Origin of the sequence: Collinsella intestinalis (assembly GCF_902501455.1) — a bacterium.
Taxonomy (GTDB): domain Bacteria; phylum Actinomycetota; class Coriobacteriia; order Coriobacteriales; family Coriobacteriaceae; genus Collinsella; species Collinsella intestinalis.
On record NZ_CABWIC010000030.1, the window covers coordinates 172,454 to 215,238 of the forward strand.

At 63.2% G+C, this 42,785-nt stretch carries 37 protein-coding genes (1 of these 37 cut by a window edge); 16 read left to right on the forward strand and 21 right to left on the reverse strand.

Translation table 11 applies throughout. The features are described from left to right. Positions 1-526, reverse strand: partial view of an outer membrane protein assembly factor BamB family protein gene (locus tag AOBCEHNH_RS07805; protein ID WP_193221230.1) — the start only. 4,067 nt of this gene lie to the left of the window's left edge; 526 of the gene's 4,593 nt are visible here — the first part of the coding sequence; the start codon lies at positions 524-526; the stop codon falls past the left edge of the window. A gap of 624 nt (positions 527-1,150) precedes the next feature. On the opposite strand from AOBCEHNH_RS07805, the gene AOBCEHNH_RS07810 reads away from it, so the two are divergent. After that, positions 1,151-2,140: a DUF389 domain-containing protein gene (locus AOBCEHNH_RS07810; protein WP_226803361.1), complete on the forward strand. Its 990-nt coding sequence runs from the start codon at positions 1,151-1,153 to the stop codon at positions 2,138-2,140. 173 nt (positions 2,141-2,313) lie between these two features. Beyond that, the gene (locus AOBCEHNH_RS07815; RefSeq protein WP_152063822.1) at positions 2,314-3,042 is read left to right on the forward strand and encodes a B3/B4 domain-containing protein; all 729 of its coding nucleotides are present in this window, start codon (positions 2,314-2,316) and stop codon (positions 3,040-3,042) included. 217 nt (positions 3,043-3,259) lie between these two features. Here AOBCEHNH_RS07815 and AOBCEHNH_RS07820 read toward each other — a convergent pair whose 3' ends face one another. From AOBCEHNH_RS07820 to AOBCEHNH_RS07885, 14 genes are all read right to left on the reverse strand, one after another. Beyond that, positions 3,260-4,057: a gamma-glutamyl-gamma-aminobutyrate hydrolase family protein gene (locus tag AOBCEHNH_RS07820; protein WP_152063823.1), complete on the reverse strand. Its 798-nt coding sequence runs from the start codon at positions 4,055-4,057 to the stop codon at positions 3,260-3,262. Between the two features lie 4 nt (positions 4,058-4,061). Then, a complete protein-coding gene (locus tag AOBCEHNH_RS07825) occupies positions 4,062-4,799 on the reverse strand; it encodes an amino acid ABC transporter ATP-binding protein (protein WP_306437550.1) in 738 nt (245 codons plus the stop codon). Between the two features lie 83 nt (positions 4,800-4,882). Next, complete coding sequence (locus AOBCEHNH_RS07830) at positions 4,883-5,743, reverse strand: amino acid ABC transporter permease (RefSeq protein WP_118271829.1); 861 nt, start codon at positions 5,741-5,743, stop codon at positions 4,883-4,885. Beyond that, a complete protein-coding gene (locus AOBCEHNH_RS07835) occupies positions 5,740-6,399 on the reverse strand; it encodes an amino acid ABC transporter permease (RefSeq protein WP_152063824.1) in 660 nt (219 codons plus the stop codon). Before AOBCEHNH_RS07835 ends, AOBCEHNH_RS07830 begins: the two co-directional genes overlap by 4 nt. Before the next feature lie 162 nt (positions 6,400-6,561). After that, on the reverse strand, positions 6,562-7,551 hold the full coding sequence (locus tag AOBCEHNH_RS07840; protein ID WP_152063825.1) for a glutamate ABC transporter substrate-binding protein: 990 nt from the start codon (positions 7,549-7,551) through the stop codon (positions 6,562-6,564). Between the two features lie 222 nt (positions 7,552-7,773). Next, positions 7,774-9,570, reverse strand: coding sequence for a 1-deoxy-D-xylulose-5-phosphate synthase (locus AOBCEHNH_RS07845; protein WP_006723735.1), 1,797 nt, complete (start codon positions 9,568-9,570; stop codon positions 7,774-7,776). A gap of 159 nt (positions 9,571-9,729) precedes the next feature. Further along, positions 9,730-11,166: an MFS transporter gene (locus AOBCEHNH_RS07850; RefSeq protein ID WP_152063826.1), complete on the reverse strand. Its 1,437-nt coding sequence runs from the start codon at positions 11,164-11,166 to the stop codon at positions 9,730-9,732. 152 nt (positions 11,167-11,318) lie between these two features. After that, a complete protein-coding gene (locus tag AOBCEHNH_RS07855) occupies positions 11,319-11,915 on the reverse strand; it encodes a methylated-DNA--[protein]-cysteine S-methyltransferase (RefSeq protein WP_182282062.1) in 597 nt (198 codons plus the stop codon). A gap of 62 nt (positions 11,916-11,977) precedes the next feature. After that, the gene (locus AOBCEHNH_RS07860; protein ID WP_152063827.1) at positions 11,978-15,553 is read right to left on the reverse strand and encodes an FtsX-like permease family protein; all 3,576 of its coding nucleotides are present in this window, start codon (positions 15,551-15,553) and stop codon (positions 11,978-11,980) included. An 11-nt stretch (positions 15,554-15,564) separates the two neighbouring features. Continuing rightward, positions 15,565-16,266: an ABC transporter ATP-binding protein gene (locus tag AOBCEHNH_RS07865; RefSeq protein WP_006723739.1), complete on the reverse strand. Its 702-nt coding sequence runs from the start codon at positions 16,264-16,266 to the stop codon at positions 15,565-15,567. 110 nt (positions 16,267-16,376) lie between these two features. Beyond that, positions 16,377-17,594 carry an ATP-binding protein gene (locus tag AOBCEHNH_RS07870; RefSeq protein WP_152063828.1) on the reverse strand — a complete coding sequence of 406 codons (1,218 nt, stop codon included), beginning with the start codon at positions 17,592-17,594 and terminating at the stop codon, positions 16,377-16,379. A 340-nt stretch (positions 17,595-17,934) separates the two neighbouring features. Further along, positions 17,935-18,795 carry a DegV family protein gene (locus AOBCEHNH_RS07875; RefSeq protein WP_152063829.1) on the reverse strand — a complete coding sequence of 287 codons (861 nt, stop codon included), beginning with the start codon at positions 18,793-18,795 and terminating at the stop codon, positions 17,935-17,937. A 218-nt stretch (positions 18,796-19,013) separates the two neighbouring features. Then, positions 19,014-20,039 (reverse strand): aspartate-semialdehyde dehydrogenase, encoded by a 1,026-nt coding sequence (locus AOBCEHNH_RS07880; protein WP_152063830.1) that lies wholly within the window; start codon positions 20,037-20,039, stop codon positions 19,014-19,016. Between the two features lie 62 nt (positions 20,040-20,101). Then, complete coding sequence (locus tag AOBCEHNH_RS07885; RefSeq protein ID WP_006723743.1) at positions 20,102-21,466, reverse strand: aspartate kinase; 1,365 nt, start codon at positions 21,464-21,466, stop codon at positions 20,102-20,104. A gap of 259 nt (positions 21,467-21,725) precedes the next feature. Between AOBCEHNH_RS07885 and thrC the strand changes: the two genes are divergently transcribed. Continuing rightward, entirely contained in the window at positions 21,726-23,237 is a 1,512-nt protein-coding gene (gene thrC, locus AOBCEHNH_RS07890; RefSeq protein ID WP_152063831.1) for a threonine synthase, read from the forward strand. After that, positions 23,234-24,115: a homoserine kinase gene (gene thrB, locus AOBCEHNH_RS07895; protein ID WP_152063832.1), complete on the forward strand. Its 882-nt coding sequence runs from the start codon at positions 23,234-23,236 to the stop codon at positions 24,113-24,115. The genes thrC and thrB overlap by 4 nt, the downstream gene beginning before the upstream one ends. Positions 24,116-24,180: 65 nt before the next feature. On the opposite strand, the gene pflA is transcribed toward thrB, so the two are convergent. Continuing rightward, positions 24,181-24,999, reverse strand: coding sequence for a pyruvate formate-lyase-activating protein (gene pflA, locus AOBCEHNH_RS07900; RefSeq protein WP_118272365.1), 819 nt, complete (start codon positions 24,997-24,999; stop codon positions 24,181-24,183). A 122-nt stretch (positions 25,000-25,121) separates the two neighbouring features. Between pflA and AOBCEHNH_RS07905 the strand changes: the two genes are divergently transcribed. Next, positions 25,122-26,255 (forward strand): SLC13 family permease, encoded by a 1,134-nt coding sequence (locus AOBCEHNH_RS07905; protein WP_152063833.1) that lies wholly within the window; start codon positions 25,122-25,124, stop codon positions 26,253-26,255. Between the two features lie 77 nt (positions 26,256-26,332). Here the strand turns inward: AOBCEHNH_RS07905 and grcA3 are convergent, their stop codons facing one another. Both grcA3 and pflB read right to left on the reverse strand, forming a co-directional pair. After that, entirely contained in the window at positions 26,333-26,584 is a 252-nt protein-coding gene (gene grcA3 / locus AOBCEHNH_RS07910) for an autonomous glycyl radical cofactor GrcA3 (protein WP_006723751.1), read from the reverse strand. A gap of 142 nt (positions 26,585-26,726) precedes the next feature. Further along, the gene (pflB, locus tag AOBCEHNH_RS07915; RefSeq protein ID WP_152063834.1) at positions 26,727-28,841 is read right to left on the reverse strand and encodes a formate C-acetyltransferase; all 2,115 of its coding nucleotides are present in this window, start codon (positions 28,839-28,841) and stop codon (positions 26,727-26,729) included. Positions 28,842-29,249: 408 nt separating this feature from the next. Between pflB and deoD the strand changes: the two genes are divergently transcribed. From deoD to AOBCEHNH_RS07960, 9 genes are all read left to right on the forward strand, one after another. Further along, a complete protein-coding gene (deoD, locus tag AOBCEHNH_RS07920; protein WP_118272368.1) occupies positions 29,250-29,969 on the forward strand; it encodes a purine-nucleoside phosphorylase in 720 nt (239 codons plus the stop codon). A 197-nt stretch (positions 29,970-30,166) separates the two neighbouring features. Then, positions 30,167-31,231: a BMP family lipoprotein gene (locus tag AOBCEHNH_RS07925; protein ID WP_152063835.1), complete on the forward strand. Its 1,065-nt coding sequence runs from the start codon at positions 30,167-30,169 to the stop codon at positions 31,229-31,231. A gap of 186 nt (positions 31,232-31,417) precedes the next feature. Further along, positions 31,418-32,941, forward strand: a complete 1,524-nt coding sequence (locus tag AOBCEHNH_RS07930) for an ABC transporter ATP-binding protein (protein ID WP_152063836.1) — start codon at positions 31,418-31,420, stop codon at positions 32,939-32,941. Between the two features lies 1 nt (position 32,942). Further along, positions 32,943-34,160 (forward strand): ABC transporter permease, encoded by a 1,218-nt coding sequence (locus AOBCEHNH_RS07935; protein ID WP_152063837.1) that lies wholly within the window; start codon positions 32,943-32,945, stop codon positions 34,158-34,160. After that, complete coding sequence (locus tag AOBCEHNH_RS07940) at positions 34,153-35,076, forward strand: ABC transporter permease (protein ID WP_152063838.1); 924 nt, start codon at positions 34,153-34,155, stop codon at positions 35,074-35,076. Before AOBCEHNH_RS07935 ends, AOBCEHNH_RS07940 begins: the two co-directional genes overlap by 8 nt. A 203-nt stretch (positions 35,077-35,279) precedes the next feature. Continuing rightward, positions 35,280-35,696, forward strand: a complete 417-nt coding sequence (gene cdd / locus AOBCEHNH_RS07945) for a cytidine deaminase (protein ID WP_152063839.1) — start codon at positions 35,280-35,282, stop codon at positions 35,694-35,696. A 62-nt stretch (positions 35,697-35,758) separates the two neighbouring features. Next, on the forward strand, positions 35,759-37,090 hold the full coding sequence (locus tag AOBCEHNH_RS07950; RefSeq protein WP_152063840.1) for a thymidine phosphorylase: 1,332 nt from the start codon (positions 35,759-35,761) through the stop codon (positions 37,088-37,090). 82 nt (positions 37,091-37,172) lie between these two features. Then, positions 37,173-37,844, forward strand: a complete 672-nt coding sequence (deoC, locus tag AOBCEHNH_RS07955) for a deoxyribose-phosphate aldolase (RefSeq protein WP_152063841.1) — start codon at positions 37,173-37,175, stop codon at positions 37,842-37,844. Positions 37,845-37,919: 75 nt separating this feature from the next. Beyond that, positions 37,920-39,131, forward strand: a complete 1,212-nt coding sequence (locus tag AOBCEHNH_RS07960) for a phosphopentomutase (RefSeq protein ID WP_152063842.1) — start codon at positions 37,920-37,922, stop codon at positions 39,129-39,131. A gap of 343 nt (positions 39,132-39,474) precedes the next feature. Here AOBCEHNH_RS07960 and AOBCEHNH_RS07965 read toward each other — a convergent pair whose 3' ends face one another. The 3 genes from AOBCEHNH_RS07965 to AOBCEHNH_RS07975 form a co-directional block, all read right to left on the reverse strand. Further along, positions 39,475-39,816, reverse strand: a complete 342-nt coding sequence (locus AOBCEHNH_RS07965; protein WP_006723764.1) for an arsenate reductase family protein — start codon at positions 39,814-39,816, stop codon at positions 39,475-39,477. Positions 39,817-39,849: 33 nt separating this feature from the next. Beyond that, a complete protein-coding gene (locus AOBCEHNH_RS07970) occupies positions 39,850-40,794 on the reverse strand; it encodes a nucleoside hydrolase (protein ID WP_118272377.1) in 945 nt (314 codons plus the stop codon). Positions 40,795-40,899: 105 nt separating this feature from the next. Beyond that, positions 40,900-41,835: an undecaprenyl-diphosphate phosphatase gene (locus AOBCEHNH_RS07975; RefSeq protein ID WP_152063843.1), complete on the reverse strand. Its 936-nt coding sequence runs from the start codon at positions 41,833-41,835 to the stop codon at positions 40,900-40,902. A gap of 224 nt (positions 41,836-42,059) precedes the next feature. On the opposite strand from AOBCEHNH_RS07975, the gene AOBCEHNH_RS07980 reads away from it, so the two are divergent. After that, positions 42,060-42,497: a universal stress protein gene (locus AOBCEHNH_RS07980; protein WP_006723768.1), complete on the forward strand. Its 438-nt coding sequence runs from the start codon at positions 42,060-42,062 to the stop codon at positions 42,495-42,497. Between the two features lie 139 nt (positions 42,498-42,636). Then, positions 42,637-42,785: IS630 transposase-related protein (locus AOBCEHNH_RS08210; RefSeq protein WP_152063844.1), on the forward strand; the 149-nt coding region annotated here is incomplete at its 3' end.

Genomic DNA, 42,785 nt, shown 5'->3' on the forward strand with positions numbered 1-42,785 from the left:
CGCCCGCCCGAGCGATGGGGCCCTTCACGTAAGAAACGGACCCCGTACCACTCGTGGCATCGACGCGCAAATACATGCCAAGCGCTTCTGCGCCCGCAGGAATATGCGCGACTGAGTCCGTACCAAGCCCTCGGCCGCTGGTGTCACCTTCATTTTCAAGCAGGGACCACGTATAGCTCACGCCCTCGGTAACAGGCGTGCCATTCGATGCGCTGTCAGCAGAGCTGCCGCCCGTGATGGCAACCGCCTCGATCGCGTCTCCCGGAGTGAGTAGGGCATCCACATCCGCGCTGATCTTCTTGCCGGCGCGGTGCATTTCGACGCGGCTCAACTCGATCGTCTTTGATTCCTCGACGGCAGTCGCGGGCTCGGTCGCATCGGACGAGACTCGTTCCACCACGACATCGGGCGCAACCTCCGCGGACGGAACTGACTCGTCGGAAGCTTCAGCCGTCACATCCCCTGCAAGCGCCTCCTGCGCCCATAGAGGTGCCGGCACCTGCCCGACCAGCAGCGCGTTGATCAATAGAATGGTAAGACCTTTGCGAGCGACGGGCCGCCACGCAATCTGCGACCACCCGCGCGATTCGGGATTTCCGATCATATCGGACCCTTCCTATCCAGGGCCGCGCGCCGTTGGGCGCGTAGATGAGAGGCGATCCGACTCGGCAATCCATCGCGGCGGGATTCGTCCGATCTGCGATTCCCTATTGCCACGATTTGCATCACGGTTACTGGTATAGCTGGGGATTTGCACCCCGATTCTCCTGGCAGTACGCCCTGATAGCGCACGGCCGTGCGTCTCCGCACCATCACCTTGGCCAATTTAAAATCATGCTAGCACAGGCACATCCTCATTCCAGACGTAGGGGAATCAAATGCGAGTACTATCGCCGCAAAATCCCACGTCCCATACGTTGACACGATGACCGCTTGGGACAAGAATGCCGAGGTGGCAGGGACATTCGAGGTCCTCGATACAAACATGGGACGGATCATCTTGGCAGAACACGACGAGAATCTGAGAAAGTACATCAACCGGCACAGGCGCCGACACGGCAAACGCGGCACCCTCGAACGCTGGGGCTATGACCTTCACCGATTCCTCCGGCGCGCATTCAACATCCGAGAAGGCCGCGCACCCTACCACGTGATCAGGAAGCGCTTCGTCAACGGGGCGCGCCTCAACGGAACCCACCTGTGCATTCTCGTGATCGCCATGGTCATCGCCTGCGTCGGCTTGGACACCGATTCGGACATCGCCATCGTCGGAGCCATGCTCATCTGTCCCATCATGGGATCCGTCCTCGCCATCGCCTACGGCATGGCGACGGTCGATCGGGCGCTCATCCGCGACGCGGTGGGCGGGCTTGCCCTGCAAATGGCCTTCTGCCTCGTCACCTCAACGCTCTACTTCCACTTCTCCCCCGTCGCCGGCATGACCCAAGCGCTGACCGACAATTCCAATCCCACCGCATGGGACCTGCTGCTCGCGCTCGTGGGCGGCTTCGCCGGCGGGCTGGGCAATTCACGCGACCAGGAACCGGCCACCCTCATCTCCGGCGTGGCGGTGGCAACCTCGCTCATGCCGCCACTATGCGCCGCGGGCTTTGGCCTGGCAGCCGTCGACGGCGGGCTTTTCCTCTCCGCGCTGTACGAATTCGGCATCAACGTCGTATTCATCGCGCTCTCCGCACAGGTCGTGCTGCTGCTTCTGCGCGTGCCGCTCAAGCGGGACCTCAACGACGACGGCGTGATCACCGCGGCCGAGGAGGAGAGCATACAGGCGCTCTCCCATTCACTGCGCTGGCGCATCTTGCTCGGCACGGGGCTGTTCGCCATCCCCTGCCTGTTGCTCACTGCAAATCTGATTCGCGAAGCGGACGCCCCGGCACCGGCGGCGTTCGGCGCAACCGAAACAGCACAAGAACTTGCCGTTGTCTGCCCCGGTTTTGAGGAGTACACCGTGGGCAACGAGACTGCCGTCGAAGCGGGCGACACGCAGGGGCGCACGGAGCTTGTGGCGCACGTCTCGACGAATGTCGCCCTCGACGAGGAGGCTCGCAAGGTCGCCGAGGATCTCATCCGCATCGACGTCCCCGAGATCGACCGTGTCGAGTTTTCAGTCGCAGCCTCTTAGCGTACAATGACCCCTGATACATAAACGCCCCCTTCTCCGGATGGGGGCGGCGCTGAGGCGCTCACGTGCCGGCACCGTAGGACTTTGAAGGTGGCCGGTGGGTGGGCGCCTTTTCGCAAACGGGCAATTGCACGCAATTTCCCGGGCAATCGCCAATTCAAAGGAGGAACCACATGAAGAAGTTCGTGACCGAGGATTCGTTTTGGCAGCTCTTCCCGGGCGCATCGCTCGGCGTTATCGTCGCGCGCGGCATGAAGCCGGCGAACGAGATATCACCCGAAGACGCGCAGGCGATCGAGCAGCTTCTCATCCGCGCCAATGCACTCGCCGAGAAGCACTTGGAATCGCCCACCCTCTCCGAGAACGCGCCCGTTCGCGCTTGGCGCCAGGCCTATCAGCAATTCAAGACCAAGCGCGGCGCGCGTTGCTCCATCGAGAACCTGCTCAAGCGCGTCCTCAAGGGCAACCCCGTCGGCAGCATCTCGCCCTCGGTGGACCTCTACAACGCGATCTCCCTCAAATACGCCCTGCCGCTGGGCGGAGAGGACCTCGATACCTTTGAGGGGGACCTGCGCCTTCGCATCACCGAGGGCGGCGACGCATTCACGCCGCTTGGCGAGGGTGCCGAGAACGACCCCACGCTGCCCGGAGAGCTCGCCTATGTAGATGACGCGGGTGCCGTGTGCCGTTGCTGGAACTGGCGAGACGGCGTGCGAACCGCCCTCACCGATAACACAGGCAATGCCTTCCTCATCGTCGAATGCGTCGATCCCGAGCGCATCGAGGACTGCCGCGCCGCCACCGAAGAGCTCGCGCAGCTCGTTGAGCAGCACCTGGGCGCGACCATCGCGGTCGCAGAGCTCATTACATATGATCATCGCGAGACAATTATCGAGCCCTAGAAACTCGATCAAGCGAACGAAGGCGTTCGAGATGCATCCCACGACCACGACCAAGTTGAGCTTTTTCGTACTCAGTTTTTCCTTTAGCGAGTAGAGATGCCGGCCGGCCGTTTGCGACCTGCGCTTTTAAAGCAGATCGAAGACGCCCTACTCGCCTTGCTCCGATTTTGATACGAAAAAGCTCATCCAGCTTTCTTGGCGCGTCGAACGGATGCCCTCAAGCGCATCTTTCCGCCAGCGGCGACCCAACCCACCGCTCGCCACGCGCCGCCCGCACAAAAGCGCACCAGAGCTTGAAGTCGGTAGGTATGGACTCCCAGGTGTACTCGGGATGCCATTGCACACCCATGCAGAAGCGCTCGTCCTCCACCTCGATGGCCTCGGGAACGCCGTCGGTTGCCACGGCCACGAGGCGCACGCCGTCGCCGAGCCTATCGACGCAACAATGATGGCTCGAGTTGACCTGCACCTCGCCCGGCCAATCGAGGACACGGGCGAGCAGCGAGCCGTCCTCGACCGCGATCGGGTGCGCGGGATCGTTCAGGATCGGGAGATGGCGCCAATGGACCTTGCCCTCTGGCACGGGCAGGCTCGGCACGTCCATGCACAAAGTGCCGCCGAGCGCCACGTTCAGGATTTGCATACCGCGACACGTCGCAAACAGGGGCTTGTGCGCCTTCAGCGCCGCGCGGATGAGCTTGAGCTCGAAGGAGTCGCGCTCGTGGCAGAGCAGGCGCTCGTCATACGGCTCCTCCTCACCCCACAAGGCGGGGTCCACATCCTGCCCGCCGGGAATCGCCACACCATCGGCCATCTCAACATAACGCGCGATGACATCCTCGTCCTCGGTAAGCGCCATGATGAGCGGCAAGCCGCCCGCGGCGAGAATCGCGTTGAGAAACACCGTGGACCCCGTCTCCTCGGGGGCCAGGCGCTCCGGCATCTGCAAGCACGGCTTGGGCTGCTCCAGACGCGGTGCAATGAGAATTATCGGTCTGTCATCTGCTGCGGTCATAGGCCTAATGTCCCTTGATGGAGTCGAGGAAGTCACGGGCGCGCTGGGATTGCGGATGATCGAAAAAGGCGTCGGGCGTCCCCTCCTCCACAATCGCACCGTCGGCCATGAACACGACGCGGTCGGCCACGCGACGGGCGAAGTTCATCTCATGCGTCACCACGATCATGGTCATGCCCTGACGGGCGAGATCGACCATGACATCGAGCACCTCGTTGATCATCTCGGGGTCGAGCGCTGAGGTGGGCTCGTCGAAGAGCATGGCTTTGGGATGCATGGCCAACGATCGGGCAATGGCGACGCGTTGCTGCTGACCGCCGGACAGCTGAGCCGGCACCTTGTTCGCCTGAGACGCCACACCCACGCGATCGAGCAGCCCCATAGCCCGCTGCTCGGCTTCCGCCTTGGACAGGCCAAGCACCTCGACGGGGCCGAGCGTGACGTTTTGTAAGATGCTCATATGGGCGAACAGGTTGAAGCTCTGGAACACCATGCCGAGCTCCGCGCGCATGGCGGCGAGTTCGCGGCCCTCCTGGGGAAGGGGCTTGCCCTCGATGAGGATCTCGCCCGAATCGATGGTCTCCAAACGGTTGATGGCGCGGCACAGCGTCGATTTGCCCGAGCCCGAGGGGCCGATCACCACGACGACCTCGCCCTTGCCCACGGAAAGGCTCACGTCCTTGAGCACATGCAGGTCACCGAAATGCTTGTCCACATGGCGAAGCTCGATGATGGGAGCCATGGAACTCTCTGACTGATTGGACATATCGAATCCGTTCTCACGAGGACTTGATCAACGATGCGTCCGCAATGGACGCTCGGGGGCTAGGCGGGATTGGTGCTGTAGCGGCTCACCACGCGGGTGCCGCTGCGGCGCGCCACGTACACCGACAATTGATTGATGGCGTAGTTCAACAGGATGTAAATCACCGCCACAACCAGGTAGGTACTCACCAGGGCGTCATAGTTGGTGATCAGCACACGGGCGTTCTGCAGCATGTCGGGATAGCTCACCACATATGCGACCGTGGTGTCCTTCACCACGACCACGAGCTGGGAGATGAGCGAGGGGATCACGTACCTGATCGCCTGGGGCAGCACGATCTTGAGCTTCACGCGAAACGGGCTCATGCCGAGCGCCAGCGCCGCCTCGGTCTGGCCGCGGGGAACGGCGTTCACACCCGCGCGAAACACCTCGGCGAGCACGCCCGAAGCCGCGAGCGCGACCGGCAAGGCAAGCATCCAAAACGACGACATCCTGATGCCGTACTGGGGCACCACCAGGAAGAAGAAGTAAATCAACAGCAGACTCGGCACGCCGCGGAAGAAATCGGTCACGACACGGCAGGCCGCCTCGAGCACACGGATGCCGCTCGTGCGCCCGAGCATGAGGGCAAGACCCAAAACCAACGCGATGCCGCCGGCGGTGAGCGCCACCGTGAGGGTACCGCGCAAGCCCGCGAGCAGGTAGCTCCACGTGCTCAACTGCGTGAAGAACATCCAGTACCGCGGGCTGAGCTGGCCGGTCGCCCAAAATTGATACACCACAAATCCCAAAAGCAGGGCGACCAACACGGCTGTGACGGCTGTGCCCACGCGGATCTTCGCGAGAGTCTTGGGTCCGGGGGCCTCGTACAGGGCATCGCGGATACTCACGGGGCGGGAGGTTGAAGTCATGGCGCTCATCGGACAATCCTCACCTTCCGGTCGATTCGATTGCCCACGAACGCGATGACCACCGCGGTGAGCGCGTAGCCGGCAGCCGAAACGGCAAAGGCCAAGATGCCGCCGGTCGCACGCGTGTTGATATAGGAAACCACGCCGGTGAGCTCAAGGGGATCGAGCGGGACCTGCGAACCGATCGAGGTGGTGAGCAGCACGGCGATGAGCAGGTTCGTCATGGGCAGCACCGTGTTGCGCAGGGCCTGGGGGATCACGATCCGACGGAGCATCTGCCCAAATGAAAGACCCAGCGATCGCGCGGCCTCGATCTGGCCCACGCCGATGGTGTTGATGCCGGTCATGAAGTTCTCGGAGCCAAAGGCGGAGGCCACGAGCACCACCGTGAGGATCACGCACGTGCGGTACGGCAGCACCAGCTTCAAGCTGGGCAACGCATATACGATGATGATCAGCAGCGCAACGCCCGGGATATTGCGGAACACCTGGACGTAGCCATCACCCAGCAGGCGCAGCGGCTTGAACGGGGAGACGCGCATCACGGTCACGACGACAGCAAGCGCCATCACGAGCGCAAAGCAAAATGCCGTCATCCCCCAGGTGGACAGCAGCGCCTCCCAATAATTGCGCCCATAGGTCGCCATCAGCTCCGACAGCCCCATGAACACCCCTTCCCCACGTTTGACCCTGTCAGTTACAACGCCGCGGAGGCGCCGACCCACCCGTCACGCATCGCGTGCAGGCAGGCGCGGGCGCCTCCGCACATCCTCGCAATCGGCGTCGCCCACCATCGGTGCGAGCGACGCCACGCACATCTCGCGAGCCTACGCGCCGATCGCCGGAGGCTGCGGGACCTCGTCGATCTCGGCACGATCGCCGATGCAGAGCTTCCACAGCTCCTCCCAGGTACCGTCCTCCTCGACCTTGGTCAGGAAGGCGTTCACGAACGCGACGCCATCGGAGTCGAGCGGGAGGCCGATGCCGTACAGGTCCTCGGGGCCGAAAGGCTCGCCAGCCATCTTGTATTTACCAGGCTGCTTCATCATGTCGGAGAAGAGCATGTTGCGATCGATGACATAGGCGTCCACGCGACCCTGGGTGAGGGCACTACGTGCCTCCTCGTCGGTCTTGAACTCCTGAAGCTTGGCGTCGGGGCAGACCTCCTCCATAATGCTCGGGCCGGTGGAACCGGACTGGGCGGCCACGTTCTTACCCGCAAGATCGTCGACGCTGGCGATATCGTCATTGTCGGCGAGCACGAGAATGGACTGCTGCGTGCCATAGTAGGGACCGGCAAAGGAGATGAGCTTCTTGCGGTCCTCAGTGATGGAATACGTGGCGAACACCGCGTCGACCTGATCGTTTTGCAGGACGGACTCGCGCGTGTCGGACGTGACCTGCGTGGCCTCGAACTTGGATTCGTCACCCAGGATGTAACGGACGAGCAGCTGGGAAAGACCAGCATCGAAACCGCGCAGCTTGCCGTCCTTCTCATTCAGCAGGCTGAAGAGCATGGAGGTCTGGACGACACCGAGGCGCATCGTCCCGGCGTCCTTGATCTTTTGGGCCCACTCGCTGGAGGCGATGGTCGCATCATCGGCAACGGCACCGGAGGCGATCAGCTTGTCATAGGCGACGGCGTCGAGAAGCGCGGGCTCCTGATCCCCGGCGGCATCTCCCGTGGAGGACCCGGCGGGCGCCGGGGCGGCCGGCTGCTCGCCGCATGCTGCCAGGCCCAACGTAGCCGCGCCGGCAACTGCGGCGCCCAGTACCTGGCGACGGTCGAGCGTGAACTCACGCATGGTCTTGCTCATGAGGGTTCCTTTCCCCTGTACGCGATAATACTTTATTATACCGCAGTGTTTGCTCAGACAGTCCAACGCACTCGTGGACTTACGCGTTCTTATGCCCCAACCGCGGCACTTGTATCACTCGTGCGGCAACCTCAGCATTTACGCGATGATGCCCGCGTTATGGAGCGCGGGCATCATCGATGGGTTAGATGGGATTGGGAACGTCTCACTCCCGATGCGACGTCAGGAAAGGGCGACGCGGATATCGGCGGTGATCGCCTCGAGGGTCATGCCGTTCTCGGCAAGGAGCTCGTCGGCGTCGAAACGATCCGGGAAGCCCTTGCGCACGCCGTAGCACAGCACCCGTACGCTGGTCGGGCCCAGGTAGCGAGCGACCTTCTCGCCCCAACCACCCTCGAGCACACCGTCCTCGAGCGTCACGATCACACGGTGGGAACGGGCGAGATCGTCGAGGGTCGCCTCATCGAGTTCGGTGGCGAAGCGCGGGTTCACCAGGGTCGCATCGAGCGCAGGCCCGCCGTCCGCAGGAGCGGAAAGCGCGTCGCACAGGCTCTCACCCAGGCTGAAGAAGCTGCCCAACGCGAGAATCGCAACATCGGAACCCTCGTGTACCACGTCATAGCGCGGGAGGGTAAAATCGGCCGGGGCCTTAGGGTCGAGCGCGAAGTCGGGATTGGAAACGACGCCATTGCCGGGAACGCGAATGACCACAGGACGAGAATCTTGGTCGATAGCCCAATCCAGCATGGCGAGATACTCCTCGCGACACGTGGGCGCCAGGCAGCGCAAGTTGGGCAGAGCCCCCTGCAGGGCGAGGTCGAAGAAGCTCAGATGGGTCGCATCGCTCGTCCCATACACGGAGGAGCCGAAGTCGAGGATGACGGCCGGCAGGTTGTTCAGGCACAGATCGTGCCAGAGCTGGTCATACGCGCGCTGCATGAACACGCCGTACAGGCCGAGCACCGGCTTGGCACCTGCGCGCGCAAGGCCCGCGGCGTAGGTCACGGCATGCTCCTCGGCAATGCCCACATCCACGAACTGGGAACCCGCGGCATCGCGGCGGGGCTTGGTGAAGCCCATGATGTAGGGCGTGGCGGCGGAAATGCCCACCACGCGCTCATCGGCGGCCATACGCATGAGCAGGTAGCGGCCGGTGATATCCGCGTAGGTCTCGCTCTTCTCGCAACGGCTACGGCGGAGCGCCTCATACGTGCCAGACTCGATGTCAAAGGGGCCCACGTGGTGCCAACCCTCGGCGTCGTCCTCTGCGGGCTCGTAGCCGGAGCCTTTGACGGTGCACACGTGCAGGACGACCGGATGGTCGATATCGCGCAGCTCGAGCAAGGCGCGCTCGACGGCCGCCTCGTCGTTGCCGTTGGCGAGGAAACGATAGTCGAGCCCCAAGGAGCGGAAGAAGTTGTTGGGGGCGGCACCTTCGCTCTCGCGCAACTCGGCGAGGTTGCGGTAGATGCCACCGTGATTCTCGGCGATGGACCAGCCGTTGTCGTTCACGATGACGATCACGCCGGTGCCGAGCTCGGCAAGGTTGTCAAACCCCTCGAACGCAAGACCACCGGAAATGGAGCCATCGCCGATGACGGCGACGACGTTGTAATCGGCGCCCATGAGGTCGCGCGCCTTGGCCATGCCGCAAGCGAGGCTCACGGAAGTGGAGGTATGGCCGACAGAGAACAGGTCGTGCTCGGACTCAGTCGGGCTGGTGAAACCGGACAGGCCTCCGAAACGCTCGGCGTCGAGGTAGTTCGCGGCGCGACCCGTGAGCATCTTGTGCGCGTACGTCTGATGGGAAACGTCGAAGATGAGCTTGTCCGTCGGCGAATCGAACACGCGGTGCAAGGCGACGGTAAGCTCCACGACACCGAGGTTCGAACCGATGTGACCCCCTACCGAAGCCGAGCTCGAAAGGATGGCCTGGCGAATCTCAGAACAAAGAAGCGGCAGGTCGGCGGCATCGAGGTCCTTCACGTCCTGCGGCGATGAAATGCGTTCCAGCAGCATGCGTGCGACGAACCTCCCGTGATGCGAATGACGAACAATGTATTACGTAGAGTACCAGTTTCGCATACTCCGATGATGAAAATGAGACATATCCGCCAAACGGCAATAGGTCCCGAGCGCATCGGGACCCATCAAGAGACGCATGCGCCAAAAGATGCCCTATCGCTGAGAACGCCTACGCGCGATCATGCGGCCCATCGCCAGAGCGAAGCCCACGAGCACGAGCGCGGCGGTGACGACGTAGACGATATGGTACCCGTACAGGAAGATGTCGGGCCTCCCCTCTACGAAAGCCGTCACATGGCGGCCGGCCGCGACGCTCATCTGACCATAGAGGATCGAAGTGGAGCCCGAAATACCCACCGCCATGCCCAGGTACCGGGCGAGCGCGCTCACACTGCCCGCAAATCCGAGCATCTCGGTGGAGACGGAGCCCATGATCAGCGAGTTGTTCGGAGACTGGAAGATCGACGTGCCGAACGAGGCCAAACCCAGATAGAACAGGATCTGCGGCAGCGTTGCCGTCATCCCGAGCGTGCCGGTGAGGTACAGGCCCACGCTGAACGCACCCAGGCCGAGAACCGTGAGCAGGTTGCATCCGATGCGGTCGGACACGGCACCGGATATGGGTCCCGCAACCGCGTTCACCAGGGGGATGATGCAGAAGATCAGGCCGGATGCACCGGGGTCGAAGCCACGGGCATCCTGCAGGTAAAAGGGCGTCATGAGTTCATAAACACCGATGGCGACGAAGCTGATGAACAGACAGACGACGTTCACCGCGAAATGACGGTCGGAAAAGATCGCCAAGTTGACCAGTGGATGCTCGACGCGGCGCTCGTGCAGCCCGAAGAACACGAGCATGAGCGCGCCCGCAACGAGCGCGAGCGCGGCAGCGGGACTCGCATTGCCCTGCATCATAGTGACGGACAGGAACGTGAGCAACATGCCGGGAACGAGCAACACTGCGCCCTTAACGTCCATGGACTGCCCCGCGCATTCGGGCGTCGAGCGCGGCAAGGTGAAGTGCCCTATGACGAGGGACAGGATGCCGACCGGCACGTTGATGAGGAAAATGCCCTCCCAAGGGAACATCGACACGATGAAACCGCCCAACACGGGACCGCACATCATGCCGAGCGCCACGAAGCTCGCCAGCAGGCCGAGCGCGCGGCCGCGCTCACGGGCGGGAAAGGCCTCGGTGATGATGCCCATATTGTTCGCCATGGCCGATGCGCCGCCGATACCCTGAACCGCGCGAGACGCCACGAGCGCCGGCAGCGAGGTCGACATGCCGCACATAAGGGAGCCGATGGAAAAGATCACCACGCCGATCTCGAAATACCGGACCTTCCCATACAGGTCGCCCAACCTACCGAACACAAGCAAAAAGGCGCACATGGTCAGCAGGTACACCGACGAGATCCACTGGATTTGGTCGAGTCCCGCCCCCAACGCCTTTTGCATGACCGGCAACGCCACGTTGACGATGCTCGAATCGAGCGTCGCCATGAACGTCATGATGAGAACGGTGAGCAGAATCGCCCACTTATTCGAAGATCCCGCAGACGCGGCACCAGATCGCATATCTCCCATGCACCCACCTCCATAAAAATAGGGCCCCCACCTCATAGCAGCTTGAGCTGGGAACCCATTCGGTTCGTTAAATCAATTGTCTGGACCTCTTTTGTACCATGAATCGCCCGACGCGTGTGAGGAACTTCACAGCAAAACCAAGGGGTGCCCGATCAGCAGGTGGCTTCCAGGGTGCGCAGCGCGACGCTAACGCGCTCACGGGGGTCGTCGGGCGTCAAAAGGCCTTCGACGCGATGAATAGGAACGATGACCCGAACCGGGCAGCGCAACGCGGCGTCACGGACGGCGCACACATCGGGCGCACCCCCGATTCGAGACGCCACGCTCGCCGCAACCTCATCGACCGTGACGACCTCACCATACGGCACCCCGAGCAGCGCCACGCATACCGCATGCTCGAAGTCGTCTCCGCCGAAATCCATTGGGGGAACCCATCGTGGAGCCTGCCCGGCGAAATAGGCGTTGAGCCACGCCCAGGAGCGTTCCAACACGGCGATCGCGGAGCCGTGCGCCGGACTCGACGCGCACATGGGACGGGCGCCCGAGAGCGCATCGCAACCTTCGATCTCCTCGACCGTGGCAGCGGAATCGGGATCGATGAGGCCGCCGCCATTCATGTCGAAGCGAGCGGAATCGGCGCACTTCGAGGGGACACAGTCGACCCCCCGAAACCACAGGCCGGCCAACCCGCGCGCAGTGGCGGCAAGCGAAATGTCGCCCAGCGGCGAGTGATATATGGTCGTGATCATGCGGGCCCCTCTCGTCCCCGCCATTGTACCGCGGCGTCTATCTCAGACGGACGGCCTTTGCCCTACTCCGCGCTCTTAAGGGCACCCACCATGTCGATGCGATCGAGACTGCGGTTGGTCATCCGGTTGATGATCAGTGTAAAGACGAACGACATCACCGAGGCGAACAGGTACGTCTGCGGCTCCACAATCGTGTCGAAGAACAGCGACGGCATGCGCAGCACATACGTGAGGAATCTCGTGATCACGTAGCCGAGCGGCCAACCAGCCACGATGCCGATAAGCGTGAGGACGATCGTCTCCTTGTTGATATAGCGATGCACCTCGCCACGCCTGAAGCCGAGCACCTTGATCGTGGCAAGCTCGCGCTCTCGCTCGGAGATGTTCGTGTTGGACAGCGTGAACACCACGGCGAAGGCCAGCGCCGCTGCCATCACGGTCACGACATACACCACCACATCGATGATCTTGAAGCTCTCCGAGAAGTCGTTGGCGACCTTCGTCGAACTGTTCACGTTCACGAACGTATCGCCCGCCGTCAGGCGATCGGCCAGTTCGATCTTCTGCTCATCTGTGCCCGTGAGGTTGACCAACAGCGCATTCGGGACGCACGGCTCGCCGAAGGCCTCGGCATAAGCGCTCTCGGTCATGAACACGAAGTTGCCCAGGAAGCTCACGGCAATGCCATCCACGCGCACCGACCCCTGGCTCAGCGTCGAGTCTTGCAGGAGGAGCTCGTCGCCGAGCGAGAAGCCGAGCACCTGCTCGGCGTTCTTGGTCACGAGGACGCCGTTGCCGTCGCTTGGCAGCGAAAGCTCCCCTCCGCCCATCGCGGGGGCGAGGAAGGTCGTGTTCGAGCCATCCTCGGTCTTCATGTACGCGGACAAATCGGCGTTGTCGGGAACAACGACGAGCTGAACGCTCTCCCTCGCTCCCCCGAATTCAGCGGTCACGCTGTCGACGCGCGCCTCGAGCATGGTGTCGACCATGCCCGTCTCGCGCAACTCGCGCTCACCTTGTGCGAAATCCTCGTCGGTGGTAACGGCCAGCAGGTCGTAGCGAACCACACCGGCTGGCCCGTACTGACGCGGTTTGAGCGAGATCACGGTATCGCGAATACCCAGGCCGCAGATCATGAGGGCGGTGCAGCCCGCGATACCGAACACCGTCATGAAGAAGCGCTTCTTGTAGCGGAACAAGTTGCGGGCACTCACCTTGTTGAGGAAGGACAGCCGGCGCCACACCGGGGTGATGCGCTCCAGCAAGATGCGCTTGCCCGCACGCGGGGCCTTGGGGCGCATAAGCGAGGCAGGCGTCTCCTTGAGCGCATGACGACAGGCCAGAAACGTGGCGCCCACGATACCGAGCGCGAATAGGGCGATGCCGAGCACCGCCGTGAACATGTTGAAGTGCAACTGGAACGGGGGCAATGCGTACATGGTCTTGAATATGGTGAAGATCACCGCTGGAAGGGCGATGAATCCGAGCGCGTCACCGGCGATACCGCCCGCCAGGCAGGCGGCGAACGAGTAGATGAGGTACTTGGACAAGATGCGGCCACGGCGGTAACCCAGCGCCTTGTACACGCCGATGAGGCCGCGATCCTCCTCGACCATACGCGTGACCGTGGTGAGACTGATGAGCACGGCGACCGTGAAGAAGATGAGCGGGAACACCGTGGCGATGGACTCGATCGAGCTCGCATCGCTTTCGATGCTCGCGTAACTCGGCAGTGCCCCGCGATCTTGGATGTACCACTTCGCGCGCTCGATGCCGTCGACATCGGCCCGAGCCTGGGCAAACCGCGCGTTGACATCGGCGCGGTTGGCTTCGAGCTCCGCCTTACCGGCGTTGAGCTCGGACTGGCCGGAGGCTGCCTCGCCCTCGCCGGCGATGAGCTGGGCCTCGGCCTCGGCAATCTGAGATTTCATCTGCTCACGGGCGGCGTCGAGCTGACCTAGGCCGCGCTCGGCACGGGAGCGTTCGGCATCCAGGCGACGTTGGCCCGCCGCGACCTGCTCAAGCCCCGCCTGCACCTCGCTCTTGCGCGCCATGCCCTCGGCAAGGGCGCGAATCTGCGCACCGTCATCGGCGAGCATGGCATCGAGCGACGAAGCGGTGGAGCCCAGCATCTTCTCGATCGAGGAGAGTTTGGAAACGGCCTGTTGGATCTGGCCGGCATCCTCCGGATACAGGCTCACAATGGCGCGAACGGCGTCGATGGCGGCGGCGTACCTGCCACCGGTCAGCGCATCCAGACGCTCGAGCATGAGCGCAATCTGAGCCTTGTCCTCGGGGGAGGCGGTGGGCAACCCGGAAACGAGCCCTTTTATCTCTGCCACAAGGGTGCGCGCCTGATCGAGCTCACCGCGGGCCTCACGCACCAGCGGAACCACGGAGGAGACAAACGGATCGACAGCCGCTGCATCACCCTTTTGCAGGCGTGCCCACAAATCAGCGGGCCAGCGATCGCCGAGCAGCGGCTGGATCACGTCGACCGCGGCCTCCGCCTTGGCGATGCCGGCGAGCGCGTCGGTGAGCTCCGAACGGGCCGAGTCGAGCTTGCCCTGTTCGCGCGCGATGAGGGCCAAACCGGCATCAAGCTTGGACTGGGCGGCATCGAGCTGACGGGAGGCATCGGCACGTTTGGCGTCGAGCTCGAGCTTGCCGCTCGCGATCTGAGCGCGGGCGGCATCGATCTTGGTTTGTGCGCTCGCAAGCTCGCCGGCGGCTGCGTCGAGCGCCTCGTCGGCCTCGCTGCGGCGCTCGTCGATCTGCGCGAGGGCATCGTCCTTCACATCGCTCGTGCGCTCCGCCTCGCGACGCTCGCGAATCTGCTCGACGCGTCCCTTGACGCCATCGATGAGCTCCTTGTATTCATTCGAGTAGGACATGAGCTCGGAGGCGCCGGCAACACGAAGGTAGGCGACGGTAAACGTATCGCGGTCCACCACGGCGGCGGGCGTGAGGAAGAACGCGTACTGCGGACCGCCGGTGCTACGGAAGCTCATGGTCTTGCTGCCGGCGTTCACATCCATGGGATCGAACACGGATGCGGTGATGGTGTAACGGCCGCGCTCGAAAATCGCCGGTGTATCGGATGATCCGGCGGCATCGGAGCCCTCTTCGGCCGTGCCGCCGTGCTTATCCTCGGCGCTCTCGAAGGTCACGGTGTCGCCGATCTTCTTGCCGCTCGCATCCAGGTACTTCTGCGTGACGGCCACCTCATGCACGTCGCGCGGAAGGCGGCCCTCTATCACACGGGGCTCGTTGAGGCCGGCCGCGGAGAGCGCTTTGAGATCGACCTTCTCGCTCAAACCGTCTACCTGGGTGTAAGCGGACTCGGTGTAACCGCCCTCCGCGACTTCGACGCCGTCCACCTCGCCGAGCGCGGAGATGTCGGCTTCGTCCAGGCCGAGCGTCGATTTGACCGATATGTCGAACAGGCGCTGAACGTCGTAGTAATCATCGGCGGTGAAGCGCAGGTCGTCGCAGGCCGCCTTGAGGCCCACCAGCATGGTGGCGCCGAGCGCGGTGATCACGAACAGCGAGATGAACCGCTTGAGGTTGCCCGTGATGGTACGTTCGATATCGGTCGCGAATGCGCTGGGCCGGACGCAGGCCTTCTTCCCCCTCATGATGCGCCCGCCTACCACTCGATGTCGGCGATGGGCACAGGGTGCTCGTTGACCTGCATGTCCGTCACGCGCCCGCTCTTGAAGCGGATCAGGCGGTCGGCCATGGGAGCAAGCGCGGAGTTGTGCGTGATGATGAGCACGGTGATGCCGTCGCGACGGCAGGTGTCCTGCAACAGTTGAAGCACCTGCTTACCCGTTTGGTAGTCGAGCGCGCCGGTGGGCTCGTCGCACAACAGGAGCTTGGGATTCTTGGCGATGGCACGCGCGATGGATACGCGCTGCTGCTCGCCGCCGGAGAGCTGGGCGGGGAAGTTCGCCATGCGCTCCCCCAGGCCGACCTTGCGCAGACATTCGACGGCATCCAGCGAATCGGGGCAAATCTGCGAGGCGAGCTCGACGTTCTCGAGCGCCGTGAGATTTGGCACCAGGTTGTAGAACTGGAACACGAAGCCCACGTCGGCGCGGCGATATTCCACGAGATCGTCCTCGGAGGCCGAGCTCACATCGCGCCCATCCACGACGACGCGCCCGCTCGTGGCGCCGTCCATGCCGCCCAAGATGTTGAGGGCCGTGGTCTTGCCGGCTCCAGAGGCGCCGAGAATCACAGCGAGCTCACCGCGTTCGACCTCGAACGACGCCCCATCGAGGGCGTGCACCTCTGACCCATCGGATCCGTAGACCCTCGTGACGTCTTTGAACTCGATATACGCCATGGCCGCGCTCCCATTACCTCATACAGTCATATTCGTATGTTCTACCCACGAGAGGGGGTGTCAAACACGGGCGAGTGCCAACCCCGTCGAAAGCCCGTCGCCACCTCAATTTAGGGACTGTCCCTAAATTGAGGTGCTGCAAGATGGCTCTGTCCCCCAAAGCCCAGGATGCTCGGGATGTCCGTATACGGCACAAGACGGCCGCGGGGACTCGATAGCTCGTCTTCCCCTGCATACACCACAGAGCAGCTGTCCGCCTTGAGCCCAAGCTCGCGCGGAGCGATGCGCTCGATCACATCGAAGTATTTGGCACGAAACGTCGCGGAAGATTTGACCTCTATTGCGGCGAAGGGAACGGGCCCCTTTTCGACGATGACGTCGATTTCGTTTTTATTGGTATCGCGCCAGAAAGAAAGATGCGGCGTCCTCCCGCGATTGAGATACTCCTTCATGAGCTCCGACACGACCGCAGCCTCGAACACGGCCCCTCTCTGGGGGTGCATCGCAAGCTCATCGGCATCTTCTATTCCAAGAAGGTTGCACAGCAGCCCGCTGTCGTAAAAATAGAGCTTGGGCGTTTTCACGAGCCTCTTTCCCCGATTGGTCGCATAGGGCCTAAGCAGGTGAATCACATAGCTCGATGACAGAATCGAAATCCAATTATTGGCAGTCGCGGGCGAGATGCCGCAATCGCTCGCCAGGCTCGAAACATTGAGGAGCTCTCCGGATCTCAGCGCACAAAGCTGTATGAAGCGCGAGAATTCCTCGATCTTCGCCACGCCGAGCTCCTGACGGACATCACGTTCCAGATACGTCTCGATATACGCGGGGTAGAAATCGAGCGGATCGATATCCGATGCGATGACGCGCGGGTAGCCCCCACGATACGCCCAGCTCCAGGCACTCTCCGGGCGCTGTGCGCCGCGAGCGATTTCACCATAGGAAAGCGGCAGCAGGCGCAAGATTCCAACGCGCCCCGCAAGTGACTGCGAAACACTTTTCGACAGCAGGAAGTTCTGCGAACCGGAGATGATGAACGAGCCGGGTTCGTCACGCCCATCGACTATCCCCTGCAAATACGAAAACAACTCGGGCACGCGCTGTGCCTCATCGAAAATCACGTTGTGGGAATAGCGCTTGAGGAAGCTCGTCGGGTCGGCCTGGAACAACTCGCGCGTCGAGGGGTCTTCAAACGACAGATACGCGTACGTGGGGAACGCGTTTTTGATGAGCGTTGACTTCCCACTCTGGCGTGGCCCTGTGACCGAAACGACGGGGAACTTCGTTGCCAATTGCAGCAGCTTCGTCTTCATGTCGCGCAAGATCATGAGCGGCCCCTTGCTTTTTACGAGACTGAATCACACGGAGATAGCCTATAGGTTTCATTCGCACTTCGTGATTATCATAAGACTGACTTCATGATTAACATAGCTCTGACTTAGTAATTAGCATAAGAAAGACTTCGTGATTAACATAGCTCCGCGTTTTTGTTTGCACAATGCGAATCAAGTGGCTACCGCAACGTCCCACACCCACTCATAGCGCCACCGGAAGAAGAGGAAGGCAAACACCGCATCAATTCGGCCGGCAAAGCCCGTCGCCACCTCAATTTAGGGACTGTCCCTAAATTGAGGTGGCGACACGACCTCTGATGCTATCGAGTGCGCTTTACGCCTTGGGCTTTTGGATGAGCACGGCGCCGAAAGCAGTGGGGCCGCAGTGGCTGGAGATCACGCCTCCGACCTTGGTCCAGGTAATCTCCTTAAATCCCAGTTCGTGGGCGTACGCCTCCATCTCCGTGCGGAGCTCGTCGGACAGTCCCACAGAGTAGGCGAGACCGATGTGGGAGTAGTCGATATCGCCCTTCTCGATCATGTGATCGATGAAGGAATGCGCGCACTTGAGCATGGAACCGCGGAACTTCTTGGTGGCGAGGAACTTACCGCCGAGCACCTCGATGCAGGGTTTGATCTTGAGCAGGTGCGCGCCGAGGAACGCGACGTTGGAGAGTCGACCGCCGGCCTTGAGGAAGCCGAGGTCGGTGGGGACAAAGCCGAGCAGGATGCGATCCATCACGCTCTCGGCGTAGGAGAAGATCTCCTCGACCGTGGCATCGGGATGGGCCTCGATGTACTTGGCGGTCTCGACGGCCACGAGTCCCTGGCCCACGGAGACGAAACGCGTGTCCATGGAGTAGACGTAGTCGCGGCCCTGGGCGGCGATCTTGGAAGACTGGTGCGAGCAGGTGGTCGCCTCGGAATACGCGAGGTGGAGGATGGTCGCATCGGGCTGTTCGGCGTGAATGCGGTCGAAGACCTTCTCAAAGTCGCCGGGAGTGCAGCCGCTCGTCTTGGGCATCTCGGCGAGCTCGTTGCAGCGAGAGTAGATCTCGAGCGGGTCGATGGAGCCGTCGTCCATCGTCTCGCTGCCGATCGTCACGTGCATCGGGACGATCACGATACCGTAGCGCTCGCATTGCTCCGGCGAGACGTCCGCACCGGACTCGACCACGATGACGTACTTACCCACAAGATCACGACCAATCTAATCGATATTACATATGGCGAAGGCGCCGGTCGCATCTCTCGTCGCCGGCGCCTTCCCCGTTCTGTGCGTGACATCAGATTGTACACACTGAAACTTGATATGTAGATTAATTACCGACCACCGGCCGAGTATTTCCGACCGAATGGTACAGGGCCGTCAAGACCGCGCAAAACATCCGTATCCTACGGCGACGCATGTCCCTATTCGCACAGGAGCTTGGCGATCTGGACGGCATTGGTGGCAGCGCCCTTGCGGATCTGGTCGCCACAGCACCAGAAGGTGATGCCGCGCAGGGCGTCAGGGTTGGAGATGTCGCGGCGCACGCGGCCGACCCAGATGAGGTCCTGGTCGGTGGTATCCAGCGGCATGGGCCAGCGGTCGTGCGCGGACTCGGCGGCCAGGTCGTCCACGAGCTTCACACCGGGAGCGGACGCGAGAGCCTCGCGCGCCTGCTCAAGCGTGATGTCACGTTCGAATTCGAGCGTGACGCTCTCGGAATGAGAGCGCAAGACGGGAACGCGCACGCACGTGCAGTTCACGCGGAGATCGGGCAGGTGCATGATCTTGCGGCCCTCGTTTTGCATCTTCATCTCCTCGGAGGTGAAGCCCTGATACTTCTCCCCACCGATCTGCGGGATGAGGTTGCTCGCCAACTGCGCCGCAAACGCAGCGGGGGCGGGGATCTCCTCGCCGCGGCCCATGCAGCCGATCTGCTCTTCGAGCTCGCGCATGCCGGGCACGCCTGCACCGGACGCGGCCTGATAGGTGGATACGATCATGCGCTTCACGCCGGCCAGCTGGTGAAGCGGCCAAGTCGGCACCAGGCCGATGATGGTGGCGCAGTTGGGATTGGCGATGATGCCCTTGTGCGTGAGGGCATCGGCCGCGTTGATCTCCGGGATGACCAGCGGCACGTCCTCGTCCAGGCGAAAAGCGTGCGAGTTGTCCACCACCACGGCACCGCGGCGCACGGCCTCGGGGTACAGGGCCTTCGCCACGTCGTCCTCGGCGGCACCCAGCACGATATCCACGCCGTCGAACGCCTCGGGCGCGGCCGCCTCGATCGTGACCTCGCCCCACGGGGTCGACACGACCTTGCCGGCCGAGCGCGGACTCGCCAAGAGCTTGAGCGCGCCAACCGGGAACTGCTGTTCCTCCAGGCACGTGAGCATTTGCGTGCCGACGGCCCCCGTGGCCCCTACGATAGCGACGACGTACTTCTTCATCTTGCTCCACTCCTCACAGTTCGCATTGGGCATGCATGCTTCCGGCAACCTTTGTCTCGCGCCTAGAACGCGCGCGGCGCAGGCTCCAACTCGGCGGTCTTCACGATACCGTCCTCGTCGGAAAACGCCTCATAGATGGTTTTGATCGCGAGGTCGAAATCGCGCTCCTCCACGCCGATGATGATGTTGATCTCGTCGCAGCCCTGCGTGATCATGCGGACGCTCACGCCGGCCTCGCCGAGTTTGCCGAACAGATGGCCCGAAATGCCCGCGCGGCCGCTCAGGTTACGGCCGACCGTGGCGATGAGCGCCAGGTCCTCCACGACCTCGATCTCGAGCGGCTCGACCTCCTCTTGGATGTCGGATATGAGCGAGTACAGCGAATCCTTGACGTCGGCGGCCTGCACGACGGCGGCGAACTGGTCCACGCCCGTGGGCATATGCTCGACGGACACGCCATAGCGCTCGAACACAGACAGGGCGCGACGCATGAAGCCGATGCGGCTCTTGGTGCGATCGCGCGAGACGTTGATGGCCAGGAAGTCGCGCTTGCCGGCGATACCGGTGATGATCGGCTCGGTATCGCCTTCCTTGGCGGTTTCGGAGATGATCGTGCCCGGGTCCTCGGGGGCGTTCGTGTTCTTGATGACGAGCGGAATGCCGGCATCGCGGACGGGGAAGACCGCCTCCTCGTGCAGGACGCTCGCGCCCATGTAAGACAGCTCGCGCAGCTCCTCGTAAGTGATGCGCGGGATGGGCTGGGCGCCCGGAACGATGCGCGGATCGGCGGAGAGGAAGCCCGAGACGTCCGTCCAGTTCTCGTACAGATCAGCCTCGAGGCACTGGGCGAGAATCGAGCCGGAGATGTCGCCGCCGCCGCGGTCGAGCAGCTTGACCTTGCCCTCCTTGGTGGCGCCGTAAAAGCCCGGCATCACGAACCCGCCCTCGCGGGCGTTCTGCTTGACGAGCTTGGCCGTGCGCGACATCGACAGCGTGCCGTCGTGGTGGAAGGCCACCATGTCCGCAGCGTCGATGAACGGCAGCCCCAGGTACTCGGCCATGAGGCGGGCGGTGAAGTACTCGCCGCGGCTCACCAGCTCCTCGGTGGTGTAGCCACCGGAACGGGCGCGCTCGGCAAAGGCGGCAAACTCTTCGCGGATGGGATAGGAGAGCCCCAGCTCATCGGCGATATCGAAATAGCGTTGCCCGATGTCGGCGAGCAGGTCCTCACAGGACACATGGTAGTTCACATGCGCATCGACGAGATACAGCAGGTCGGTGACCTTCGTGTCGGCCTTATGACGACGACCGCACGCACTTACCACCACGAAGCGGCGCGCGGGATCGGCGTCGATGATCCCCTTGATCTTTTTGAAATGCTCGGCGTCGGCGACAGAGGAGCCGCCGAACTTAGTGATCTTGATCATATGGAGCAAATGCCTTTCCCCTGGCGCACGTCGAGATGGGCGCATGGTCACGTAGGCAGCCACTTTACCATGAGCAAGTGCCCGACCGCTCCCCCATCCGGCTCTTTCCCAAGAATCGCTACCTATGTTTCCAATTGCGAAACGACGTGTGAAGCCCCGCTGGAAAGCGATGGAGCTGCAGTGCTTTATCATGGTGTAGCAACGCGCTCTGCTACCATGGCAGAACGCACGACGACATCGGCAGCGAGGAGACCCAAGCATGGCGACATACCACAGCACCCGTTCCCACGAGGCGCCGCTCACCTCAAAAGAAGCCATCCGTCGGGGAATCGCACCCGACGGCGGTCTATATGTGAGCGATGAGCTCGGCTGCACGCAGATCCCGCTCGCCGGCCTCTCGGAGATGGGCTATCTCAACCTGGCGCGCGAGGTGCTCGCAGCACTGCTAACCGACTACGCCCCCGAAGAGATCGCGGCGTGCGTCTCCGAGGCATATGAGGAGACTTTCGCCGATGCCGAAATCACGCCCGTGAGGCGCCTCGCGCCGGCCAACGCCGACGGCGTGCCCACGCACGTGCTCGAGCTGTGGCACGGCCCCACGAGTGCCTTCAAAGACGTCGCCCTCCAGATGCTGCCCCGCCTCATGGCCCGCACGGGCTCGAACGACGGCACCGGAGACGAGAAGATCATGATCGTGACCGCCACCTCCGGCGACACCGGCAAGGCGGCTCTCGCCGGATTCGCCGATGCCCCGGGCGTCGGCATCTCCGTCTTCTATCCCGAAGGCAAGGTCAGCCGCGTGCAAGAGCTGCAGATGAGCACCCAAGAAGGCGCCAACGTGGCCGTCTGCGGCGTGCGCGGCAACTTCGACGATGCGCAAACCGCCGTCAAGCAGATCTTCGCCGATCGCGAGCTCGCCGAGCGCCTCGCCACCCAGGGCGTCATGCTCTCCAGCGCCAATTCCATCAACGTCGGCCGCCTCGTGCCCCAGGTCGTGTACTACTTCGCCGCATACGCGCAGCTCCTTCGCTCCGGCGATATCTCATGCGGCGACGAGGTCGAGTTCTGCGTGCCGACCGGCAACTTTGGCGACATCCTCGCCGGCTATTACGCCAAGCGCCTCGGTCTTCCCGTGGCACGTCTCATCGTGGCGAGCGACGCGAACAACGTGCTGTTCGACTTTCTCACCACGGGTACGTACGACCGCAAGCGCCCCTTCTTCACCACAACCTCGCCGTCCATGGACATCCTCGTTTCCTCAAACCTCGAGCGCATGCTCTATTACCTGTCCGACGGCGACGTCGAGCTCGTCTCCCGACTCATGGGCCAGCTGGCAGATGAGGGCTCCTACACCCTTCCCAACGAGCTGCTCTCCAAGATCCAGGAGGTGTTCGCCTGCGGTTGGGCCGATGAGGATGAGGTTGCCCGCGCCATCAAGGCCTGTTGGGATGAAAACGGTTATCTGATCGACCCGCACACCGCCTGCGGCTACCACGTGCTGAGCCACATGCCCGCCGTCCCCGGTTCCAAGGCCCGCATCCTGCTTTCCACCGCGAACCCGTACAAGTTCCCGCGTGCGGTCGCCAGCGCGCTCGGCCTGTTCTGCCCGCCCGACGACTTTGCCTGCATGCAGGTCCTGGAGAAGGCAACGGGCACCTGCGCGCCCGCTCAGCTCGCAGAGCTGCAGGACAAGCCCGTGCTGCACGCCGACGTCGTGGACATCGACGGCATGGCGTCCTTTGTGGAGCAGGCGGCCGGGGGTCTCAAATGATCAAGATCACCGTACCCGCCACCAGCGCGAACCTTGGCATCGGATACGACACGCTCGGAATGGCGGTTTCGCTCTACTCGCATTTCACGTTTGAGCGCGCCGATGAACTGCAGATCACCGGATGCCCCGAGGAGTTCCAAAATGAGAACAACCTCGTATACGCATCGCTCATTGACGCTTTGCGCGAGTGGGGCGAGGAGCCCTTCCCCGTGAAAATCGACATCCAGACGGAGGTGCCCGTCGCCCGCGGCCTGGGCTCGAGCTCGACCTGCGTCGTCGCGGGCATCATGGCGGCCGCCGCGCTGACCGGTCACACCGTCGACCGCGCCGAACTCGTGCGCATCGCAACCGCCGTCGAAGGACATCCCGACAACGTCGCCCCCGCCATCCTCGGCGGGGCCGTATGCTCGTTCACGCCCGAAGGCGGACTTCCCCGCTGCCTGCGCTACGAGGTCAGCGATCGCCTCCGCTTCATCACCGTCATCCCGCCCTACGAGGTCCACACGAGCGAGGCGCGGAAGGTCGTACCGCAGCAGGTCGCACTCGCAGACGCCGTATGGCAGATGGGCCGCATCGCCGGCATGACGCGCGGCCTGGAGACGGGCGACCTTGCGCTCATCGCGGCCGCAAACGACGACCGCCTACAGGAGCCCTTCCGTCGCGCGCTCATCCCCGATTACGACGGCATCCGCGCAACCTGCCTGGAAGGCGGCGCCGGAACGCTGTGGATCTCCGGCTCGGGCTCGACCCTCATGGCGGTGACCGACGACACTATCGTCGCCAAATTCCTGCAGGTCCGGCTCCGCGAGGCCTTCCCTACCTGCGAGACGCACATTCTCACCTGCGACACGCAAGGCGCTCAGATCGAATATCTGTGACATTAGCCCCGATCACGCCCATACAGCGCAACAAAAAGCGGCGGGAGCCTTCCCGCCGCTTTTGCTTAACCCTGGCAGTTGTGTTCCGCCGCACGGCCTGCGCGCAACCCGCGCATTACCGCCTCGCGAAGGGCGGGCATGCGGCCCTTGTCCATCGCGGGCACACCCTTGAGCGGATATTCCAAGCCAAGCTGCTCATATTTGACGATGCCCATCGTGTGATAGGGCAGCATCTCGAGACCCACCACGTTGTGCCATGGGGCGATGAGGCGTCCGAGCGCCTCGCACTCCTCTTCCGTGTCCGTGATTCCGGGAACCACTACGTGGCGGATCACGACCTTGATCTTGCGCCTGGCGAGTTCGTCGCCGAACGCGATGATGCGATCGGGCTCGCATCCGGTCAGGGCCTTATGCCCCACAGGGTCGCTGTGCTTGATGTCGAGCAGGACCATATCGGTCTCGCTCAGAAGCTTCTCAAAACGCTCTGGCTTCTTGGGGTTATACGCGTATCCACAGCTGTCCAGACATGTGTGGATACGGCCCGCAGGCGCCGCATGGGCGGCCGCGAACAGATCGCCCACGAACTCGGGCTGAAGCAACGGCTCGCCGCCCGTGACGGTCAGGCCGCCGGTACGGTAAAACGGCCTGTTGCTCTCGTATTCTCCCAACAGGCGCTCGACCGATACGCACGTACCGGCCCCCTCGCCCACGGTCCACGTGTCCGGGTTGTGGCAATACGCGCAGCGCATGGGGCACCCCTGGGTGAACACCACGAAACGCACACCCGGCCCGTCCACGGTGCCCATGCTCTCGATGGAGTGGATGCGCCCGAGCGCATATCTGGACTCGACGTCCCTATCCTCATCTAGCTGAACACGTGCCATAATCGCATCTCCCCCTTTACCTGCAGACACGGCTGCAGACGCTTTATTTCGCAAGTTATAATACCCCGTTGGCCGCATTCATCTCGGTCATTTTCACCTGTCGCCCGAACCTGAGGACCAGCATGCAACTCCCCCTCATCGATCGAATTCGCTCCTTCATCCAAGCTGAAGCCGTACTCGTCCTCGCCGCCCTCGCAGCGCTCCTCTCGGCTTGCCTGTTCCCGCCTACGCCTCAAAACTGGTCCGCATACGCCGAGGCAATCGACTGGCGCACCATCGGCCTTCTCTTCTGCCTCATGACCGTCGTGGCGGGCTTCACACGCGCCGGCCTGCTGGCGCGTGTGCGGTCCCTTCTCACCCGCACCGAAGGCACGCAGCGACGCCTCTCGCTCCTGCTCGTCACGCTCTCTTTCTTCACCGCCATGATCGTCACGAACGATGTCGCCCTCATCTCGTTCGCACCCCTCACCCTGTTGCTCTTCCAGGGCTCCGAACCCCGCTCGACGATCATCACACTCGTCGCACAAACCGTCGCGGCAAATCTCGGCTCGATGATGACGCCCATCGGCAACCCGCAGAACATCTACCTCTACTCCGCGTTCGAGCTCGAACTCGGCGAATTCCTCACCGCAATCGCACCCTACGGCATCATCGGGTTCCTTGCCTCCATCGCCCCATGTATGCTCATTCCCAATACGAAGGCAACGCTCGGCAAAGCCGCCGATTCCAAGGTCGATACACGACTCGCCCTCGCTTACGGCTCCCTATTCCTCCTCGCACTCGCCTGCGTTGGAAGGGTCGTGAGCTGGGAGCTCTGTGTGCTCATCACTCTGATTGGCTGCCTCATATTCGATCGCAGCGTACTCAAACACCTCGATTACAGCCTTCTTATCACCTTTGCCTGCTTCTTCATCTTTGTGGGAAACATCAGGCACGTTCAAGTCATCGCCAGCACCCTGCAATCCATCGTCGTCGGGCGTGAGGTCCTTGTCTCGGCTCTGGTCAGCCAAGTCATCAGCAACGTCCCAGCCGCGATCATGCTCTCCGGGTTTAGCAGCAACGGCATCGGACTGCTTGTCGGCACCAATATCGGAGGCCTGGGAACACCGGTCGCCTCTCTCGCAAGCCTGATCACGCTACGTGTCTATGGACGTTCGCGTGACGCGCAAACCGGGCGCTACCTGCTCTGTTTCACCGCCATCAACCTCGCCCTCCTTGTCCTATTCCTCGGACTCGCATCCCTTCTCAGCCTGTAGACCCGCCCAGCAATGCAAAAAGGGACGCCGGCAATGCCGACGTCCCTCGCTTGAGCGGTGCCCGTGTGGGTGATCGCTTAGAAGCTATCGTGGAAGGTACGGGAGATAACCTCGTCCTGCTGAGCCTTGGTCAGGTTGTGGAAGTTCACAGCGTAACCGGAAACGCGAACGGTGAGCTGGGGGTACTTCTCCGGGTGAGCCTGGGCGTCGAGCAGCGTGTCACGGTTGAACACGTTGACGTTCAGGTGGTGGCCACCCTTCTCGGCGTAAGCGTCGATCATGCTCACGAGATTGTCGGCCTGAGCCTGCGGGATGTCAGCAACCTTCATTGGTGCACTCCTTTTCATCTTCGGCGCCCTCTTGCGCCGAAATAGGAATTGTTACTGAAATTATATCAGCATTGACCGCGCCGGTGAATAAGAATTACCACCGGCGCGGAAACATTACAGACGGACCGAATGTCCGATGGCCTTAGCGGTCCTCGGAGCCCTCGGGAGCGGAGGAATCGGTGCAGTCGCAGCAGGCAACCGGGTTCTCGAAGGAGACGTCACCGAGATCCAGATCGCCGAACATAACCTGGTCCTCCTTGCCGAGCGCGCTCGGGATGATGGAGAAGGTATTGGAGATGCCGTCCTGAGCGTCACGGAAGGGAAGCTTCGAGACGGAGGACAGGGAGGCGATGGCACCGTGGGTGTCGCGCTGGTGCATGGGGTTGGCGCCAGGAGCGAACGGCACGCCGGCCTTGCGGCCGTCGGGGGTGGCACCGGTCTTCTGGCCGTACACCACGTTGGAGGTGATGGTCAGGACGGAAGTGGTGGGCACCGAGTTGCGGTACGTGTCGTTCATGCGGATGTACTCCATGAACTGGTGCACGATGTCGTGGGCGAGAACGTCGACGCGGTCGTCGTCGTTGCCGTACTTGGGGAAGTCGCCCTCGATGTTGAAGTCGACGATGACGCCATTCTCGTCGCGGACCGGGTGAACCTTGGCGTACTTGATGGCGGACAGGGAGTCGGCCACGACGGACAGGCCGGCGATGCCGGTGGCGAACCAGCGGTGGACGTCCTTGTCGTGCAGGGCCATCTGGATGGACTCGTAGCAGTACTTGTCATGCATATAGTGGATGACGTTCAGCGTGTTCACGTACACGCCGGCGAGCCACTTCATCATGTCGTTGTACTTGGCCATGACGTCGTCGAAATCAAGGGTGTCGCCCTCGACCGGACGGAACTTCGGGCCGACCTGCTTCTTGGAGACCTCGTCGACACCGCCGTTGAGTGCGTACAGGAGGCACTTGGCGAGGTTGGCGCGGGCGCCGAAGAACTGCATCTCCTTGCCGATGCGCATGGAGGACACGCAGCAGGCGATGGCGTAGTCGTCGCCGTGGTAGACGCGCATGACGTCGTCGTTCTCATACTGGATGGAAGAGGACGCGATGGAGGTCTTAGCGCAGAACTCCTTGAAGGCCTGGGGCAGGTGAGTGGACCACAGGACGGTCAGGTTCGGCTCCGGGGAGGTGCCCATGTTCTCCAGGGTGTGGAGGTAGCGGTAGCTCATCTTGGTGACGAGGGTACGGCCGTCGACACCCATGCCGCCGATGGACTCGGTGACCCACTGCGGGTCGCCGGAGAACAGGTTCTGGTACTCGGGGGTACGGGCGAACTTGACCATACGCAGCTTCATGATGAAGTGGTCGACGAACTCCTGGATCTGCTCCTCGGTGAAGGTGCCGTTCTTGAGGTCGCGCTCAGCGTAGATGTCGATGAAGGTGGAGGTGCGGCCGATGGACATGGCAGCGCCGTTCTGGTCCTTCACGGAAGCCAGGTAGGCGAGGTACATCCACTGGATGGCCTCCTGGGTGTTGGCGGCCGGACGGGCGATGTCGAAGCCGTACAGCTTGCCGAGCTCGACGAGCTGCTTGAGGGAGCGGATCTGCTCGGACAGCTCCTCGCGATCGCGGATGGTCTCCTCGGTCATGACGGAGGGCGTGGAAGCCTTCTGGGCCTCCTTGTCGGCGATCAGGGCGTCGACGCCGTAGAGGGCGACGCGGCGGTAGTCGCCGATGATGCGGCCGCGGCCGTAGCCGTCGGGCAGACCGGTGATGATGTGAGCGGAGCGGCAGGCGCGCATCTCAGGGGTGTAGGCGTCGAACACGCCGGCGTTGTGCGTCTTGCGCTTGTTGGTGTAGAAGTCGACGATCTCGGGATCGACCTCGTAGCCGTGCTGGGCAGCGGCCTGGCAGGCGATGCGGATGCCGCCGTTGACGTGCAGGGCGCGCTTGAGCGGGGCGTCGGTCTGCAGGCCGACGATGGTCTCGCGCTCAGGGTGCTCGGCGTCGATGTAGCCGGCCTTGTGGGACAGAATGCCCGTCACGACCTTGGTGTCCATGTCCAGGACGCCGCCCTGCTCGCGCTCCTTGAGAAGCAGCGACATGACGTCATCCCACAGCTTGACGGTACGCTCGGTGGGACCCACCAGGAACGACTCGTCGCCCTCGTACGGGGTGTAGTTCTTCTGGATGAAGTCGCGGACGTCAATCTCGTTGAGCCAATTGCCGCCCTCGAAGCCTTCCCATGCCTCCTGCATTGCGTGACCACGCTCCTCGTCGTGCTCGCGGGGCGTCCCCGCCCCAAATTTGACATCCCCGGCAACAATCCCCGGACATTCGCACGTGCCACTCGCCGAAAAAACGCTCGCGCCCATGTGAAAAAAGAGACCGTTGGCCGAAGATTTATTCACGTTTGCAAGGATACCATATGCACAGGTCCCAAAGGGTATCGCAAATGGGACTTTTTCTCATTCATTTATGTGAGTGTTTTTTCCTTGAGGTGATTTGGCGCGGCTGGTGATTCGCTTTAGCAGGATAAACCCTCTGACCTGGGCAGCCGCTCGCTGGGCGCAGCATCCTCCCACCGAATTCCGATAGCCAACCTCACGCGTAGGTGAGAAAGTGTACCCTGTTGTATCTACGACGCAAGGAGGCCTCGTCCCATTATGGAAAGCACCCCTACGCCCCACAACGGGGCTCATTACGGCGATATCGCCAAAACGGTCCTGATGCCCGGAGACCCGCTCCGCGCCAAATACATCGCGGACCATTACCTCGAGGATGTCCGCACCTTCAACGAGGTGCGCAACATGCTCGGCTTCACCGGCACGTACCAGGGCCAGCCCGTCTCGGTTATGGGCGGTGGCATGGGAATGCCCTCGATCGGCATCTACTCCCACGAACTCTACGAGTTCTACGGCGTGGAATCCATCATCCGCGTGGGTTCCGCCGGCGGCATCGACCCGTCCATCAAGGTCCGCGACGTCGTGGCCGGCATGGGCGCCTGCACCGACTCCAACTACGCCGCCCAGTACAACCTCCCCGGCTCCTACGCCCCCATCGCAAGCTATGAGCTGCTCGAGCGCGCCGTTGCCGCGGGCCGCGCGCAGGGTGTCGATGTCAAGGTCGGCAACATCCTGTCTTCCGACCATTTCTACCTCGACGACCCCTCCTCCACCGCCACCTGGCAGAAAATGGGCGTCCTCGCCGTCGAGATGGAGGCCGCCGCGCTCTACATGAACGCCGCCCGCCTGGGCAAGAAGGCCCTGTGCCTGCTCACCGTCTCCGACCTGCCCCTCACCGGAGAGTCCCTCCCGGCCGACGAGCGTCAGACGAGCTTCACCCAGATGATGGAGATCGCCCTCTCCCTCGCCCTGCCCGCATAAATCCCCTCGCCCGCCCGGTCTCGCGCATCGCGAAGGCCGGGCGGACGCCTTTCGGTCCGGAGCGCGCGGCGCATCGAGCGCCGTCGCCCCGCATCCCCCATGGTCTTTCGCCATGCCCTTGCTCAGGCACGGTAGAAGATACGGCGCAGCTATGCGCCCATTTTGCAAACGACAACAGTACGCAAGAAAGGAAGAACATGAAGAAGAATCGTCTCATGGGTCTCGCCCTTGCCGGCGTCCTCGCCCTTTCCGTCGCAGGCTGCGGCGGTGGCGACGAGGCCAAGCCCGCGGGCTCCGCTCCCGCCGACGCCTCTGCCGACTACAAGGTCCAGATGGTCACCGATATGGGTGGCGTGAACGACCAGTCCTTCAACCAGCTCGCCTGGGAGGGCCTGCAGCAGCTCAACAAGGACACCGGCATCGAGGTCGGCTACACCGAGTCCAAGCAGGAGTCCGACTACGCCACCAACCTGGACAAGGCCGTCGACGACGGCGCCCAGACCGTGTGGGGCATCGGCTTCGCCATGGCCGAGGCGATCCAGAACACCGCCAAGACCAACCCTGACGTGCACTTCGCCATCATCGACAGCGCCTACCCCGAGGCCGACCTGCTCGATAACCTCACTGGCGTGACCTTCAAGACGCAGGAACCCTCCTTCGTGGCCGGCTATATCGCCGCCATGACCACCCAGACCGGTAAGGTCGGCTTCATCGGCGGCATGAAGTCCGACGTCCTCGAGACCTTCGACTGGGGCTACCAGGCCGGCGTCGCCTACGCCAACGCCACCGAGGGCACCAACGTCGAGGTCGTCTCCCAGTACATCGAGACCTTCACCGACGCCGCCAAGGGCAAGGCCGCTGGTCAGAAGATGTACTCCGACGGCTGTGACATCGTGTTCGCCTGCGCCGGCAACGCCGGCAACGGCGTCATCGAGGCCGCCCAGGATGCCGACAAGATGGTCATCGGCGTCGACAAGGACCAGTACGATCTCGCCCCCGAGAACATGCTGACCTCCGTCATGAAGAACGTCGACAAGGCCGTCATCGAGGTCTCCACCATGGCTTCCAACGGTGAGAAGGTCGGCGGCAAGAACATCGAGCTCTCCGCCAAGGACGGCGCCGTGGCCGTTTCCACCCACCACGACCTCATGGAGCCCGGCGTGTACGACACCGCCGTCGAGCTGTTCGACAAGATCAAGAACGGCGAGATCGAGCCCCCCGCGACCGAGGATGCGTTCAACGACTACGTCGCTTCGCTCTAACGTTTAACGTTTTGCCAGGCCGGCGATGCGCCCTGCGGCGCCATCGCCGGCCCGCGTCGTTCACGGCTCGTGTGAGCAGACGAGCCGTCCCGCGCCGGGAGCGCCCGCAAGGACGCCCTCGGCGCGGGACGAAGAGGGGCCGAAGGGCCCCGAACCCGAAGGAGAAATGGAAGGAGCGAACGGCCTATGAAGCCAGATGCGCGCTACGCGGTGCAGATGAGCGGCATCGTAAAGACGTTCGGCACGTTCACTGCACTCGACCATGTGGACCTCACCGTGCAGAAGGGCACGATCCACGCGGTCCTGGGCGAGAACGGTGCCGGCAAGAGCACGCTCATGAACGTGCTCTACGGTCTATACCAAGCCGACGAGGGCCAGATCTGCCTCAACGGCGAGCCCGTCGTCATCAACACCCCCAACGACGCCATCGCCCATGGCATCGGCATGGTCCACCAGCACTTCATGCTCGTGGACAATTTCACCGTGACCCAAAACATCGTGCTCGGCAGCGAAGTGTGCGGTGCGGCGGGCATCCTCGACATGAAAAAGGCACGTGAGAAGGTCTGCCAGATCATCGAGCAGTACGGCCTCGAGGTCGACCCCGATGCCAAGATCGAGGACATCTCGGTCGGCATGCAGCAGCGCGTCGAGATCTTGAAGGCGCTCTACCGTGGTGCCGACATCCTGATCCTGGACGAGCCCACCGCGGTTCTCACGCCCCAGGAGATCGACCGCCTCATCCAGATCATGCACGACCTCACCAGCGCGGGTAAGACCATCATCGTCATCACCCACAAGCTCAAGGAGATCAAGGCGTCCTCCAACACCTGCACGATCATCCGCCGCGGCCAGTACGTCGACGAAGTCACCGTCGCGGACGTCACGGAGGAGGACCTCGCCGACATGATGGTCGGACACCACGTGAACCTCCAGGTCGAGAAGCAGCCCGCCACGCCCGGCAAGACCGTCTTTGAGATTCGCGACCTGCACGTGAACGACGAGCGCGGTATCGAAACCGTCAAGGGCCTCGACCTCGCGGTCCGCTCCGGCGAAATCGTCGGCATCGCAGGCATCGATGGCAACGGCCAAAAGGAGCTCGTCGAGGCCATCACCTGCCTGACCAAGGCCACCTCCGGAAAGATCCTCGTGAACGGCGAGGAGATCCAAAACACCACGCCGCGCAACGTCATCGACCACAAGGTCTCGACCATCCACGAAGACCGCCAGAAGCGCGGCCTGGTGCTGCCCTTCACCGTTGCCGAGAACGCCGTGCTCGAGAAGTACCGCACGCCCGAGTTCGGCAAGCACGGTATGCTCGACGGCGCCAAGATGCACGAATACACCGAGCAGCTCATCGCCGACTACGATGTCCGCCCCGCCGACTGCGCCGACAAAACCGCCGGCGGCCTGTCCGGCGGAAACCAGCAGAAGGTCATCATCGCCCGCGAGGTCTCCAACGATCCCGACGTGCTCATCGCCGTGCAGCCCACGCGCGGCCTGGACGTGGGCGCCATCGAATATGTTCACAAAGCGCTCGTCGCCGAGCGTGACCGCGGCACGGCCATCCTGCTCATCTCACTCGAGCTCGACGAGGTCATGAGCGTGTCCGACACCATCGACGTCATTTACGACGGCCGCATCACCGGTACATTCAAGCAGGGCGAGGTCGACGAGAACAAGATCGGCCTGCTCATGGCAGGAGGTGAATAGCATGGCATCCACTGCAACCGCAGGCGCGGCGCATACCGCCAAACCCCAGGAGAGCCTGCTCCAGCGCATCCTCAAGCGCCCCATCACCGCTACGCTCATCGCCATCGCGCTCGGATTCGCCGTGGCGGCGGTCCTGCTCGCGGTAGCCGGCTACGACCCCGTCGCGTCCTTCGCGGCGCTGTTCGAGGGCGTGTTCTCCAAGCCCAAGTACATCTCCAACACCATCATCAAGGCGTCCCCCATCATCCTCACCGGAATCTCGGTGGCGTTCGCCTTCAAGACGGGCATGTTCAACATCGGCGCCGAGGGCCAGTACGTGGCCGGTGCGGTGTGTGCCGTGCTCGTGGGCTCCACGCTCGACCTGCCCATGGTGCTGCAGGTGCCCGTCGTCATCCTCGCCGGCATCGCCGGCGGCGCGGCCATCGGCGCCATCACGGGCTTCCTCAAGGCGCGTTTCGGCATCCATGAGGTCATCACGGCCATCATGCTCAACTGGACGATGCTCTACCTCAACAACTTCGTCGTGAACTCCGAGATGTTCCATCGCCCGAGCTCCACCTCGTCGATCCCGGTGAATCCCTCCAGCTACACCATGATCCTGCCCGAGTGGAAGCTCTCCAACCAGGGCCTCGAGACGCTCAGGAACGTGCCGTGGCTCTACGACTTCCTCGTCAAGGCCGACGTCAATATCGCCTTCATCGTGGCCATCCTCGTCGCCATCGCGATCTGGTTCGTCCTCTACCGTTCCAAGCTCGGCTTTGAGCTGCGCGCCGTGGGCTTCAACCGCGACGCCGCCGAGTTCGCCGGCATGCCCGTCGAGCGCAACACCGTGCTCGCCATGGTCATCGCGGGCGGTATCTCGGGCCTGGCCGGCGCCCTCATGATCACCGGCATCCAACCGCACTGCATCTCGACGCTCGCCGCGTTCGAGAACTACGGCTTCAACGGCTTCTCCGTCGCGCTTATCGCCGGCTCCTCCCCCATCGGGTGCATCTTCGCGGGCCTGCTGTTCGGCGGCCTGCTCTACGGCGGCACCTCCGTGCAGATGGCCGTGGGCGCCCCCACCGACATCATCAACATCATGATCGGCACGATCGTGTTCTTCGTCGCGCTCGCCCGCGTGGTCACCCTCATCGCCGAGCGCCTTGAGAAGCGCTCTGCCGAGAGGGCCCAAATCGCAGCGGCCACTTCCGACGCGCAGGAGGCCAACCATGCTTAACAACGTCATGCTGCTCATCGGCATCACCCTCATGTATGCGACCCCGCTCGTCTTCGGCGCCCTGGGCGGCGTCATCTCCGAGCGCTCCGGCGTCGTCAACATCGGCATCGAGGGCATGATGACCGTCGGCGCCCTCGCCGGCGCCGCCGTCTCGTTCTACACCGGCAACCCCTGGATCGCGTTCCTGTGCGCAGGCGTCGCAGGCGGCGTCTTCGCGCTGCTGCACGCCGTCGCCGCGGTGACCTTCCGCGCCGACCAGAACGTCTCGGGCATCGCCCTCAACATGCTGGGACCGGGTCTCGCGCTCTTCCTCGCCCGCCTCATGTGGGACGGCGGCACGCAGAGCCCCTCCATCGAGACGCTGCCCAAGATCTTCGGGCGCGGCGCCTTCGCCGGCACCCCGTGGGCGAACCTCAACGTCGATGTCACCGTCGTATTCGGCATCATCGCCGCCGCCGTGGTGTGGTTCGTGCTCTACAAGACCAAGTGGGGCCTGCGCGTCCGCGCCGTGGGCGAGCACCCCGCTGCCGCCGACACCCTCGGCATCAACGTGAGCCGCACGCGCTTCATCTGCGTTGTGCTCTCCGGCGTCATGGCGGGATTCGGCGGCGCGTCCATCACACTGGCGATCATCTCCCAGTTCACGCAGACGGCCGTGGCAGGTCAGGGCTTCATCGCGCTGGCCGCGGTGATCTTTGGCAAGTGGACCCCGCACGGCGCGTTCGGCGCGTGCCTGCTGTTCGGCATGGCACAGGCCCTCGTGATCATCCTGGGCGGCGGCGTTGTGCCGATCCCCAGCGAGATCCTCGCCATCATGCCCTACATCCTTACCCTCGTGGTGCTCGTGCTGTTCGTGGGCCGCTCCGTGGCGCCCAAGGCGGACGGCGTGCCCTACGAGAAGGGATCGCGCGGGTAATCCGGTCCCAACGGGAGGCCCGTCCTTTATGTCCTGCGCTCAGGCGGTCGTTTTGCACTCAACAAACAGTCCACTGGACTGTTTGGCGTGCAGAACTCGCTCAGGATAAAAAGGACGGGCCTCCCTGCGTTGTCTTTAGCTTGCTCGGGCTAGATGTTTTTCTCTGGCACGTGCCGGCCCCCTGGGGGATGGAAAGGAGCATCATGAACGACCTTGAACTTGTGCGAGCTGCCATCGCGGCTCGGGAAAACTCGTATTCCCCGTATTCGAACTTCGCCGTCGGTGCGGCCCTGCTGTGCGCCGATGGGACCGTGTACGGCGGGTGCAATATCGAAAACGCGGCCTATTCGCCGGGCAATTGCGCCGAGCGCACGGCGTTTTTCCGCGCCATCTTCGACGGGCATCGGGACTTCACGGCCATCGCCGTGGTCGGAGGCCCCGCAGGCGAGCCCATTAGCGAGCTGTGCGCGCCATGCGGCGTATGCCGGCAGGTGATGCGCGAGTTCTGCGACCCGGCCACCTTCCGCATCCTCATGGGGACGAGCCCCGATGCATTCGTCGAGACCACCCTCGAAGAGCTTCTCCCCTACGGCTTTGGCCCGGAGAACCTCGGGCGCTAACCCCATCTCGCCAATGGCTCCGGCGGCACCCCTTTGCCGCCATATGGAAATGAGGCAACCCTATGCGCATGTACGACATCATTGAGAAGAAACGCGACGGCGGCGCGCTCAGCGACGCCGAGATCGGCTTCTTTGTGGATGGCTACACCTCCGGGCGCATCCCCGACTATCAGGCAAGCGCCCTGCTCATGGCCATCTACCTACGCGGCATGACGCCCGAGGAGACGCGCCTGCTCACCATGCACATGATGAACTCGGGCGATGTCATGGACCTCTCGAGCATCCCGGGCGCCACCGTGGACAAGCACTCCACTGGAGGCGTTGGGGATAAGACCTCGCTCGCCGTCGTGCCCATGCTTGCGGCCATGGACCCCGGGCACACATTCGTTGCCAAGATGACCGGGCGCGGTCTTGGCCACACGGGCGGCACCGTGGACAAGCTCGAGAGCATCCCTGGATTCGACACCGCCCTCACAGATGACGCATTCCTCTCCTGCGTGCGGGAGCACGGCGCCTCCATCATCGGCCAGACAGGCAACCTCGTCCCGGCCGACAAGCTCATCTATGCCCTGCGCGACGTCACCGCGACCGTGAGCTGCATACCGCTCATCGCTAGCTCGATCATGAGCAAGAAGCTCGCCGCGGGTTCGGGCTGCATCCTGCTCGACGTCAAGGTCGGGTCCGGCGCATTCATGAAGACCGTGCCCGAGGCCATCGAACTCGCGCAGGCCATGGTCGAGATCGGCGAGGGCATGGGACGCCGCGTGAAGGCGCTCATCACCAATATGGACCGCCCGCTGGGACGCAACATCGGCAATGCCCTCGAGGTCGCAGAAGTCATCGAGACCCTGCAGGGACAAGGACCCGCCGACCTCACGCATGAGGCGATCATGCTCGCGAGCGACCTGCTCGAGCTCACGGGGCGCTTTGACCACAACGAGGCCGAGGCGCGGGCGCGTCGCGTGATCGAGGACGGCTCGGCGCTCGCCAAGCTCAAGGAGATCGTCGTCGCCCAGGGCGGAGACGTGCGCGTTATAGACGACCCCTCCCTGCTCCCGCAGGCAAGCCTGCACGAGACGCTGTGCGCACCGCGCGCGGGCTTTGTTGCGCATATCGATACCGAGCGCGTGGGCGTGGCATCGGCCGAACTCGGAGGCGGGCGCCTGACCCTCGACGACGAGATCGACCACAGCTGCGGCATCGCGCTGCTCAAAAACTACGGCGACCCCGTGGAAGACGGGGAGCCCGTCGCCATCGTCCACGCCAACGATGCGGGGAAGCTCGCAACCGGCCTGGCCACACTCGCCGGCGCCTACACGTACGGACCGCAAGAGCCGCCCGCCGAGCCCCTGCTCTACGCGAGTGTGACGGCTGCGGGCGTTGCGTACGCGTAGCCGGACACTCCTCGGGGTATACGCCCCACATGCGCATCTGCAACCACCGCCCCACCCGGGGCTTCAAATGAAAGGAACCGCCATGTCCCTCACCAAATCCGAACTCGCCAAGTACATGGACCACACCCTGCTCAAGGCCGACGCCACCGCCGAGCAGATCGACCGCGTCGCCGCCGAGGCGCGCGAGCTGAACACCGCCTCCGTGTGCGTGAACGGCTATTGGGTCCCGCGCCTCGCCGCCGCGCTGGAGGGCACCGATGTCATGACCTGCGCCGTCATCGGCTTCCCGCTGGGCGCCATGTCCACCGCCGCCAAGGCCGCCGAGACCGCCGACGTGGTGGCCGCCGGTGCGCGCGAGGTCGACATGGTCATCAACATCGGCGAACTCAAGGCCGGCAACGACGACGTGGTGCGCGCCGACATCGCAGCCGTGGCCGAGGCCGCTCACGCCGGCGGCGCCCACCTCAAGGTCATCATCGAGTGCTGCCTGCTCACCGAGGAGGAGAAGATCCGCGCGAGCCGTCTCACCGTCGAGGGCGGCGCGGACTTTGTGAAGACCTCCACCGGCTTCTCCACCGGCGGCGCCACCGTCGAGGACGTGCGCCTCATGCGCGAGACCGTTGGACCCGACTTCGGCGTGAAGGCCGCGGGCGGCATCCGCACCCTCGCCGACGCCGAGGCCATGATCGAGGCCGGCGCCAACCGCCTGGGCGTCTCCGCGAGCATCGCCATCCTGAGTGAGCTCGACGCCTAAGCACCGCACCTGCACCGTCGCCCCGAGCACCGCAATCGCGCGCTCGGGGCTTTCATCGTTCTCAAAGGACCTTTCATGGCATCTCAGAAGTATCGCCGCATCCTGACCATCGTCATCGACTCGATCGGCGTTGGCGACGCACCCGACGCCGACAAGTACAAATCAAACGGCGCCGACACCCTCGGCCATATGGCCCAATGGTGGGTCGACAACCAGGGGCGCCCGCTCGCGCTCCCCAACATGGAGCGTCTCGGCCTGGGCCGCGTGCGCCCCGGTAAGCCGTTCGCCGGCGTAAGCGCAGACACCGAGCCCGCCGGCGGCTTCGGCCGCATGCGCATCATCAGCCTGGGCAACGACTCGCTCGACGGCCACTGGGAGATGATGTGCCTGCCCACGCGCTTTGAGGTGGATTACTTCCCGCAGGGCTTCCCCGACGAGTTGCTCGACAAGCTCCGTGCATTCAGCGGCCGCAACATCGTGTGCAACAAGCCCTACTCCGGCACCGAAGTGCTCAAGGACTACGGCGAGCACCAACTGGCCACGGGCGACCTGATCGTCTACACCTCTGGCGATTCGGTGCTGCAAATCGCCGCGCATGAGGATGTGATTCCGCTCGACGAGCTCTACCGCATCTGCGAATACGCACGCACCCTCATCAACGGCCCCGAGATCACCATGGGTCGCGTCATCGCACGCCCGTACGTGGGCACGCGCGCCGCAGATTTCACCCGCACCGCCAACCGCCACGACTACGGCCTGACCCCCACCGGCCCCACAGTCGTCGACTTCCTGCGCGACGCGGGCCTCGACACCATCGCCGTGGGCAAGACCTACGACCTGCTGTGCGGCAACGGTTTTTCCGAGAGCTATCACAACGAGAGCAACTCCGATGGCATGGACCATGTGGACGAGGTCATGGCGCGCGATTGGCACGGCCTGTGCTTCACCAACCTGGTGGATTTCGACGCCGTGTACGGGCACCGCCGCGACCCGCTCGGCGACGGCCTGGCGCTCGAGGACTTCGACCGGCGCCTCGGCGGTGTCATGGACGCTATGTGCGACGACGATCTGCTGATCATCACCGCCGACCACGGCAACGACCCCACCTACCGCGGCACCGACCATACGCGCGAGCTCGTACCGCTGCTCGCCTGGAGCCCTTCCATGCGCGGCGGCGTCGACCTGGAGCTTCGCCCGACCGCCTCGGATATCGGTGCCACGATCTTGGACAACTTCGGCATCCCCGGCAACGGCGAGGGCACGAGCTTCCTCAGCGAGCTCCAGTAGCACGCCAAGCACCCACCATCAGATCAACCTGGCGCCATCAGCACCGCCGCTTACCGCATGCACCACCCATTCGGTAGGCGGCGTTTTTATTCGCCTGGAAAGCGCCGGCCGCTTCTGTGATTGCCATATTCTCAAGATGTGTGACCGATGAGCGCATGCGGGCCGCTGCCGCGCGAGACTGCAGCGCGAAATGACCACGAATCACCCCGGCCATGCGTCGCACGGGCGCTCTTTTTTTCTTTTTCCCATCCTCATTAGGCAAAAAGGCGCCCCTAGCAAGGGGCGCCGGTCACACTTCTTTTGAATTTGGCAAAATCGCTCTCGCGCAGATGCGGCAGCGGGCCTACTCCCAGCCCTTCCAGGTATCGGGGCAGTAACCCACGGTCGCCTTGGCGCCGTTGCGCACGATGGGCTCGCGCAGGACCTGCTGGTTCTCGAGCAGCTTGTCGAACTTCTGGCTCTCGGCGAGATAGGTGATGAGCGCCACGGTGTCCTGATCCTTCGCGTCCGGGTCGATCACGGCGTCGATGCCGCCCACGGCGCGCATCACGCTCTGTAACTCGCCCTTGCTCATCTCCTTCTCTTTGAGATCGATGAACTGGAACTTGATGCGACGCTCCTTGAAATAGCGCTGGGCCTTCTTGGTGTCGAAGCTCTTTTTAGTACCGAAGATCTGGATGTTCATATCGGCTCCGTGGGGTCGAAGGATCGATGGGTCTCAGTACAGGGCCGGAGCGGCCGACATCGCCAGCTCGTCGACGAGCGCGTAGAAGCGCTTGGGGTCGGCGTGCGTCACGAGCGTCACCTCGCGACCCTCGTCGCAACGATACGTACGTCCCGCGGCCGCACCGTCCACGCGGACATCGCAACGGACGCGCTCAACCTCGGCGATCTCGGGGTGCAGGCAGTAGACGGTGGTGAGCACATCCCACAGGTAGTACACGTTGTTCGCCGCCACATTCAGGACCAGCGCATATCCCTGGCCGATCAGGTCGATGGCCGGGTAACGGCGCAGCTCGGCCCAGTGCTGGCAGAGGTCGCGCGTGAGCGGCAGCTCCTCGGTGCTCTCCAGACCCACCATGTGGATCTCGAGCGACGAGTCCCACACGCGCTTGACCGCCTCGGGGTCCCAAAAGGCGTTCCACTCGGCGGTGCCGTCAAAACACGGGTCCACCACGTTGCCATGGCCGTCAAGCGAGCCGCCCATCCAAAAGAGCGTCTCGATCTTCTCCTCGATGGCGGGCTCGGCGTCCAGCGCGCGGGCGAGGTCGGTCAGGGGGCCGGTGAACAGCAGGGTCGTCTTGCCCTCCTCGGCCATGACCTTATCCACCAGGTCGAGATGGGCCGGACGCGCGGCGATCGGCGTGCGAGGCGCGCCGTGCTCGTTCAGCATGGGCAGCGCATCGAAGGTGAAGGCGGAGCCCCTCCACTCCGAGGGGAATTGATGATGCGGGCGAGAGTCCGACGCCGCAACCTCGAGAGCCGCCTGCTTGCCCCCAAAGAGATCGATGATCTTGCGAGACGCCTCGAGGGCCGCCTCGATCTGGCAATCGCCGTCCACAACCGAGACACCCGTCACGCGGGCCTCGGGCATCTGCAGCAACAGCAGCAGGCTCACCAGGTCGTCTACGCCGCCGTCATGGTTGAAATACACATTCGTCATGCGAAACCTTTCAAAAGAAAATGGCACGCACCCAGTATGCCAGAGTACGTGCCATGTACATGCAAAGGATTCGCACGGTGCGCATCGCACCGTGCAGCAAGTCACTTACACCAGCATGAAGTACGCGAGGACCGCGACGCCGAGCACGATGCGGTAGATGCCGAACGCCGTGAAGTCGTGGCGGCGTACGAAGCCCATGAGCCACTTGATCGCGACGAGCGAGACGATGAACGCGACAACGCAACCGACCGCGAGGATGGCAACGCCGCTCGAGTCGAACACGCCGCCCTTGAGGAAGAACTTCACAAGCTTGAGGAAGCTCGCGCCGAACATGACGGGAATCGCCAGGAAGAAGGTGAACTTGGCCGCCACGGAGCGCGTGGTGCCCAGCAACAAGCCGCCGATGATGGTGGATCCGGAACGCGAGGTACCGGGGATGAGAGAGAGCACCTGGAAGCAGCCGATGCCGAAGGCGGTCTTATAAGAGAGATCGTCGAGCGTGGTGATGGAGCCGAAGTCGCCACCCTCGGTGGGCTCGACAGCGGAGGCGGGAGCAGCGAAATGCGAGCCCATGGGCCTACCGCCCGGCGTCACACCCTCGGCAGCCACGCGCGCGGCGAGCTTATTGGCGCGCCAACGCTCGATCACAATGAAGGCGATGCCGTAGACGATGAGCGCAGCGGCAACAACCCAGGCGTTGTAGAGGTGCTCCTCCATGAAGTCGTCGAGCGGGATACCGATAATCGCCGCGGGCAGGCAGCCCACGATTATCTTGCCCCACAGATTCCAGGTGGAACGGCACTCCTGTCGCGTCTTGCCAAAGCCGAACGGCAGCAGGTCACGTATGAACAGCACGCATACGGCGAGAATGGCGCCGAGCTGGATGACGACGAGAAACATGTTCCAGAATTCCTCGGCGACGTTCAGCTTGATGAACTCGTCCACCAAGATCATGTGGCCCGTCGACGAGATGGGCAGCCACTCCGTGATGCCCTCGACCAGGCCAAGGAAGGCGGATTTGAGCAGCTCGATAATATCCACGTGTCCTCCTCAGGGGCGCGACGGTGCGCGCCGAGCATGTCGATACAAAAAGCGCCGCCCTGCGGCGCGCTATCCCATTATCGCCCGACACGATGCGCTGCACCGAAAATGCGCGCCGTTTGCGATATATCGAACGCAAATGTAAGCCGAATGGGTATAACTGTGGCATGGTAAAGCACCATGAGACGGGCGCGTGAAGGCCCGCATAGACCAAGGAGGTCACCATGCACGAGGGTTATTCCAAGGTATTCGTCGCCCTTGACGGCACCGAGCAGCAGGACTTCGTCCTCGCCCGCGCGATCAAAGTCGCCGCGAACAACGGCGCCGCGCTCATCATCGGCCATGTCATCGACTCCACGGCGCTTGAGTCCGCCGGATCCTACCCCGCCGACCTGGTCCAGGGGCTTCAGGACGCCTTCACCAATTCCATCGCCGCCCAGGTCGAGCAGGCCAAGGCCAACCCCGCCATCCCCTCCGTCGACGTTGTGATTCGCGCCGGTCGCATCCGCGAGACCCTGAAGGACGAGATGCTCGACGTCATCGAGCCCGACCTGGTCCTCTGCGGTGCCCGCGGCCTGTCCTCCATCAAGTACGCGCTGCTCGGCTCCATCTCGACGTTCCTGCTGCGCAACACCGACTGCGACATCCTGGTCGTCAAGTAGCGCCAAGCGGAACACGCCGCGCACCCACATACCCCCAACTTAGAAGGCCGCCCCTTTCGGACGGCCTTCTTCATGTCCCACTTGGGGACAGGGGGGGTGCGCCCCTGAACCTGGAGAAATAGTTCTCTAGGAGGAAGAGATGGCGTATCCGCAAGAGCTTATCAACGAGGTGCTCGATTATCTGGATTCGGGCCATTCCGTCCGCGAGGCCGAGCGACGCTTCGGCGTCGGCCACGAGAGCGCTGCCAGATGGAGGCGCCTCCGCGACGGCAACCTCAGGGCCAACAG

Excerpts from the sequence above, each read along its gene's own strand:
- AOBCEHNH_RS07815 (WP_152063822.1), top strand. The coding sequence starts at position 2,314 with ATGAAGAAGTTCGTGACCGAGGATTCGTTTTGGCAGCTCTTCCCGGGC.
- AOBCEHNH_RS07820 (WP_152063823.1), bottom strand. The coding sequence starts at position 4,057 with ATGACCGCAGCAGATGACAGACCGATAATTCTCATTGCACCGCGTCTG.
- AOBCEHNH_RS07825 (WP_306437550.1), bottom strand. The coding sequence starts at position 4,799 with ATGGCTCCCATCATCGAGCTTCGCCATGTGGACAAGCATTTCGGTGAC.
- AOBCEHNH_RS07830 (WP_118271829.1), bottom strand. The coding sequence starts at position 5,743 with ATGAGCGCCATGACTTCAACCTCCCGCCCCGTGAGTATCCGCGATGCC.
- AOBCEHNH_RS07835 (WP_152063824.1), bottom strand. The coding sequence starts at position 6,399 with ATGGGGCTGTCGGAGCTGATGGCGACCTATGGGCGCAATTATTGGGAG.
- AOBCEHNH_RS07840 (WP_152063825.1), bottom strand. The coding sequence starts at position 7,551 with ATGAGCAAGACCATGCGTGAGTTCACGCTCGACCGTCGCCAGGTACTG.
- AOBCEHNH_RS07845 (WP_006723735.1), bottom strand. The coding sequence starts at position 9,570 with ATGCTGCTGGAACGCATTTCATCGCCGCAGGACGTGAAGGACCTCGAT.
- AOBCEHNH_RS07850 (WP_152063826.1), bottom strand. The coding sequence starts at position 11,166 with ATGGGAGATATGCGATCTGGTGCCGCGTCTGCGGGATCTTCGAATAAG.
- AOBCEHNH_RS07855 (WP_182282062.1), bottom strand. The coding sequence starts at position 11,915 with ATGATCACGACCATATATCACTCGCCGCTGGGCGACATTTCGCTTGCC.
- AOBCEHNH_RS07860 (WP_152063827.1), bottom strand. The coding sequence starts at position 15,553 with ATGAGGGGGAAGAAGGCCTGCGTCCGGCCCAGCGCATTCGCGACCGAT.
- AOBCEHNH_RS07865 (WP_006723739.1), bottom strand. The coding sequence starts at position 16,266 with ATGGCGTATATCGAGTTCAAAGACGTCACGAGGGTCTACGGATCCGAT.
- AOBCEHNH_RS07870 (WP_152063828.1), bottom strand. The coding sequence starts at position 17,594 with ATGATCTTGCGCGACATGAAGACGAAGCTGCTGCAATTGGCAACGAAG.
- AOBCEHNH_RS07880 (WP_152063830.1), bottom strand. The coding sequence starts at position 20,039 with ATGAAGAAGTACGTCGTCGCTATCGTAGGGGCCACGGGGGCCGTCGGC.
- AOBCEHNH_RS07885 (WP_006723743.1), bottom strand. The coding sequence starts at position 21,466 with ATGATCAAGATCACTAAGTTCGGCGGCTCCTCTGTCGCCGACGCCGAG.
- thrC (WP_152063831.1), top strand. The coding sequence starts at position 21,726 with ATGGCGACATACCACAGCACCCGTTCCCACGAGGCGCCGCTCACCTCA.
- thrB (WP_152063832.1), top strand. The coding sequence starts at position 23,234 with ATGATCAAGATCACCGTACCCGCCACCAGCGCGAACCTTGGCATCGGA.
- pflA (WP_118272365.1), bottom strand. The coding sequence starts at position 24,999 with ATGGCACGTGTTCAGCTAGATGAGGATAGGGACGTCGAGTCCAGATAT.
- AOBCEHNH_RS07905 (WP_152063833.1), top strand. The coding sequence starts at position 25,122 with ATGCAACTCCCCCTCATCGATCGAATTCGCTCCTTCATCCAAGCTGAA.
- grcA3 (WP_006723751.1), bottom strand. The coding sequence starts at position 26,584 with ATGAAGGTTGCTGACATCCCGCAGGCTCAGGCCGACAATCTCGTGAGC.
- pflB (WP_152063834.1), bottom strand. The coding sequence starts at position 28,841 with ATGCAGGAGGCATGGGAAGGCTTCGAGGGCGGCAATTGGCTCAACGAG.
- deoD (WP_118272368.1), top strand. The coding sequence starts at position 29,250 with ATGGAAAGCACCCCTACGCCCCACAACGGGGCTCATTACGGCGATATC.
- AOBCEHNH_RS07925 (WP_152063835.1), top strand. The coding sequence starts at position 30,167 with ATGAAGAAGAATCGTCTCATGGGTCTCGCCCTTGCCGGCGTCCTCGCC.
- AOBCEHNH_RS07930 (WP_152063836.1), top strand. The coding sequence starts at position 31,418 with ATGAAGCCAGATGCGCGCTACGCGGTGCAGATGAGCGGCATCGTAAAG.
- AOBCEHNH_RS07935 (WP_152063837.1), top strand. The coding sequence starts at position 32,943 with ATGGCATCCACTGCAACCGCAGGCGCGGCGCATACCGCCAAACCCCAG.
- AOBCEHNH_RS07940 (WP_152063838.1), top strand. The coding sequence starts at position 34,153 with ATGCTTAACAACGTCATGCTGCTCATCGGCATCACCCTCATGTATGCG.
- cdd (WP_152063839.1), top strand. The coding sequence starts at position 35,280 with ATGAACGACCTTGAACTTGTGCGAGCTGCCATCGCGGCTCGGGAAAAC.
- AOBCEHNH_RS07950 (WP_152063840.1), top strand. The coding sequence starts at position 35,759 with ATGCGCATGTACGACATCATTGAGAAGAAACGCGACGGCGGCGCGCTC.
- deoC (WP_152063841.1), top strand. The coding sequence starts at position 37,173 with ATGTCCCTCACCAAATCCGAACTCGCCAAGTACATGGACCACACCCTG.
- AOBCEHNH_RS07960 (WP_152063842.1), top strand. The coding sequence starts at position 37,920 with ATGGCATCTCAGAAGTATCGCCGCATCCTGACCATCGTCATCGACTCG.
- AOBCEHNH_RS07965 (WP_006723764.1), bottom strand. The coding sequence starts at position 39,816 with ATGAACATCCAGATCTTCGGTACTAAAAAGAGCTTCGACACCAAGAAG.
- AOBCEHNH_RS07970 (WP_118272377.1), bottom strand. The coding sequence starts at position 40,794 with ATGACGAATGTGTATTTCAACCATGACGGCGGCGTAGACGACCTGGTG.
- AOBCEHNH_RS07980 (WP_006723768.1), top strand. The coding sequence starts at position 42,060 with ATGCACGAGGGTTATTCCAAGGTATTCGTCGCCCTTGACGGCACCGAG.